This is a genomic window from Streptomyces sp. NPDC111744, from assembly GCF_055634995.1.
Genome location: NZ_JBVKCG010000006.1, coordinates 112,370 through 168,348, shown reverse-complemented (window position 1 = coordinate 168,348; position 55,979 = coordinate 112,370). Strand labels below are relative to the sequence as shown.

Sequence of the window (55,979 nt, the reverse complement as noted above, 5' to 3'; positions counted from 1 at the left end):
TCACGGACCGGTCATGTGCGGGGCGGGTGAGGGTGACCGGTTCGCCACAGCAGGTGTAACAGGTGTCGACCGACCATTGGCGGTGAGTCGACGTGGACCGGTAGTGTTCGGCATTGCCGAACGACGGTTACGGCAGTCGTACGGCGAGGGTCAAGGGGACGGAGGCAGCACGCCGATGGCACGGAACATCCAGTCGCTCGAACGGGCGGCCGCGATGCTGCGCCTGCTCGCGGGCGGCGAGCGACGGCTCGGCCTGTCCGACATCGCCTCGTCACTGGGCCTTGCCAAGGGCACCGCGCACGGCATACTGCGCACCCTCCAGCAGGAGGGGTTCGTCGAGCAGGACGACGCCTCGGGGCGCTACCAGCTGGGCGCCGAGCTGCTGCGGCTCGGCACCACCTATCTGGACGTGCACGAGCTGCGGGCACGGGCGCTGGTCTGGACGGACGACCTGGCCCGGTCCAGCGGGGAGAGCGTCTACCTGGGCGTTCTCCATCAGCAGGGCGTGCTGATCGTGCACCACGTCTTCCGGCCCGACGACAGCCGGCAGGTGCTGGAGATCGGGGCGATGCAGCCGCTGCACTCCACAGCCCTGGGCAAGGTGCTGTCGGCCTACGACCCGGTGGCACACAGTGAGGCCCTGGAGGCCGACCGCAAGCCCTTCACGGACCGTACGACCTGCGACCTGGGCGCTTTCGAACACGTCCTCGACATCACGCGCGCGCGGGGGTACGCGGCGGACGTGGAGGAGACCTGGGAGGGCGTGGCGTCGGTCGCGGCGCCCATCCACGACCGGCGGCGCATGCCCGTCGGCGCGGTGGGCATCACGGGTGCGGTGGAACGGCTCTGCAAGGACGGGGAGTTGCAACCCGAGCTGATCGCCGCGGTGCGGGACTGCGCCCGCGCGGTGTCGCGGGACCTGGGCGCCGGGCGGTTCTGACCGCCCGCCACCGACGGACGACCGAGGCCGGTTCGCGTTTCGGCGAACCGGCCTCAGTCGTACCCTGAGATGGACAAAGCAGGATAAAACCGCAGTTCAGTCGTGCTATCCGGGCACACCCGGCGCACGACCCCGAAGTAGATCGATTTGGCCCGACTCAGACAGACGACCCACAGCAATCAATAACGATCGTGCTTTCGAGAACAGAACTCTTGACGCATGCGTAACGCCGGAGCGAGACTCCCGTCCATCGGTCGGCATTGTCGAACACCTACCGGCAATACGCGCTAGAGTGTGACAACGCCAAGGGCCGGATTCGCTCTCACCCACGAGGGCGCCAACACCCCGAAGGGACTCGGGGTTCGGCTTCCCTGGACGAAGGACAAAGGAGTCGCGGGTGTCCAGCTCCGACATCTTCATCGGCGAGACCATCGGTACCGCCATACTCATCCTGCTCGGCGGCGGTGTGTGCGCCGCCGTCACACTCAAGGCCTCCAAGGCCCGTAACGCCGGCTGGCTTGCCATCGCCTTCGGTTGGGGCTTCGCCGTCCTGACGGCGGTCTACATCTCCGGACCGCTGTCCGGCGCCCATCTCAACCCGGCCGTCACCGTCGCCCTCGCGATCAAGAACAGCGACTGGAGCAACGTTCCGGTCTACTTCGCCGGTCAGCTGCTCGGCGCGATGATCGGCGCGGCCCTGGTGTGGGTCGCCTACTACGGCCAGTTCCACGCGCATCTGACCGACAAGGAGATCGTCGGCGGTCCGGGCGCCCAGGCCACCAAGGTCAAGGCCGTCGAGGCGCAGGAGAAGGGCGCCGGCCCGGTCCTCGGCATCTTCTCCACCGGCCCGGAGATCCGGAACGTGGTGCAGAACCTCGCCACGGAGATCATCGGCACGGTCGTGCTGATCCTGGCGGTCCTCACCCAGGGCCTCAACGACAACGGCAACGGCCTCGGTGTGCTGGGCGGCCTGATCACCGCTCTGGTGGTCGTCTCGATCGGTCTCTCGCTCGGCGGCCCGACGGGTTACGCGGTCAACCCGGCCCGTGACCTCGGCCCGCGTATCGTGCACGCGCTGCTCCCCCTGCCCAACAAGGGCGGTTCCGACTGGAGCTACGCCTGGATCCCGGTGGTCGGCCCGCTGGTCGGCGGAGCGATAGCCGCAGGCATCTACAACGTCGCCTTCGCTTAGAAGCAGACCTCCGCTGCCGGCAGACCTCCGCCGAAGCAGCAGCCGTACCGCCACACACCACGGACTTCGAGGAGCACACAGTGACCGACGCCCACACCGCAGGCCCCTTCATCGCCGCGATCGACCAGGGCACGACCTCCAGCCGCTGCATCGTCTTCGACAAGGACGGCCGTATCGTCTCGGTCGACCAGAAGGAGCACGAGCAGATCTTCCCCAAGCCGGGCTGGGTCGAGCACAACGCCAACGAGATCTGGACCAACGTCCAGGAAGTCGTCGCCGGAGCCATCCAGAAGGCCGGCATCACCCGCGACGACATCAAGGCCATCGGCATCACCAACCAGCGCGAGACCACCGTGCTGTGGGACAAGAACACCGGTGAGCCCGTCCACAACGCCATCGTCTGGCAGGACACCCGCACCGACGCCCTCTGCCGGGAGCTCGGCCGCAACGTTGGCCAGGACCGCTTCCGCCGTGAGACCGGCCTGCCGCTGGCCTCCTACTTCGCCGGCCCCAAGGCCCGCTGGCTGCTCGACAACGTCGACGGCCTCAAGGAGCGCGCCCAGGCGGGCGACATCCTGTTCGGCACCATGGACTCCTGGGTCATCTGGAACCTGACCGGCGGTGTCGACGGCGGCCGGCACGTCACCGACGTCACCAACGCCTCCCGCACCATGTTGATGAACCTGCACACGATGCAGTGGGACCCGAAGATCGCCGAGTCCATCGGTGTGCCGCTGCAGATCCTGCCCGAGATCCGCTCCTCCGCCGAGGTCTACGGCGAGGTCACCGGCGGACCGCTGGGCGAGCTGCTCGGAGGCATCCCGGTCGCCTCCGCGCTCGGCGACCAGCAGGCGGCCCTGTTCGGCCAGACCTGCTTCTCCGAGGGCGAGACCAAGTCCACCTACGGCACCGGCACCTTCATGGTGATGAACACCGGTGACAAGATCATCAACTCCTACGCGGGCCTGCTGACCACGGTCGGCTACAAGATCGGCGACCAGCCGACGGTCTACGCGCTGGAGGGCTCGATCGCCGTCACCGGCTCGCTGGTGCAGTGGATGCGCGACCAGATGGGCCTGATCTCCACCGCGGCCGAGATCGAGACGCTCGCGCTCTCGGTCGAGGACAACGGCGGCGCCTACTTCGTGCCGGCCTTCTCCGGTCTGTTCGCCCCGCACTGGCGCTCCGACGCCCGCGGTGTGATCGCCGGCCTCACCCGGTACGTCACCAAGGCGCACCTGGCCCGCGCGGTCCTGGAGGCCACCGCCTGGCAGACCCGCGAGATCGCCGACGCCATGGTCAAGGACTCCGGCGACGAGCTGATCGCGCTCAAGGTCGACGGTGGCATGACCTCCAACAACCTGCTGATGCAGACCCTGGCGGACGTCCTGGACGCACCGGTGGTGCGCCCGATGGTCGCCGAGACCACCTGCCTCGGCGCCGCCTACGCCGCCGGCCTCGCCGTCGGCTTCTGGTCCAGCACGGACGAACTGCGCGCCAACTGGCGCCGGGCCGCCGAGTGGACCCCGCAGATGGACGCGGAGACCCGCGACCGTGAGTACAAGAACTGGCTCAAGGCCGTCGACCGGACCATGGGCTGGATCGACGACGAGAGCTGACGAGAGCGAGCGCGCTCTCACGATCGAGCTCTGACGAGGAGTAAGAACCCGACATGACCAGTCAGTCCACCCTGCAGTCCGTGCCTGCCCTGGGGACGCACCCGGCCTCCGGCTCGCTTCCGAGCCGGGCCGAGACCAGGGAGCAGCTCTCCAAGGCGTCGTACGACCTTCTCGTGATCGGCGGCGGCATCCTGGGCATCTCCACCGCCTGGCACGCCGCGCAGTCCGGCCTCAGGGTGGCCCTGGTCGACGCCGGCGACTTCGCCGGCGCCACCTCCTCCGCCTCCTCCAAGCTCCTCCACGGCGGTCTGCGCTATCTGCAGACCGGCGCGGTGAAGCTGGTGGCGGAGAACCACTTCGAACGCCGTGCGGTCTCCCGCCAGGTGGCCCCCCACCTGGCGAACCCGCTCACGTTCTACCTCCCCGTGTACAGGGGCGGTCCGCACGGCGCGGCGAAGCTCGGGGCGGGCGTGTTCGCCTACTCCGCGCTCTCCGCGTTCGGTGACGGCGTCGGCCACCTGCTCTCGCCCGCGCGGGCGCAGCGGGACGTGCCGGAGCTGCGCACCGAGAACCTCAAGGCCGTGGCCGTGTACGGCGACGACCAGATGAACGACGCGCGCATGGCGCTGATGACGGTCCGCGCGGCCGTCGAGGCGGGCGCGGTCGTCCTCAACCACGCCCAGGTCACCGGCCTGCGCTTCACCAGGGGCCGGGTGACCGGCGCCGACCTGAAGGACGCGGTCTCCGGCGAGGAGTTCGGCGTCAACGCCCGTCTGGTGCTCAACGCGACCGGCCCCTGGGTCGACCACCTGCGCCGGATGGAGGACCCGAACGCGGCCCCGTCCATCCGTCTCTCGAAGGGCGCGCACCTGGTCCTGAAGCGGACGGCCCCGTGGAAGGCCGCGCTGGCCACCCCCATCGACAAGTACCGGATCACCTTCGCCCTCCCCTGGGAGGACATGCTCCTGCTCGGTACGACCGACGAGGAGTACGAGGGCGACCCGGCGGACGTCGCCGTCACCGAGAAGGACATCGCCCAGATCCTGGACGAGGCCGCGTTCTCGGTGCGGGACCAGCAGCTCCAGCGTGATCTGATCACCTATGCCTTCGCGGGCCTGCGGGTGCTGCCGGGTGGTCCCGGCGACACGGCGAAGGCCAAGCGCGAGACGGTCGTCACGGAGGGCCGCGGCGGCATGCTGTCGGTCGCGGGCGGCAAGTGGACCACCTTCCGGCACATCGGCCGTACGGTGATGGAGAAGCTGGAGGCGCTGCCGGGCCACCCGCTGGGCGACGACTTCGAGCCGATCTCCTCGCTGCCGAAGAAGCTGCCGCTGCCCGGTGTCGCCAACCCCCGCGCCGTCGCCCACCGTCTGCTGGTGGACAACCCGGCCCCCGGCCCGCGCATGGCCGCCGACACGGCGAAGCACCTGGCCACCCACTACGGTTCGCTGGCCTTCGACATAGCCCGGCTCGCCAACGAGCACCCGGAGCTGGCCGAGCGTGTCCACCCGGACGCCCCGGAGATCTGGGCGCAGGTCGTCTGGGCCCGGGACAACGAGTGGGCCGAGACCACGGACGACGTGCTGCGCCGGCGGACGACCCTGACGATCCGCGGTCTGGCCACGGACGACGTCAGGGCCAGGGTCCAGGACCTGCTCGACAAGAAGTGACCCGCCGCGAGGCGGACGAGATACGGGCGGCGCGCCGGGTCCCTGACCGGTCCGGCAGCCGCTGGAGCCCCGGCCCCGCCGTACCGGGGCCGGGTCTGTGAGGGGGCGGCTCCTCTCCCCTAGGGAGCCGCCCCCTTCGCGCGCCCGTTGTCAGTGCCGGCTACGCGGGGCGGTGGTGTCCCCGGAGGCGCTGCGCCTGCTGGCGGAGGACAGCCGGGCGCTCACCGGTCCCGGCCGGTGCCCGGCGCCACGGTCTGCCCCTGCCTGACCAGGCCGCATAATGTGGCTGAGACATCGGATGTCTAAGCGACAAGGAGGCCGGTATGGCAGTCACCGATGAGGCGATCGAGAAGATCAAGGACATGATCGTCTCCGGTGCGCTGCGCCCCGGTGACCGGTTGCCCAAGGAGAGCGAACTCGCCGCCGAACTCGGCCTGTCCCGCAACTCGTTGCGGGAGGCGGTGCGGGCCCTGTCGCTGATCCGGATCCTGGACGTACGGCAGGGCGACGGTACTTATGTCACCAGCCTGGACCCGCAGTTGCTCCTGGAGGCGATGAGCTTCGTCGTCGACTTCCATCGCGACGACACGGTGCTGGAGTTCCTGGCGGTGCGCCGGATCCTGGAGCCGGCCGCGACCGCGATGGCCGCCTCCCGGATCAGCGAGCAGCAACTGGACGCGCTGGACGCCCAGTTGGATGCGCTGGGTGCCGCGCCCTCGGTGGAGGAGCTGGTCGCCTGCGACCTGGAGTTCCATCGGGGCATCGTGCAGAGTTCCGGGAACTCGGTGCTCTGCTCGCTCCTTGACGGGCTGTCCGGGCCCACCACCCGGGCCCGGATCTGGCGCGGACTCACCCAGGAGGACGCGGTCGCCCGGACCCTGCGCGAGCACCGCGCGATCCTGGCCGCGCTGCGCGACCGGGACGCGGAGGCGGCCCGCTCCTGGGCGACCGTGCACATCGCGAGCGTGGAGCAGTGGCTGCGCAGCAGTCTGTGAAGCGCTTACTGCCCGTGGCCGGTTCCTCGCCGAAACGGGGTGTTCGAGGGTGGCGAACGGGGCAGTGATCCGTTCACTCCCCCGTGCAAGGGGGCTGCGGGCGCCCCCGCCAGACGCCGTAAGGTTGGGGCGTACGCGAGGGTACGTCGGAAGGAGGCGCTGGGTGATCGAGCTGGAGGGGGTTCCCGAGCTGATCGACCCAGTCATGGTGGCCGCGTTCGAAGGCTGGAACGATGCCGGCGACGCCGCCTCCACCGCGGTCGCGCATCTGGAGCGGGAGTGGAAGGGCGAGGTGTTCGCGGCGCTGGACGCCGAGGACTACTACGACTTCCAGGTGAACCGCCCCACGGTGTGGATGGACGCCGGCGTGCGAAAGATCACATGGCCGACGACACGACTGTCCGTGGTCCGGGTCGGCGGCGAGAAGCCGCGCGACCTGGTGCTGGTGAGGGGCATCGAGCCGTCCATGCGCTGGCGCTCGTTCTGCAACGAGCTGCTCGGCTTCGCCCATGAGCTGGGCGTGGAGCTGGTGGTCATCCTGGGTGCCCTGCTCGGTGACACCCCGCACACGCGTCCGGTGCCGGTCAGCGGGGTCACGTCCGACTCGGACCTGGCCCAGCGGATGGATCTGGAGGAGACCAAGTACGAGGGTCCGACGGGCATCGTCGGCGTCCTCCAGGAGGCCTGCACCCACGCGGGCGTCCCGGCGGTCTCGCTCTGGGCGGCCGTCCCGCACTACGTCTCCCAGCCGCCCAACCCGAAGGCCACCCTGGCGCTGCTGAACCGTCTGGAGGACCTGCTCGACCTGCGGATCCCGCTGGGCGAGCTGCCCGAGGACGCGCGTGCCTGGCAGGTCGGCGTGGACCAGCTGGCCGCCGAGGACACCGAGGTCGCGGAGTACGTACAGACGCTGGAGGAGGCCCGGGACACCGCCGAGCTGCCGGAGGCGTCGGGCGAGGCGATCGCCCGTGAGTTCGAGCGCTATCTGAGGCGCCGGGACGTGAACCCGCCCGGCGGCCACGCCACTGCGGACGGCACGGACAGCGCGTCGTACCTGCGGGACAACCCGAGCGGCAAGCCCCGGCCGCCCAGACCCCCGAAGTCCGACACGCCCGGGAACACGGGGAATCCCACGGACCCCGACGATTCCACGGACTCCGGCGGGGATCCCGGCCCGGACGGCGAGGACACGTCCGAGGACACATCCGAGGACTGAACGAGTCCGAACGAGGGCGGTACGCGTGGTGCGTACCGCCCTTCTTCATGTCCTGTCTCACGGGGACCGGCCGACAGTTGGCCGGTCCGTTCGGTCAACTGACCGTAACAGCCCATCACATGTATCGCGTCGGCCGCAGGGGTCGCAAGGGTTTCGACAGTTGGGGGGTACGCGTCGAGACGCGCCTGCCCGTGGGTTGTGGCTGGTCGCGCAGTTCCCCGCGCCCCCAAGCGGAGGCGCGGGGTGCCGGCGTCTGTTCTAAAGGGCCACGCCCAGCAGCGCGTCCACCGCTCGGGATACGACCCCGGGTGCGCCCGTGTCCGTACCGCCCTGGTCGTGCTGGAGCGCCGCCCAGCGGTCCACCGCGGCAAGCGCAGCCGGAGCGTCCAGGTCGTTGGACAGGGCGTCGCGGATCTCCTCCACCAAGGCCTCCGCCGGCGGGCCGTCCGGGCGGGAGACCGCCGCTCGCCAGCGGTCCAGGCGGGACACCGCGTCCGCGAGGACCTGGTCGGTCCACTCCCAGTCGGAGCGGTAGTGGTGGGAGAGCAGGGAGAGGCGGATGGCGGCCGGGTCGACGCCGTCGCGGCGCAGCCGGGAGACGAAGACCAGGTTTCCCTTGGACTTGGACATCTTCTCGCCGTCGAGGCCGACCATGCCGGCGTGGACATACGCCTTGGCCATCGGGAACTCGCCGGTGAGCACCTGGGCGTGCGAGGCGCCCATCTCGTGGTGCGGGAAGGCGAGGTCGGATCCGCCGCCCTGGACGTCGAAGGTCATGCCGAGGTGGTCGAGAGCGATGGCCACGCACTCGATGTGCCAGCCCGGCCGGCCGGCGCCGAGGGAGCCGCCGTCCCAGCTGGGTTCGCCCTCGCGGGCGGCCATCCACAGCATCGGGTCGAGGGGGTTCTTCTTGCCGGGGCGGTCCGGGTCGCCGCCGCGCTCGGCGGACAGCAGCCGCATGGCGGCGGCGTCGAGGTTCGAGACCTTGCCGAAGTTGGGGTCGGACTCCACGGAGAAGTAGGTGTCGCCTTCGAGTTCGTAGGCGGCGCCGAGGTCGCGCAACCGCTCGACCAGCGGCACGATGCCGGGTATGGCCTCGACCGCGCCTATGTAGTGCTGCGGCGGGAGCATCCGCAGGGCGGTCATGTCCTCACGGAAGAGAATCGTCTCCTTCTCGGCGAGGGCGACCCAGTCGACGCCGTCGCGCACCGCGCGTTCCAGGAGCGGGTCGTCGACGTCCGTCACGTTCTGGACGTAGTGCACCTGCCGCTTGGTGTCGAGCCACACGCGCTGAACCAGGTCGAACGCGTTGTAGGTTGCCGCGTGCCCCATGTGGGTCGCGTCGTACGGCGTGATGCCGCAGACATAGATACGGGCGACGGGACCGGGGTCAAGGGTGACCAGACCGCCGGTCGCGGTGTCGTGGATCCTCAGGTCGCGACCCTGACCAGGCAGGGCGGGGACCTCGGAAGCGGGCCAGGCATGCATGTACATGAGCGTAACCGGACCCGAGTTCGGTATACGAACCGGACCAGGCCGGATGGCCGGGAAGGCACTCTTGATCTTGCGCCCGCGATGTGCTGCGGGCGGTTACACGGGTGGCCAGGGGATGGCCGGCCACTCGCCGCTCGGCTCCGGGTGCTTTCCGGCGGCGAGCAGCGCGTCGACACGCGCGCGCGTGGCATCGAGTTCGGCGGGGGTGATCAGCTCGGCCAGCCTGGCCCCCAGCACCCCGCCGAGGCCCTCACGGAGCCCCTTGAGGGCCTCCACGGCCTCACCGGTGAGCGACTCCCCCGCCCACCCCCACAGCAGGGTGCGCAGCTTGTTGTCGACGTTGAAGGTGACCCCGTGGTCGATGCCGTACAGCCGCCCGTCGGCGGTGGGCAGCAGATGGCCGCCCTTGCGGTCGGCGTTGTTGATCACGGCGTCGAGAACGGCGAGCCGGCGCAGCCGTTCGTCGTCGGCGTGCACGAGGAGTGCGGTCTTTCCCTCGCCGACCTCGGCGAACCCGATCGCCTTCCAGCCGGGTTCCGGCTCCTCCGCGTCGATCAGAGCGAGCAGGTCGGCGCCCTCGGGGTCGACGTCGATCCACAGCTGGCACATGCCCTCGCCGTAGGGCCCGTCGCGCAGCACGGTGGGCGGGACCAGGTCCCAGCCGGTGGCCGCGGAGACCTCGTAGGCGGCGACCTCGCGCTGCGCGAGGGTGCCGTCGGGGAAGTCCCACAGCGGGCGTTCCCCGGCGACCGGCTTGTAGACGCAGGAGGCCTCCTCGCCGTCGTGCGCGACCGTGCAGAACAGTGCCGCGTTGGAGGCGTCGCGGATGCGGCCTCGTACCTTCAGCTCACCGTGGGCGAGCAGCTCGGCGGCGGTCACGCTCCGCGGCGGTATCCGTTCTGGCGCGGACATACGTGTCCTTCCGGGTCGAGCGGGAGGCTGCACAGCGGGCACGGCGGCCGCCCGGCGTTGACGACGTCGAGGGCGCGCTTGGCGAAGGCCCTGGCCTGCGCGCCGGTCAGCCGGACCCGCAGCATCGGGGGCCCGTTCTCCTCGTCCTGGAGGAGCCGCTCCTCGGCCTCGGCGAGGTCCTCCTCGGAGTCGGCGTCCAGTTCCACGAGGGCCTGCGCCTCGACGATCATGCGCTCTTCCTCGCCGTCCCAGGCGAGCGCCATGGTGCCGACGCGGAACTCCTCCTCGATGGGGGTGTCCAGCGGGCCGCTGTCGGCGATCTCGGTGGGCGCGACGGCGGGGACGGCCGCGTTGCCGCCGCTGCGCCGTACGACCTCGTCGAGGAGCTCGTCCATGCGTTCGGCGAGCGCGGCGACCTGGGTCTTCTCCAGGGCCACGCTGGTCGTCCGGGGGCCGGCCGTGGCCTGGAGGAAGAACGTACGGCGTCCGGGCAGTCCGACCGTGCCCGCCACGAAGCGGTCCGGCGGATCGTAGAGGAACACCTGACGGGACACGTCCTGTCTCCATGGGAATCGAGAGTGCGTGGGATCGGAAGGGCGACTGACCGTGCGGGGCGTCGGTCGGCGACTACGTGGATCGCTTCACCCTACTGCGGCTGACGATCACGGCGCGCCGGCACCGCCACCGACCGGGGCGTCTTCCCCGGGAGGTTCCTCGCGGGGGGCAAGGGAGGCGAAATCCCCGGTGTCCCCGAGTCGAACGAGAAACGGCCTGAGACGGGTGTAACGGATCGCGGTGATGGAACACGGTTCGACGGAGATCCGCTGGAAGAGGTCGAGATGCATACCGAGCGCGTCCGCGACGAGCGACTTGATGATGTCGCCGTGCGAGCACATGAGGTAGACGGCGTCGGCGCCGTGGTCGCGCTCCACGCGTGCGTTCCACTCGCGTACGGCCTCGGCGGCGCGGGTCTGCATGGCCCGCATGGACTCCCCGCCCGGGAAGGCGGCCGCCGACGGGTGCGCCTGCACCACCTCCATCAGCGGCTCGTCCTTGAGCTCGGCGAGCTTGCGGCCGGACCAGTCGCCGTAGTGGGCCTCCCCGATCCGCTCGTCGCTGTGGGCGGTGAGTTCGGGGCGGGCCTCCAGCAGAGGGCGGATCGTCTCCTGGCAGCGCTGCAGAGGGCTGGCGACGACCTCCGAGATCGGCAGCCCGGCGAGCCGGCCGGGCAGCGCGGCGGCCTGGGCGGCCCCGCGCTCGTCGAGGGCGACGCCGGGCGTCCAGCCGGCGAGCAGCCCGGAGGTGTTGGCGGTGGACCGTCCGTGCCTTACGAGGATCAGCGTGGGCATGCGGCCCAGGGTAGGCGTACGCCGGAATGCGGTGCGGACCGGGCGACGGGAGAATACTCTCAGTGATCGTTGACTGTGCAATCTACCGGGACGGGGAGCGGACGGAGACCCCCCAGGACTTCTCCGACGCCCTCGCGGAGGCACGCGCGCGTGGCAACAGCTTTCTCTGGATCGGCCTGTACGAGCCGACGGAGCACGAGTTCAGCCTGGTCACAGATGAGTTCGGGCTGCATCCGCTGGCCGTCGAGGACGCCCTGACCGCCCACCAGCGGCCCAAACTGGAGGTGTACGACGACTCCCTGTTCGTCGTCCTGAAGCCGGTGACGTACGAGCCGAAGAGCGACACGGTGACCTCCGGCGAGCTGATGATCTTCATCGGGGACTCCTTCGTGGTCACCGTGCGCCACGGGACGCCCTCGCCGCTCGGGGACATCCGGCGGCATCTGGAGGAGCAGCACGAGCTGCTCAAGCACGGGCCGACGGGGGTGCTGTACTCGATCTCCGACGCGGTCGTCGACAACTACCTGGAGGTCGCGACCGAGCTGCAGAACGACCTGGAGGAGCTGGAGGCCGAGGTGTTCTCGCCGAGCGGCGGGGGCTCCCGGCACACCGCGTCGCGGATCTACGGCTTCAAGCGGCAGATCCTGGAGTTCCGCCGGGCGACCGTGCCGCTGGCCCTGCCCATGACGAAGCTGGCGGGAACGGGCCCGTACGGCGGCGGTACGACGGTGCCCTTCGTGCACGAGGAGGCCCGCCCGTTCTTCCGGGACGTCAACGACCACCTCCAGCGGGTGAACGAGAGCGTGGAGGGCCTGGACCGGCTGGTGTCGGACGTCCTCAACGCCCATCTCGCACAGATGAGCGTGCGGCAGAACGACGACATGCGGAAGATCTCCGCGTGGGCGGCCATGGCGGCGGTGCCCACGATGATCGCGGGGATCTACGGCATGAACTTCGACCACATGCCCGAGCTGCACTGGATCTGGTCGTACCCCGCGGTGATCGCGATCATGGCCGTCCTGGAGATGGTGCTGTACCGGCTGTTCAAGCGCCGCGGCTGGATGTGAGGTTCGCGACGGACCGGCGCTCCCCTTGAGCCGACAGTGCCTAGGCGAACTCAGGGGCGGGGGTCGCTGGGCCGCCCAGGGCGTTCCTGTGCCCCGGCATCCGCAGCGAGACCGTACGGCGCCAGCCGACGGCCCGCTCGTAGGCGTGGACGGCGTGGATGCCGAACGCGAGCAGCGCGGACCTGCCCTTCGGCCAGCCGAGGATGCGGCCGATGTGGGCCATGACGGCGAGGCTGACGTCCCGGTAGATGCGGATCTCGGCGAGCGCGCACGCGCGGAGTGTGCGCTGGATGGCGCGGCCGTGCCCGGCGGCGGCGAACCGCAACAGTTCCTCGTGGCAGTTGGCGAGGTGGTTGTTCTCGTCGTCGGAGACCATCCGTGCCACGCGGCCGATGTCCGGGTGGTCGGCGAAGTGCCTGCGCAGCAACTCCATCTGTTCGAGGCGCGCTGCTCGGTGACCCTGCCGTGGGCGAGGTAGGTGACGATGTCCTGCTCGGTGAGCGGGCGGTCGCCCCTGAGCTTGTCGTGGGCGAGCCCGATGCCGTGCCTTTCCAGGAGCATCGTGTAGTCGGTGTCGGGCGGGACCGGGACGGGGGTGAGCCCGCGCTTCTTCATGAGGGCGTTGAAGATGCGCCCGTGCTTGTCCTCGTCGGCGCCATGGCGGGTGGTCTTGGGGACGAGGTCGCGTTCGCTCTGCGGCACCAGCGCGGCGACCCGCGCGTTCTCCCAGCCGCCCTGCGCCTCCCAACTGGCCGCGATGGAACAGAAGAGCCGGAAGGACTCGTCGTGGTCGAGGATCTCCAGGAGCAGACTCTTGGCCGAAAGCATCGTGGGCACCGCTCCGGAGGACTCACCAGACCCGCAAAGAACGAGTCAAATGCCGCATCCGGATCGTGGCAACAGCTGTGCGAGCGAGCTCGGCCGAAAGGAGGAGCACCGGGGTCACGTCGGGGGCGTAACCGCGCGGGCGCGGGCGCGTTGTTCTGCGTGACGGCCGTGGCGGGGAAGACCCCCGAGCCCCCACCACGGCCGCGGACCTCTCCCGCCGAGGCGCCTACGCGAGCCCGGCGCGCTCCAGGGCCTCGGCGCCGGCCCGCAGCGAGGCGAGCCGCTCGTCCAGGGCGAAGCCGGCGGGCGCGAGCGACAGCGTGGTGACCCCGGCGGCCGCGTAGGCCTTCATCCGGTCGGCGATCCGGTCCACGGACCCCAGCAGCGTGGTCTTGTCGATCAGGTCGTGCGGAACGGCGGCCGCGGCCCCGTTCTTGTCCCCGGACAGGTACTTGTCCTGGATGTCGGCGGCCTCCTGCTCGTACCCCATGCGCTGGGCGAGCTGGTTGTAGAAGTTCTGCTTGCGGCTGCCCATGCCGCCGACGTACAGCGCGGTGTACGGCCGGAAGGTGTCGGCGAGCGTGGCCACGTCCTTGTCGTCGCCGACGGCGAGCGGCAGCGTCGGGCAGATGTCGAACCCGTCGAGGGTCTGGCCGGCCTTCTCCCGCCCCGCGCGCAGGTACTTGACGGCCGTCTCCTCCAGGTGCTCGGCGGAGGGGAAGATGAGCAGCGCGCCGTCGGCGATCTCGCCGGTCTGCTCCAGGTTCTTCGGCCCGATGGCGGCGACGTAGACCGGGATGTGCTCGCGCTCGGGGTGCACGGTCAGCCTGATCGGCTTGCCGGGGCCGCCCGGCAGCGGCAGCGTCCAGTGCTCGCCCTCGTACGACAGCCGCTCGCGGCTCATCGCCCTGCGCACGATCTCCACGTACTCGCGGGTGCGGGAGAGCGGCTTGTCGAACTTGACGCCGTACCAGCCCTCGGAGACCTGCGGCCCGGAGACGCCGAGGCCGAGCCGGAAGCGGCCGCCGGAGAGGGAGTCCAGGGTCGCCGCGGTCATCGCGGTCATCGCGGGCTGGCGGGCCGGGATCTGGAAGATGGCCGAGCCGACGTCGATGCGCTCGGTCTGGGCGGCGACCCAGCTGAGCACGGTGGCGGCGTCGGAGCCGTAGGCCTCGGCGGCCCAGCAGACGGCGTACCCGAGCCGCTCGGCCTCCTGCGCCACGGCCAGATTGTCCCCGTCCATCCCGGCACCCCAGTAGCCGAGGTTGATCCCGAGCTTCATGGCCGATCCCCTTACCGATCAGTAACGTCGCTGTTGCGGAGACGATAGCGTGACGGGCCCCACCCCGGCAGCGCGGGACCGCGGCCGACCAGGGGCGCGGGCAGGTGCCTATGGTTATCCACAGGCAACCCAACGCACCAACTCTGGCCAGTAATCTCGCGACATGGAGCAGAGGCATCTCGGCCGTACCGGCCTGCGCGTGTCCCGGATCGGGCTCGGTACCCTCACCTGGGGCCGGGACGTCGACGAGCACGACGCCGCGGACATGCTGAAGGCGTTCTGGGAGGCCGGCGGAACCCTCGTCGACACCGCGGACGTGTACGGCGACGGAGAGGCCGAGTACCTGCTCGGACAGCTCATAGAAGGGCTCGTGCCACGCCGGGACCTGGTCATCTCGACGAAGGCCGGCAGCGTCCCCGACCCCGACCGCCGTTTCGACGGCTCGCGCGGCCATCTGCTCGCCGCGCTCGACGCCTCCCTCGCCCGCCTCGGCACCGACTACGTCGACGTATGGCACGTGCACGCCTACGACCCGGACACCCCGTTGGAGGAGACCCTCCAGGCCCTCGACCTGGCCGTCAGCAGCGGCCGCGCCCGGTACGCCGGGATCTCCAACTTCTGCGGCTGGCAGCTCGCGAAGGCGGCGACCTGGCAGCTCGCGGCGCCGGGCACCCGCACCCGGCTGGCCAGCACACAGCTGGAGTACTCGCTGCTCCAGCGGGGCGTGGAGCGCGAGGTGCTGCCGGCCGCGCTGGACCTGGGCATCGGCCTGCTGCCGTCCTCGCCGCTGGGCCGGGGCGTGCTGACCGCGAAGTACCGCCACTCCACTCCCCCGGACTCCAGAGGTGCCTCCGAGCATCTGGCGCCGTTCGTCGCGCCGTATCTCGACGACACCGCGACCCGGATCGTGGACGCGGTGCAGACCGCGGCGGACGGGCTCGCGGTGACACCGCTCCAGGTGGCGCTCGCCTGGGTGCGGGACCGGCCGGGCGTGGCCGCGCCAATCGTCGGCGCGCGCAACGCGCAGCAGCTCACGGGGGCATTGTCAGTGGAGGCGCTTAGTCTTCCTGACGAGATCTGCCGGGCGCTCGACGACGTGTCGGCGCCTGTGCACCGCTATCCCGATCACGACTGGAGCACGCTGTGAGCACGGAGCCGGAGACCACGGGGCCGGGCGCCGAAGCCGACGCCGAAGAGGGCGCGACGGCCGGGGGGACGCCGGGGGCCGAGGAGGACAGCGGCAGGGTCGAGGGCGGCGAGCCCGCCACCGCCGTCGCGGCCGGTGACGCGGAGGCCGGTGGGTCCGGCTCGGGCGACGGTGACTCGGCGGGCGCCGCGCAGCTGTCCGAGGCCGAGGCCGAGTTGGCCGCCCAGCGGGTCGAGCGGGAGCGGATCGAGCGACGGAAGGCCGAGAAGGCGGGGCCGGTCGAGGCCGGGGCCAAGCTGAGCGGCAAGGCGGCCGACCTGCTCGCGGCGATCCGGGCGGTGGAGAGCGGAGAGAAGCCGACGGCCACCGTGTTCGCCGACCCGGAGCCCGCCCCGCGCCGGGCACCCGCCGCGGAGCCCGTCCGCACGCCCCAGCCGGCGCCTGCCGCCGCCGCGCCCGCCGCGGAGACGGTCGCGGCGGTACGGGGGGTGCTGACCGAAGGCGGTGCGCCCGAGTCGCTCGCCCCCCAGGTCGCCGCCGCGCTCGGTGAGGGAGCGGACATACTGCTGCGGGAGGACCCCTGGCAGCTGCTCCGGATCACCGGCGTGCGGCCGGACCAGGCGGACGGGTTCGCGCGGGCGCTGCTCGGCGCGGAGTGCGGTCCGGACGACGAGCGGCGCGGCCGGGCGGTGACCGGCTGGCTCCTGGAGCAGGCCGCCCTGGCCGGGCACACCGTGCTGGAAATGCCGGCGCTCCTCGCCGCGCTGGCCCAGCGGGCGGTGCCCGACCCGGAGGCGGCCGTGCAGAGCGCGGTCGCCGAGGGGGACGCACTGGTCTTCCAGGACGCCCTCGATCCGGGCGCCCCCGAGCCCGAGGACGACGAGGAGGAGCGGCCGGTCCGGGTCCTGGTCGGTCTGGAGCGGTACGCCCTGGCCGAGGAGAGCCTCGCCGACGGACTGGCCCGGCTGGTCAACTCGCTCTCCAAGGACGCCTCGGCGCCCTGGGAGGAGGCCGCCGCGGCGGCCTCCCGCGGCGCGGCCGAGCTGGCGGCGGCGGTCGCCGGACACGGCCTGGTGCTGCACACCGGCGGCGAGGCGGCCCGCACCGAACCGGCGGCCCTGCTGACCGCCGCCCGAAGCGCCGGGCTGCGTGCCTTCGCCGCCACCCACACCCCGGATGGACACCGCCGCCTGACGGCCCTGCTGGAGGACGGCGAGGCAGCCGTCGGCACGGTCGCCGGTCTGCTCTCCGGCGCCGAGGGACCGGGCCGGGACGCGGAGGGTGCCCTGGACCTCGACCTGCTGATCGTGCTGGACGCGCCCCAGCTGGACGTGGAGGGCGCGGCGGTGCTCGTGGAGGCGCTGCCCGACGGGGCCCGGCTGGTGCTGAGCGGGGATCCGGCGGTGCTGTGGTCGGCGGGCCCCGGGCGGGTCTTCGCCGACCTGCTGGCGGCCCGTGTGTGCCCGCAGATCGCCTCGCGCACGCCCGACCCCGGCCCGCTCGGCGAGCTGGTCTCGGGGATCGGTGCCGGTGAGCTCCACCAGGTCGAGGCGCCCGGCAACGAGATCGTGATCGTGCCGGTGCGGGACGCGGGCGAGGCGGTGCACCGGACGGTGCAGCTGGTCGCCGACTCGGTCCCGCGTGCCATCGGCGTCCCCGCGGAAGAGACCGTGGTGATCACCCCGGGCCATGGCGGCGCGGTCGGCACCCGCGCCCTCAACACCGCCCTCAAGGAACGGCTCAATCCGGGCCCCGGCCGGTTCGGCGGCTTCGATCCGGGCGACCGGATCGCCTACTCCCCCGCGCCGGGCCGTACGGTCCCGGGACAGGTGGTGAACGCCGACGCCGACGGGCTGCACCTGTCGTGCGCGGGCGCGCCCGTCGTCGTACCGAAGGAGCGGGTGGAGCAGGCCGTGCGGCACGGCTGGGCGCTGACCGCCCACCAGGCGGTGGGCGGTCGCTGGCCGGCGGCGGTAGTGGTGCTCCCCGGAGACGCGGCCCCGTCCCTCAGCCGCCCCTGGGTGTACACGGCGTTCAGCCGGGCGGAGCGGCATCTTTCGGTGGTCCACGGCGTGAAACAGGCCCTGCCGAAGGCGGTGGCCGAGGCCCTGCCGAAGCCCCGGACGACCCGCCTGCCGCTGCTGCTCAAAACACAGGTACCGGCGCCGACCGAAGCGTGACCCATCCCCTCGTCTCCGCTGATTCCGCAGACCGGCGGTGCCTTGACGGCCTCAACGCCCGCAAGGCACCGCCGGTCGACCGGAAGGTCAGCGCTCGGCGTCCAACGGTTCCAGGTCCTCGTCCTCATCCAGGTCGAGGTCGTCGTCCGCCTCGTCCGTGTCCTCGGTGTCCTCGGTGTCCTCGCTGTCCTCGTCGTCGAACACCGCGCTGACGTCGAACCGGCACACGACCCGCTCCGGATCGACCCCCTCGAACGGGGTCTCCAGCCACTCGCCGGGCTCGGCCTGCTCGTCCGCCGCGGTCACCCACAGCGTGGAGTCGCCCTCCTCCAGGCCGAACTCCTTGTGCCGGGAGGCGATCTCGTCCGGTTCGAACTCGCCGAACAGGATCCCCAGCGCCCCGTGGATCGTGCCGGCGGCGTCCTGGTCCGCGCCGGGGCCGTCGTCGTACTCCGCGGCCTCGACCCGCTGGGCCTGCGCCAGCAGCCGCTGTGGTTCCGCCACGGCGTAGTCACGGCGGATCAGCACGCTGATCGCGTTCGGTTCCTCGGGCCCCGCGTACGGTGGCAGCGAGTCCTCGGTACCGGGGATCTCGAAGGGCGTGACCTCGTCGTAGCGGTCGTAGAGCAGCTCGTCGTAGACCTCGGCGGCCGCGGCCAGCTGGTTGAACGCCTCGTAGACAGCCGGGTCGTCCTCCCCCGACCTGCGTTCGACCGCGGCCAGATGGCGGTCGAGCGCGGTCTTGACCGCCTCGGCGGCGGCGCGTACCTCGGCAGCGGTGGGCTGCGCAGCATCAGACATAGTGCAGACGCTATCCGTACCGGGCACCAGCCCGCACAATAGATGCGATGCCGGAATACGAATTTGTCGACGTGTACGTGCCTCGCGGGGTGTCCCGCAAGGAGGCGACGCGTCTGCTGACGGACCATGCCGAGTACGGACACTGGGAGTTGGACCGACTGAGCCTCATGCGTGACGGCAGCCGCAGGGTGCGGTTGCGCCGGCGGATCATCCGCCAGGTGCGTGCCACATGGTGAGACTGGCCGCATGACGGAAGGGGCCCCGCATCGACGGGGCCCGCTCCGTTCCACGCACCGTCGCCGGTACGTCACCGTCCGTGCGCTACGCCGAGGCGCGCGCCTTGCGGTAGAGCACCGCGCCCGCGAGCAGCGCGCCGGCGCCCGCCGGGAGCGCGAGACCCATCGGCAGGTAACTGCCGGTGTGCGCGAGCTGCGCGGCCGCGACGGGCTGGGTCACCGAGGGGCTGCCCAGCGGGTCGACGTGGGTGGAGCCGTGGGTGCCGGTCGCGACGGTCCGGCCCCCGGAGTGACCGGACGGCGTACCCGGCATTCCCGGGTGCCGGCCGGGGTTGCCCGGGTGACCCGGCTGGCCCGGAGTCCCGGGGTGCCCCGGCTTCCCGGGCGGGTTGCCGTGCCCTCCGTGCCCGGGAGGCGTCCCGTGTCCGGGCGGCTGCGTGGGGTGACAGTCACCGGAGCCACCGGAATGTCCGGAACTCCCCTCGTTCGCGCACTCGTCGCCCACGGCGGCGTTGCCGATCCCGATGACGTCGACGCTGTTGCCGCACACGTTGACCGGAACGTCGATCGGCACCTGCACGGTGTTGCCCGAACCGACACCGGGCGAGCCGGCGGTGTGGCCCCCGGCGTGCGAACCGCCGTGCCCTCCGGTGTGGCCGTGGCCCGCGGAAGCACCGCCCCCGCCACCGTGGTTGGCGCACTTGTTGCCCATCGCCGGGTTGAGGAGGCCGACGACGTTCACGGTGTTGCCGCAGACGTTCACCGGCACATGCACCGGCGCCTGCACGGTGTTGCCGGAGAGCACACCGGGTGAGTCGGTGGCGGAGCCGATGGCTCCCGAGTCGGCGTGGGCGTAGCCGCCCGCCGCGGCGATCACACCGGTCGCCGCGGCCACTGTCATGAGGCCCTTGCGGGTGCCCTGTCGCATTTCCGAATTCCCCCCTGCCTTGGATCCTGACCATTGCATTCCTCGCGGAAAGAGCCCGCGAAAACCGGTCGGCCCCGGAGCGCATGGCGCGCGCTCCGGGGCCGACGGAAAGACGCCCCTCAGGGAGTCGGCGTCACTTGTTGATGCAGGTGTTGCCGAAGGCGGGATTCAGCAGCCCGATCACCGAGATCGTGTTGCCGCAGACGTTCACCGGGACGTGCACGGGAACCTGGATCACGTTGCCGGAGACGACACCCGGGGAACCCACGGCAGCGCCCTGGGCACCCGAGTCGGCGACGGCCAGGCCCGCACCCGCGAGAACCAGACCACCAGTGGCAGCCGCAGCAGCGACGACCTTCTTGAGCATTATTCCTCCTTGTTGGCAATGCGATCCCAAGTAGCGGATCGCATCACCTGTAACGAGGAGGGAGTAATGGAGCTACGAGCTTATCGTCGCATTCACTCTTTTCAGTTCATCTCGTACAGCCGCCCGATTAGCTGAAGCCACTGCTTCACGACGCGTCGATGAATCGGTCAAGCACCCGCACACCGAACTGCAGACCGTCCACCGGCACCCGCTCGTCCACCCCGTGGAACATGCCCGCGAAGTCCAGCTCCGGCGGCAGCTTGAGCGGTGCGAAGCCGAAGCCGCGGATGCCGAGGTCGTCGAAGGACTTGGCGTCGGTGCCGCCGGAGAGCATGTAGGGGATCGCCTTGGCGGTGGGGTCCTCGGCGAGCAGCGAGGACTGCATGGCCTCCACCAGCGCCCCGTCGAAGGACGTCTCCAGCGCCTTGTCGGAGTGCACGTCCTCGCGGACCACGTTCGGGCCGAGGATCCGGTCGAGGTCGGCGAGGAACTCCTCCTCGTGGCCGGGCAGGAAGCGGCCGTCCACGTGCGCGGTGGCCTCGCCGGGGATGACGTTGACCTTGTAACCGGCGTTCAGCTGGGTGGGGTTGGCGGTGTTGCTCAGGGTCGCGCCGATGAGCTTGGCGATGCCGCCGAGCCGGGCCAGCGTCGACTCCATGTCCTCCGGGTCGAGTTCGGTGCCGAGCGCGTCGCCCAGTTCGTCGAGGAAGGCCCGGGTGGTCTTGGTGACACGCACCGGGAACCGGTGCCGGCCGAGCCGGGCCACGGCCTCCGACAGCTCGGTGATCGCGTTGTCACGGTGGATCATCGAGCCGTGCCCGGCGGTGCCGGCCACCTTCAGCTTCATCCAGTGCATGCCCTTCTCGGCCGTCTGGATCAGATAGAGCCGCCGCTGCTCGTTCACCGTGAAGGAGAAGCCGCCCACCTCGCTGATCGCCTCGGTGACGCCCTCGAAGAGGTCGGGGTGCCGGTCGACCAGGTGCCGGGCGCCCCAGGTGCCGCCGGCCTCCTCGTCGGCGAGGAACGCGAGCACGATGTCCCGGGGCGGCTTCCGGCCGCTGCGCAGCCGGTCCCGTACGACCGCCAGGGTCATCGCGTCCATGTCCTTCATGTCGACCGCGCCCCGGCCCCACACGCACCCGTCCGCGATCTCGCCGGAGAACGGGTGATGGGTCCAGTCGTCGGCGTTTGCCGGTACGACGTCGAGGTGGCCGTGGATCAGCAGGGCGGGCCGGGTCGGGTCCGCGCCCTCGATGCGGGCCACCGTCGAGGCGCGGCCCGGATGCGACTCGAAGATCTCCGGTTGCAGCCCGACCTCGGCCAGCTTCCCGGCCACCCACTCGGCGGCCTTGCGCTCGCCCGGCCCGGAGTGGTCGCCGTAGTTGCTGGTGTCGAAGCGGATCAGCTCGCGGCAGAGGTCCACGACCTCGTCCTCGCCGGTGACGCTCCTGGCCGTGTCCGTCTCGCTCACGCTGCTTCCCTCCGCTGTCACTGCCGGGCGGTCCCTGTCATCGTCTGTCATCCTCTCTCCCTTCCCGCTCCGAGCCCAAGACCGGTCCCGGTCCGTCACACGCCGTTCACGCCCGTCCGTCGCTGGAACGGGGTGTGATCGGCCACCTCCGAAAGCCTGGTAATGTTTCCTTCGTCGCCGCGAGGGAAGCCCCGCGCGACAGACACCTTGTCCGGGTGGCGGAATGGCAGACGCGCTAGCTTGAGGTGCTAGTGCCCTTTATCGGGCGTGGGGGTTCAAGTCCCCCCTCGGACACTACCAAGAAACCCCTGCTGAGCAGGGGTTTCTTGGTTTTCGGGGAGGCGTTCGGTCAGCCGAGGCGGCCTATTCGGCCGTTCCCGGGGGTCACCGCCGAGGTGAACGCGGAGAGTGCCGCTCGGCCCAGCAGCAGCGCGGGCCCGCAGGGCCGCTTGCTGTCGCGGACGGCCACCGTCGCCCCGTCGACGATCCCGCATTCCACGCAATCGGACTGTGATGCGGACGCCGAGGACTTCCACCAGGTCACCGGCAGAGTCGACGCGTCGTCAACGTGCTTCATTCGCTATTCGTTCTTCCTTATCTGGGTGATCAGTTCCACCGACGCCTCGACGGACTCGGCGGCAGACGTGAGGCGTTGCCACGCGGCCCGGTGCGTGGAGACCCGATCACGTTCCTCGATGTACAGGGCGGAGGTCAGCCCTTCCTGGTGGACGACGTCCAGGTCCGTGTGCGGGCCGAAGCCCAGGATGCTGAAGGTGCCGGTCAGCCCGGCGTGCAGGGGGGCGTCCGAGCGCAACACCTGGATGTTGATGTTCGGGCGCCGCCCCATCGTAAGCAGGCGCCCCAACTGCTCGTACATCAGGGCGGGATCTTCGGTGGTGCAGCGCAGGGCCTGTTCGGAGATGATCGCCCAGAGCGCCAGCGGATCGCTGTCGCGGGTGAGGACGGCCTGGCGTGCCAGCCGCACCTCGACCAGCGCGTCGACCCGTGCCTCGACCGCCTCGGACATGGCGGTCGCCCGGATGATCTCGCGGGCGTACTCGGCGGTCTGGAGCAAACCGGGAATCATTCCCAACTGCCAGGTGGAGACCGTCTCCGCCTCGGCCTCCAGACTGATCAGGTCCTCGTACACCGGTGTGAGGACACCCCGGTACGAGTGCCACCAGTCACGGCGGCCACCCTCCTTGGTGAGTGTGATCAGGGCCGCGCGCAGTTCGTCGCTCACGTCGCGGCCGAGTGCGGTGTACAGGTCGAGCAGCGACTGGATGTCCGCTGCCTTGGGGGCGGTCTTGCCGGTCTCCATCCGCGACAGCTTCGAGGAGACGAACGCGCCTTCGGAGTGCTCCGCCACCTCGTCGAGGGTGAGTTCGCCGCGCAGCTCGCGCAGCTTCGCACCGAGCCGTCGCCGACGCACCGTGGGCGTGCTCACGGCTTCCCCCTTCTGTCTGAACTGCCCGACAGTCTGCCGTGCCGCCCCAACCCTCGCCACCGGCTGCCGGCTTGTGCCGCAAGTCTCTCGCAGAGGTGCGCAATTTTTCACATCCTGCGGGACGTATTGCTATCGACTGTGCCGTGAAGGCACCATGAATCCGGGAAATACGAAAGTGACCGCACTCGCATGGCGAACTACCGTGCCTGCGTTGGGACATGCCCGTGAGGGGATCTACATGATCGAACGCCAGCGGAGCACCACGACCGAAGCCCGTGCACTGCAAGTCGCCCCGTCGCCCGTCCTGTTACTGGCGAGCGAGCCCCAGTCGGCCAGGGCGGCACGGATGTTCGTGAGCGACTTCATCACCCATCACGCCCCGGACGCCTCCCGTGACCATATCGACGCCGTCGCCCTGGTCGCCTGCGAGCTGGTCACCAACTCCCTGCGTTACGAGACCGACCCGGACGACCCGGTCCGACTCCTGATCGACACCGACGGCTCCCGGACCCGGGTCGAGGTGCACGATCCGCTGAACCACCACCCCCGGCTGCGGCCCATCTCCGTCGAACGCGACCGCGGGCGCGGTCTGCTGATCCTGGACGCGCTGTGCTCGGGCCGCTGGGGCGTGGGCAACCTGCCCTGGGGCAAGTCCATCTGGGCCGAGGTCAGTGCCGCCTGACCGTACTGCCCCACGGCGACGGGCCCGTGGAGTTGGCCCGTCTCACGCAGTGTTGGCGTTTCTTACGCAGTGTTGGCCCGCCTCACGCTGTGTGTCTCATCTCTCGCCAGGCCCGGAGAAGGCCTGGTCAGAGATGACTTAAGATTCAACCGACTGCCCCGAACGGCCGCCTCCAGGTGGCCACAAGATGAACGGGAACCTAGCGTCGTACTAATATTTCCGGCTTGTCACCTAGCCGGAGCCGGATAACCCCAGGCAGACCTGAGGGCCCGCCGGCGCCCCGGGGGTTCCGGGAACGAGACGCGAGGACCGGATGGCAGCCATTGACGAGAGCCGTGCTCTCGGCCTGCTCGACGAAGAGATCCGCGAGGAGTTCGGGGACACGGCACGATTCTCGGCGGGAGCGGCAGCGTCGCCGCGCACGCTCGTGGACGTATTCGAAGCAACGGTGCGGGCCCACCCGGACGAGCTCGCACTGGACGACGGCAGCACCCAGCTGACGTACCGCGCGGTCGCGGTCGAGGTGGAGCGGCTGCGGCGGCGGCTCGCCGAGGCCGGGGTCGGGCTCGGCGACCGCGTGGGCGTCCGGGTGCCGTCCGGGACCAACGATCTGTACATCGCCGTGCTCGGCGTGCTCGCGGCCGGTGCCGCCTACGTCCCCGTGGACGCCGAGGACCCGGACGAGCGGGCCGCGCTGGTGTTCGGGGAGGCGGAGGTCGCGGCCGTCCTCGGCGAGGGCCTGCACATCGATGTCCGCCGCGCGGAGGCCCGTACCACGGGACGCCCCGGCACCGAGCACGACGCCTGGATCATCTTCACCTCCGGCTCCACCGGCAAGCCCAAGGGCGTCGCCGTCACCCACCGCAGCGCCGCCGCCTTCGTGGACGCCGAGGCCGCGCTGTTCCTGACCGAGGAGCCGATCGGCCCGGGCGACCGGGTCATGGCGGGTCTCTCGGTGGCCTTCGACGCCTCCTGCGAGGAGATGTGGCTGGCCTGGCGCTACGGCGCCTGCCTGGTGCCGGTGCCCCGCTCCCAGGTCCGCAGCGGCGCCGATCTCGGCCCCTGGCTGGTCGAGCAGGAGATCACCGTCGTCTCGACCGTGCCGACCCTGGCCGCGCTCTGGGAGCCCGAGACCCTCAACGACGTCCGCCTGCTGATCTTCGGCGGTGAGGCCTGCCCGCCCGAGCTGGCGCAGCGGCTGGTGACCGAGGGCCGCGAGGTCTGGAACACCTACGGGCCCACCGAGGCCACCGTCGTGGCCTGTGCCGCGCTGATGACCGGCGAGGAGCCGATCCGTATCGGGCTGCCGCTGAACGGCTGGGAGCTCGCCGTCGTGGACGACGCGGGCGTGCCCGTGCCCCTGGGCGAGAGCGGCCAGCTGGTGATCGGCGGGGTCGGCCTGGCCCGGTACCTCGACGCCGGGAAGGACGCGGAGAAGTACGCACCGCTTCGGTCTCTGGGCTGGGAGCGGGCGTACCGCAGCGGTGACCTGGTGCGCGCCGACCGCGAGGGGCTGGTGTTCCTCGGGCGCGCCGACGAGCAGATCAAGCTCGGCGGCCGCCGTATCGAGCTCGGCGAGGTCGACGCGGCCCTCCAGGCGCTCACCGGCGTCGCGGGCGCTGCGGCGGCCGTACGGACCGCGCGCGGCGGCAACCAGCTGCTCGTCGGTTATGTGGTCACCCAGGACGGCTGGGACCACGCGGCCGCAGTCGAGAAGCTGCGCGCCGAGCTGCCCGCGGCCCTCGTCCCGCTGCTCGCGCCTGTCGAGGAGCTGCCCACCCGTACCTCGGGCAAGGTCGACCGCAACGCCCTGCCCTGGCCCCTGGAAGGCCTGGAGACGGCCGGCAAGGCGGAGCAGCTGTACGGCACCGAGGCCTGGCTCGCCGAGCAGTGGACCGAGGTCCTCGGCATCCCGGTGACCGGCGCCTGTGACGACTTCTTCGCGATCGGCGGCGGCAGCCTGTCCGCCGCCCAGCTCACCACCCGGCTGCGCACCCGCTACCCGAGCGCGGCCGTACTCGACGTCTACCAGCAGCCCGTGCTGCGCAAGCTGGCCCGCCATCTGGAGGAGTCCGCGCAGGACGACAGCGCGCAGCGGACGATCGCGCCCGTGCCGCGCGCCGCCCAGCTGGTGCAGCTGATGGTGCTGCTTCCGCTCTTCACCCTCCTCGGCCTGCGCTGGACGGTCCCCCTGGCCGCGCTCGGCAATGTGCTGGGCGGCTACGGCTGGCTGCCCACCGCGCCCTGGTGGCTGGTCGCCGTCGGGGCCCTGGTCCTGTACACCCCGCCCGGCCGGATCGCGATCGCCGCCGGTGGCGCGCGGCTGCTGCTGCGGGGCGTGAAGCCCGGCCGGTACCCGCGCGGTGGCTCGGTCCATCTGCGGCTGTGGACGGCGGAGCGGCTGGCCGAGTTCACCGGTGCGACCACGCTGACCGGGTCCTGGCTGGAGCGGTACGCGCGGGCGCTCGGCGCCAAGATCGGTCCCGAGGTGGACCTGCACTCGCTGCCGCCGGTCACCGGCCTGCTCAGGGTGGGGCGCGGCGCGGCCGTGGAGTCCGAGGTGGACCTGTCCGGTCACTGGCTGGACGGTGACCGGCTGGTGATCGGCCCGGTCAGGATCGGCGCCCACGCGGTCGTCGGGACGCGCGGCATCCTCTTCCCGGGCGCCCGCGTCGGCAAGCGCGCCGAGGTGGCCCCCGGCTCGGCGGTCACCGGGCAGATCCCGACCGGCCAGCGCTGGGCCGGCGCCCCGGCGGTCAAGCTGGGCAAGGCCAAGCGGAACTGGCCCAAGCAGCGGCCGCAGCGCGGCACCTACTGGCGGGTGATGTACGGCCTGACGGGCCTCGCGCTCAGTGCGCTGCCGGTGCTGGCGGGTGCCGCCGCACTGCTGGTCGCCGGGCGTTTCGTGGCCCCCGGGGACGGCCTGGCCGAGGCCCTGCGGGGCGCGGCGGTCGCGCTGGTACCGGCCACGCTGGCCTTCGGGATCGTGTACGCGCTGCTGATCCTGGTCGCCGTACGGCTGCTGAGCCTGGGCCTCAGGGTCGGCACGCATCCGACGCACAGCCGGATCGGCTGGCAGGCCTGGACGGTCTCCCAGTTGATGGACCGCGCCCGCGACACCCTGTTCCCGCTGTACGCCGGTCTGGTCACGCCCGTCTGGCTGCGGCTGCTCGGGATGCGGATCGGCAAGGGTGCCGAGGTGTCGACCGTGCTCGCGCTGCCGAGCCTGACGACGGTCGGCGAGGGCGCGTTCCTGGCCGACGACACGCTGACCGCGCCGTACGAACTCGGTGGCGGCTGGATGCGGATCGGGCGTGCGGAGATCGGGCGGCGGGCGTTCCTCGGGAACTCCGGGATGACCGCGCCGGGCCGCAGCGTGCCGGACGGCGGTCTGGTGGGGGTGCTGTCGGCGACGCCGAAGAAGGCCAAGAAGGGCACGTCGTATCTGGGGTTGCCGCCGGTGAAACTGCCGCGCAGTGCGTCGGACGGCGACCAGAGCCGCACCTACGAGCCCCCCGCGCGGCTGCTGTGGGCGCGCGGTCTGGTGGAGCTGTGCAGGATCGTGCCGGTGCTGTGCTCGGTGGCGCTGGCCGGGCTCACGGTCGCCGCGCTGTGCGCGCTGGGGGCCTGGGCGCCGGTGCTCTCCGGGCTGGTGCTGCTCGCCGCCGGTGCGGTCGCGGGCCTGGTGTCGGTTCTGGCCAAGTGGCTGCTGGTCGGGCGGCACCGCAGTGGGGAGCACCCGCTGTGGAGCTCGTTCGTGTGGCGCAACGAGCTGGCGGACACCTTCGTCGAGGTGCTGGCGGTGCCGTGGCTGGCCGGTTCGGTTCCGGGTACTCCGGTGCTGACGGCCTGGTTGCGCGGCCTCGGCGCGCGGCTCGGCAAGGGCGTCTGGGTGGAGAGCTACTGGCTTCCGGAGACCGATCTGGTGACCCTGGAGGACGCGGCCACCGTGAACCGCGGCTGTGTCCTGCAGACTCACCTCTTCCACGACCGGATCTTGCGGACGGATACTGTGGTTCTCCGTGAGGGCGCCACACTGGGCCCTGGCGGGATCGTGCTGCCCGGCAGCACGATCGGGGCCCGTACCACCCTGGGTCCCGCGTCGCTCGTCATGGCGGCGGAGTCGGTCCCCGACGACACCCGCTGGCTCGGCAACCCGATCGAGGCATGGCGTCCCTGAGCGCGGGCCGTTCGGTGGCCGCGGGCGGCATCGGTGCACCGAGGGACGGTTCGAGCAAGGCGCAGGGAGCGAACACGGAAGTGGCAGTGCAGCAGGCAGCGGGTCCGGACCCGTACTTCCCGGACAACGGCGATCCCCGGTACCGGGTGCATCGCTATGAGCTCACGCTGGACTACCGGCCCGACCCCAACCGACTGGCCGGCTCGGTCCGGATCAACGCCATAGCGGGCCGGGCGGCGCTGTCCGAGTTCCAGCTGAACCTGGCCGACTTCAAGATCGGCCGGATCCGGGTGGACGGCCGCCAGCCGCACTGGACCCACCGGGGCGGCAGGCTGCGGGTGAAGCCCGCCAAGCCGCTGCGGGCCGGGGCCGCGTTCACCGTGGAGATCCACTGGTCGGGCAACCCCAGGCCGGTGAACAGCCCCTGGGGCGGGATCGGCTGGGAGGAGCTGACGGACGGCGCGCTGGTGGCGAGCCAGCCGATCGGCGCGCCCTCCTGGTTCCCGTGCAACGACCGGCCGGCCGACAAGGCGTCCTACCTGATCTCGCTCACCTGCCCGTCGGCCTACTCGGTGGTGTCCGGCGGCAAGCTGCTCACCCGTACCACCAAGGCGTCCACGACGACCTGGGTGTACGAGCAGGCGGCTCCGACGTCGAGCTATCTGGTGGGCCTCGCGATCGGCAAGTTCCAGACGGTGCTCCTTGGCGACCCGGGCTTCGGCGGGATTCCGATGCACGGGCACATACCCGCGCATCTGCTGCCCGAGTTCTCACGGGACTTCGCACGGCAGCCCGCCATGATGGACCTGTTCCAACGGCTGTTCGGGCCCTACCCGTTCGAGGAGTACGCCGTCGTCGTCACCGACGAGGAGTTCGATGTCCCCGTCGAGGCACAGGGGTTGTCGCTGTTCGGCGTCAACCACGTGGACGGGGCGCGGGGTTCGGAGCGGCTGGTGGCGCACGAGTTGGCACACCAGTGGTTCGGCAACAGCGTGTCCATCGCGGACTGGCGGCACATCTGGCTGAACGAGGGGCTCGCCAAATACGCGGAGTGGCTGTGGTCCGAGCGGTCCGGCGGGCGCAGCGCCCAGCAACTGGCGGCTGTGGCACACCGGTTGCTGTCCGGGCTGCCGCAGGACATCCGGATCGCCGACCCGGGCCGCAAGGCGATGTTCGACGACCGGCTCTACGAGCGCGGCGGGGTCACGATCCACGCGGTCCGCTGCGCACTCGGCGACGAGCGGTTCTTCCACATGCTGCGGGCGTGGGCGGGGCTGCACCGGGGCGGCACCGTGACAACCGCCATGTTCACGGCCCACGTCAACCGGTTCGCGGACGAGCCGCTGGACGGCCTCTTCGACGCCTGGGTGCACGGCGCGGCGCTGCCCGCGCTGCCGACCCCGGCCGTACCGGCACGTCCGCCGCAGCCGCCCACCAACGCCGAGTCGGCATAGGGGGCGGCCGCGTCCCGGTCGAAGTCCTCGAAGTCCTCGAAGTCCTCGAAGTCCTCGAAGTCCCGCCCCCCTCGGCTCGTGCGGGAGAGCGGGCTCTGAGCGCCCAGGATTGGATCCCATGTCCCGACGTACCTCGCAGTCCCGGCGGCAGCACGGCTCCGCCCCGGATCACCATCCCTCCTGCCCCTGCGGTCTGCCGCAGTCGTACGACGAGTGCTGTGGCCGGTACCACTCCGGTGCTGCCGCGCCGACCGCCGAGGCGCTGATGCGGTCGCGGTACAGCGCGTTCGTGGTGGAGGACTCGGCGTACCTGTTGCGTACCTGGCATCCACGGACACGGCCCGCGCGGCTCGACCTCGACCCGGGGATGCGCTGGACCGGCCTGGAGATCCTGGGCACGGGTGACGGGTCCGCGTTCCACTCCACCGGGACGGTGGAGTTCCGGGCGTCGTACCGGGGTGGGACCCTGCACGAACTCAGCCGTTTCGAGCGTGTCGACGGGGCCTGGGTGTATCTGGACGGTGACTTCCTGGCCTAGGCCTGTCCTAGGGCGCCAGGATGTCCAGTTCCTGGAGGGCGCCCACCGTGATCTCGCGGGTCAGTCGCTCCGCGCGGGCCGCGTCGCCCTCCCGTACCGCCTCGGCGACCTGGACGTGGAGGGTGACGGCGGCCGGGTCGGGGTCCTCGAACATCACCTCGTGGTGGGTACGGCCCGCGAGGACCTCGGCGACGACATCGCCGAGCCGGGCGAACATCTCGTTGCCGGACGCGTTGAGGATCACCCGGTGGAACGCCATGTCGTGGACGAGGTACTGCTCCAGCCGGTGGCCGCGTGAATTGGCCACCATGCCGAGCGCGCACTCGGTGAGCTCGGCGCACTGCTCCGCCGTGGCGCTCTTCGCCGCCAGGTGCGCGGCCACCGGCTCGATGGCCGAGCGCAGCACGGTCAGCGAGCGCAGCTGGTGGGGGCGGTCGGCGCCGGCCAGCCGCCAGCGGATGACCTGCGGGTCGTAGACGTTCCACTCGGCCTTCGGACGGACCGTCACGCCGACCCGGCGGCGGGACTCGACCAGGTGCATGGACTCCAGGACCCGGACCGCCTCGCGCATCACGGAGCGTGACACCTCGAAGTGCTGGGCGAGTTCGTCCGTGCGCAGGACGCTGCCCGGCGGGTACTCGCCGGCGGTGATCGCGGGGCCGAGGCTGTCCAGTACGCGGCCGTGCAGCCCCCGGCCCATGGTGCTCATGCACTCAGCGTACCGAGTGGATCACAGAGCCAAAAAGTCAGACTTATTTGTCACAGACTCTTGAATTCGTCGTACCTAATGGGTTTCAGTGAGGCCGACACCGGACGTCGTACGCCGGTGTCTCTCGTTGAGGAATCCCGAGGAAGACAGCGAGGCAGTGATGCGGACCCCCCACGTCGTCGTGGTGATGGGCGTCGCCGGCACGGGCAAGACCACGATCGGTCCCCTGCTCGCCGCCCGGCTCGGCGTCCCGTACGCCGAGGGCGACGACTTCCACCCGCCGGCCAACATCGCCAAGATGTCGGCCGGCCACCCGCTCGAGGACGCCGACCGGTGGCCGTGGCTGGACGCCATCGGCTCGTGGGCGCACGGGCGGGAGGGGCTGGGCGGGGTGGTCAGCAGCTCCGCGCTGAAGCGGGCGTACCGGGACCGGCTCCGCGCCGCCGCCCCGGGCATCGTCTTCGTGCACCTCACCGGTGACCGGAAGCTCATCGAGGACCGGATGTCGCACCGGCAGGGTCACTTCATGCCGACCGCGCTGCTGGACTCCCAGTTCGCCACGCTCCAGCCGCTGGACGCGGACGAGCCGGGTGTCGCCGTGGACGTCACCGGCAGCCCCGAGGAGATCACCGCACGGGCCGTGCGGGCGCTGGCCGCGCTGCCCGACCTCACCCCGCAGTAACACTCCCCTTTTTGTCCCCGTAGCTGCAAGGAACCCCCGTGACCAGACTCAGCGTCGAGATGCTGGCAGCGGACGCCGTCGCGCCCATCACCTCGGCCGGACATGCCCAGCTCGGCATCGCCGTCCTTGCGGGCATCGCCGTCATCGTCCTGCTCATCACCAAGTTCAAGCTTCACGCCTTCCTGGCGCTGACCATCGGCTCGCTCGCGCTCGGCGCGTTCGCCGGGGCGCCGCTGGACAAGGTCATCACCAGCTTCACCACCGGCCTCGGCTCCACGGTCGCCGGCGTCGGTGTGCTGATCACCCTCGGCGCGATCCTCGGCAAGCTGCTCGCCGACTCCGGCGGCGCCGACCAGATCGTCGACACCATCCTCGCCAAGGCCGGCGGCCGGGCCATGCCGTGGGCGATGGTCCTGATCGCCTCCGTGATCGGACTGCCGCTGTTCTTCGAGGTCGGCATCGTGCTGCTGATCCCCGTGGTGCTGATGGTCGCCAAACGCGGCAACTACTCCCTGATGCGCATCGGCATTCCGGCGCTGGCCGGGCTCTCCGTGATGCACGGTCTGGTGCCGCCGCACCCCGGCCCGCTGGTCGCGATCGACGCGGTCGGCGCCAACCTGGGCGTGACCCTGGCCCTCGGCGTCCTGGTCGCCATACCGACCGTGATCATCGCCGGTCCGCTGCTCTCCAAGGTCGCCGCCCGCTGGGTGGACGTCCCGGCCCCCGACCGGATGCTCCCCGAGCGCCCCTCGGAGGAGCTGGAGCGGCGCCCCGGCTTCGGCGCCACCCTCGCCACAATCCTGCTCCCCGTGGTCCTGATGCTGGCCAAGGCGCTGGTGGACATCGTCGTCGACAACCCCGCCCACACCGTCCAGCGTGTCTTCGACGTCATCGGCTCCCCGCTGATCGCCCTGCTCGCGGCCGTGATCGTCGGCTTCTTCGCGCTGGGCCGACCGGCCGGGTTCTCCAAGGGGCGGCTCCAGCAGACGGTCGAGAAGGGCCTGATGCCCATCGCGGGCATCCTGCTCATCGTCGGCGCGGGTGGTGGCTTCAAGCAGACGCTGATCGACTGCGGTGTCGGCCAGATGATCCTGGAGATCTCCAAGGACTGGTCGATCCCTGCGCTGCTGCTGGCCTGGCTGATCGCGGTGGCGATCCGGCTGGCGACGGGCTCGGCGACGGTGGCGACCGTCTCGGCGGCGGGCCTGGTGGCCCCGCTGGCGGCGGACATGTCGACGGCCCACACGGCTCTGCTGGTCCTGGCCATCGGCGCCGGTTCGCTCTTCTTCAGCCATGTCAACGACGCCGGGTTCTGGCTGGTCAAGGAGTACTTCGGGCTGAGCGTCGGGCAGACCGTCAAGACCTGGTCGATCATGGAGACGATCATCTCGGTGGTCGCGGGCGGCCTGGTCCTCCTCCTCTCCCTCATCATCTAGGCGGGGCTACGACGGTGACGGCTCATCCCCTCTTCGACATCGGCGGCCGGACCGCCCTGGTCACCGGGTCCAGCCGGGGCATCGGCCTCGCGCTGGCCCGGGGGCTGGCGGAGGCCGGCTGCACGGTGGTCCTCAACGGCCGGGACCCGGACCGGCTGGCCGAGGCGGCGGCCGGGATCCCCGGCGCCCGTACGGCCGTGTTCGACGTGACCGACGGCCCGGCCGTGGCCGCCGGCATCGCGGACGTCGAGGAGCGGGTGGGCCCCCTCGACATCCTGGTCAACAACGCGGGCATGCAACTGCGCGCCCCACTCCTGGATTTCACGGACACGGACTGGCACCGGATCCTGAACACCAACCTGACCAGCGCGTTCCTGGTGGGCCGGGAGGCCGCCCGGTGCATGACGGCCCGCGGCCACGGCAAGATCGTCAACATCTGCTCGCTGCAGAGCGAGGTGGTGCGCCCCGGTATCGCGCCGTACGCGGCGACCAAGGGCGCGCTGAAGATGCTCACCAAGGGCATGTGCGCAGACTGGGGCCCGCACGGCGTCCAGGTCAACGGCCTCGGCCCGGGCTATATCGAGACCGAGTTGACCCGGCCCCTCGTCGACGACGAGGAGTTCAGCGCCTGGGTGCGCCGCCGCACCCCGGCCGGCCGCTGGGGCCGTACGGAGGACCTGGTGGGCGGGGTGCTGTTCCTGGCCTCCCCCGCCGCCGACTTCGTGAGCGGACAGGTGCTGTACGTCGACGGCGGGATGACGAGCGTGCTCTGAAGGGGGCTGTTCGGATGCTGGCTTGTGTGATCCACGGCCGGGGTGACCTGCGGGTGACGGAGCTTCCGGTCCCTGACCCCGGCCCCGGCGAGGCCCTGGTCGCCGTCCGCTACGGCGGTGTCTGCGGCTCCGACCTGCACTACTGGCGGCACGGCGGGGTCGGTGACTTCCGGCTGCGGGAGCCGATGGTGCTGGGCCACGAGGTGGTGGGTACGGCCGGCACCGGACCGCTCGCCGGTCTGCCCGTCGCGGTGCATCCGGCTACTCCGTGCGGGGTCTGCCCGGAGTGCGCGGACGGCCGCCGCAACGTCTGCAGGGACACCCGCTACCTGGGCAGTGCGGCACGTTTCCCGCACGTCCAGGGCGGGTTCGCGGCGCGCCTTGCCGTACCGGCGGAGCAGTTGCGGCCGCTGCCGGAGGGCCTCCCCCTTCGGCGGGCGGCGCTGGCCGAGCCGCTCTCGGTCGCGCTGCACGCGGTGCGGCGGGCCGGGACGGTCGCCGGGAGACATGTGCTGGTGACCGGCGCCGGGCCGATCGGCTGCCTTGTGGTGGCCGCGCTGCGGGCGGCCGGGGCGGCCCGGATCACGGTGACCGACCTGCTCCCGGAGGCGTTGCGCTACGCGACGGTCGCGGGCGCGGACACGGTCGTACGGGCCGACGATCCCGCGGACGCGAGGTGGCCCGCCGAGGTGGACGCGGCCGTCGAGGCGTCGGGGGTGGCGGCGGGTCTGGACGCCTGCCTGCGGCTGGTGCGGCGTGGTGGTGTCGTCGTCCAGCTGGGCATGCTGCCGCCGGGGCCTTCACCCTTCGCCGGGAACCTGGTGGTGACGCGGGAGATCGAGCTGCGCGGGGCGTTCCGCTTCGACGGGGAGTTCGACGAGGCGCTGGAGCTGCTGGCGCGGGAGCCGGTGTTCGACGGGCTGGTCAGCGCGGTGGTGCCGGTGCGGGAGGCCGAGGGCGCGTTCGCGCTGGCGGCCGACCGGGACCGGTCGTGCAAGGTGCTGCTGGACTTCGAGGGTCAGGGTCAGGACGGGTCAGGGCCGCCACAGCCGGTGCTCGCGCTTCGCCCACTCCCTGCTCACCGAGCCCGTCCGCAGGCCCCGTCTGGCCTCCGGGTCGGCCATGGCCATCCCGATGTGGCCTGCCAGGACGACGCCGATCGTCAGGGCCAGCCAGTCGTGGACGAAGGTGGCCGAGGTGCGCCACATCAGCGGGGTGAGGTGGGTGAACCACATCAGCAGGCCGGTGGCGAGCATGACCAGGGTCGCGCCGGCGATCCAGTTCGCGTAGATCTTCTGGCCGGCGTTGAACTTGCCCGCCGGGCGTGAGGACGGACGTTTGTCGCGGCTCAGGGCGGCACGCAGCCAGAGCCTGTCGTGGGGGCCGAAGCGGTTCAGGAAGCCGAGGTCCCTGCGGAAGGCGCGGGAGGCGAGCCCGAGGACGACCGGGACGGGGAGGGCCAGACCCGCGCACTCGTGGATGCGGACGACCAGTTCGCGGCGGCCCACCAGGACCGCCAGCTGCGGGATGTAGAGGCAGGCGGCGGTCAGCACGCAGATGCCCATCAGTGCGGCCGTCGTGCGGTGGATCCAGCGCTCGGCGGGGGTGAAGCGGTGCAGCCGGTCCGTGGCGGCCGGTGCCTCAGTTCGTAGGCTCATCGTCGCGTCCGTTCGAGCGGCCGACCCAGGCGTCGACGTCGTAGCCGAGGTTCTCCCAGTATCCGGGCTGCACCTTGTCGGTCACCGTGATGCCGGAGAGCCACTTGGCCGATTTGTAGAAGTACATGGGGGCGACGTAGAGGCGGACCGGGCCGCCGTGGTCGTGGCCGATGGCCTTGTCCTGCATGCGCAGCGCGACCAGGATGTCCGGCCGCCGCGCCTGGTCGAGGGTGAGGCTCTCGGTGTACGCGCCGTCGAAGCAGGTGAAGCGGATCGCCTTCGCGGTGCTGCGCACTCCCGCCAGGTCCAGGAGATGGGAGAGGCGGACCCCCTCGAACGGAGTGTCCGGAACCCGCCAGCCGGTCACGCACTGGACGTCCTTGACCAGCCGGGTCTGCGGCAGGGCGCGCAGGTCGGCCAGGCTGTAGGTGCGCGGTTCGTCGACCAGGCCGTCGATCTTCAGCTGGTAGTCCGCGGCGGTCTTGTCCGGCACCGAACCGGTCACCGAGTAGTAGCGGAAGCCGCCACCGTTCGGGAGCAGGCCGGTCAGGCCCGTGGGGTCCTTGCCGGAGAAGGTGCCCAGGACCGTCTCGGTGGCGCGTTGCAGCACCGGCGCGGTCACGACACCGAGGGCACCCAGGCCGATGGTGCCGAGGAACACCCGGCGGCCGACCGGCCGGCCCTCCTCGGATTGTTCAGAGTTCACGTACGCATTCGAACACTCCCGGGGCGGCCCCGGCCAGGAAATCCCGCGGCCGTAAGAAATCCACAATCTCTTCTCATCAACCGCCGAGCGCGCGCTCCCGGGCCGCCCGGAACGCCTCGCACGGGTCTCGGTCCGGGTAGGACCAGGGGGTCCGGGTGGCATGGCGTCCGATGCGCTGGAACAGGGCCGCGGCCTCGGCGTACCGGCCGGCACCGGAGGTGGCGTGCGCGAGGTGGTTGAGGTCGACATGGCGGCGCGGGTGCTCCTCGATCCCCCACTCCAGCCACCAGTCGAAGGCCGCGCTCAGGGCTCGCCGGGCGGACGGCTCGGCCCAGTGGCCGGCGGCGGCCGGGTCGGCGGGCGCCCGGCCGGTGGCGGCGAGCACGCGGTGCCGCTCGGTGTACGCGACGACGGGAAGCACGGCGAGCGGGGAGTCGGCCGGGGCCTCGGCGGCCGTGCGTTCCGCGAAGGCGCACAGTTCGTACGTCCCCTCGGTCTCGGTCTCCGCGATGTGGGCGGCCATCAGGTGGTGGGCGTGGTGGTGCTCGGGGTGGCGGCCGCGCACCTCGTCGAACATGCGGCGCGTCTCGTCGTCGGTACCGAGGTGGCGGGCCAGCAGGAGGAGGCCGAGCCAGGGGGTGGGGTCGGCCGGGGCGAGCGCGGCGGCGCCGGTGCAGGCCTCGCGGGCCCGGTCGGGGGTTTCCTTGCCGCGCAGGGCGTGCCGGACCAGGGCCAGGGCGTGGAGGGTGGCGGCACCGGCGGAGCCGGGCTCGGCGAGCAGCCACTCGCGGGCCCAGGCGCTGGCGTAGGGCTCGCGGGCGAGGACGGTGGCCCGGTGGCCCCGGCGGTCCCAGTCGTCACCCGTGTGGAGCAGCAGGGAGCGGGCGCACTGCCAGCGGCCCTGAGCCAACGCGGCTCGCGCGGAGATGAGTTCGGCGTCGTCGAGGGCGTCGTCGGGACAGTGTTCGCACCCGGGGTGCGCTGTCGCGCGGGGACCTTCGGCGACGGCCCGGCCTGGGCCTAAGAGGGGCGGGGTTGGGGGCACCGCGGAACTTCCTGGTTGTCGGGCTGCCATCGGCCGATCACGCACAGCAAACCCTCAGCCAAGACTTTGCGTCAAGCTGTACAGGGCTCGTACCCCGTTCAACCACCCTGAACAGAGCGGAACTTGACGCGCGCGGGGGGCCGCCTGGCGTACCGTGGCCGTGGTTCTCCGGGTTCCGGCTGTGGCGTACGCCATGGCGCGGGCCGCCCGGGCGTCGGACCATGGCCGTACGGTCCCGCCGCCCTGATCCACCCGCCATGATCGGGCTCGGGCACCGTGACCGAGTCAACTGCCCGGTTCCGGGTACTCCCGGGGCAACACCCATCCGGGAGCGCTACAGTCGGCCACTACGCACCCCGTAGCCCGGCCGCATGATCGAGGTACGCAGCGTGTCCGTTCTGGTTCTGATTCTCGCCGTGAGTGCGGCCTGTTGCCTCGGCTTCGGGTTCGTGCTCCAGCAGAACGTCGCCCAGAAGGCCCCGCTCAGCGACTTCCTCTCGCCCCGGCTGCTGCTCGACCTGATGAGGGTGCCCCGCTGGCTCGGCGGTATCGGCCTGATGGTGGCCGGCATGATCCTCGGCGCGATCGCCCTCGGCAAGGGCGAGATCTCGCTGGTCGAACCCCTGCTGGCGACGAACCTGCTCTTCGCTCTCGCGCTCTCCCGGCACCAGACCAAGCACCCCCTGAGCCACCAGGGCTGGGCGGGCCTGGTTCTGCTCGCGGGCGGTGTCACCACGTTCATCCTGGCGGGCGAGCCCCGCGGCGGTCATGCCATCGTCAACCCGCTGCGCCACTGGCTGATCATCGGCGTGGTGGTCGGCATCGCCCTGCTGCTCACCACCTGCGCCAAGCGGTCCCGCCTCAGCGCGGGGCCGACCCTGCTCGCCCTCGCCGCCGGCCTGCTGTACGGCGTACAGGACGCGCTGACCCGGGTCACCGGCACCCGCTTCTCCGAGGGCGGCATCACCGAGGTACTGACCGGTTGGCAGCCGTACGGCGTACTGGTGCTGGGGGTCACCGGGCTGATCCTCGTGCAGAGCGCGTTCGAGACGGCGGAGCTGCGCATGTCGCTGCCCGCGCTCACCGCGGCCCAGCCGCTCGCCGGGATCCTGTGCGGCGTCGGCTTCCTCGGGGACCGGCTGCGCACCGACACCGGGGCGCTGGCCTGGGAGGCGGCGGGGCTCGCGGCGATCGTGGCGGGCATCGTCCTGCTCGGGCTGCATCCCGCGATGCCGCGCGGTGCGGCGCCGAAGGAGCCCTCACTGGACCTCCAGCCGCGCTGACGCCCCGGCCCGTCGTCCTGCTTGGATGTCGGTATGAGCGCTGCTGACGAAATCCTCGACATCGTCGACGAGCACGACCGGGTGATCGGACAGTCCCCACGCGGTGAGGCGTACGCCCAGGGCCTGCGCCACCGCTGCGCCTTCATCCTGGCCCGTGACGCCGCCGGCCGCGTCTTCGTCCACCGCCGCACCCCGACCAAGCTGGTCTTCCCGTCCCTGTACGACATGTTCGTCGGGGGCGTGGTGGGCGCGGGCGAGTCCTACGACGACGCGGCCCTGCGCGAGGCGGAGGAGGAGCTGGGCGTCACCGGGCTGCCGCAGCCGACGTACCTCTTCAAGTTCCGGTACGACGACGGTGACGGCCACAGCTGGTGGTCGGCGGTGTACGAGGTCCGCTGTGAACTGCCGGTACGGCCGCAGGTGGAGGAGGTGGCCTGGCACGACTTCCTGACGGAGGAGGAACTGGCATCGCGGCTCGGGGAGTGGGAGTGGGTACCGGACGGCTTGGCGGCGTGGGAGCGGCTGCGGGAGTGGCGGGGCTGAGGTGGGGTTGGCCGCCTACCGCAGCTGAGTAGCCGAACCGTCGGCCCTCCCCACCCCCGGTAGGCTTCCTGCACGTGATCGAATTCGCGCGGAACGTCCGTTTGTGGTTCGCACCCGAACAGGTGCGCCGAGAGGGAACGACCCCCGACTACCGTTTCTCCCTCGCCAACGAGCGGACCTTTCTGGCCTGGCTGCGCACCGCCCTCGCCCTGATCGGCGGCGGATTCGCCGTGGACCAGTTCCTGCCCGACCTCCGCTGGGCCTGGCGCGTAGGTCTCGCGCTCGCACTCCTCGCCGCCGGCGTGCTGTGCTCCCTGCGGGCCGTGAACCACTGGATGCGCTGCGAGCGGGCGATGCGGCGCGGCGAGGACCTGCCGGTCTCCCGGTTCCCGGCGCTGCTCAGCGTGGTCGTCGCGGTCGTCGCCGTGGCGATGGTCATCGTGGTACTCGTCGGGTGGGAAGGATGACGGCACCGGCCCGTGACCCTGGGCTCCAGCCGGAGCGGACCCGGCTGGCCTGGCGTCGTACGACGCTGTCGGCGACCGTCGCCGCCGTACTCGCCGCGAAGACCGCCCTGCACGGCAGCGCCTCGGCGGGCGGAGTGCTGGCCTGCGCGGCCTGCTGCGTCCTGTGGCTGGGCTTCCTCCTGATCGCCAACCACCGTATCCGCGCCCTCGCGGCCACCGACCGCCCCTCGGCCCTGACCCCACGGCAGGCGACCGCGGCAGTACTGTGCACGGTCGCCGTCGCCCTCTGCGCCGCAGCACTGGTCGTATAGGCCACCTGCTGGGCCACCGCCCCGGCCGTACCGAAGGCCCAGGCCTACCCCTCCTCCGGCCACTCCACCGTGACCACCAGCTTCCCCCGGGTGTGCCCCTCCTCGCTGCGCCGGTGGGCGTCGGCCGTCCGGTTCAGCGGGAAGGTCTCGGCGACATGGACCGTCACCGCTCCCTGTTCGGCGAGCGCGGCGAGCCGTTTCAGGTCCTCGGCGTCGGGTCGGACAAAGCAGTAGCGGCCGCCGAAGTCGACGACGTCCGGGTCGACGACGGAGGCCATCCGGCCCTCGGGGGCGAGCAGGTTCGCCGAACTGGTCAGGGCCTCGCCGCCGACGGTGTCGAAGACCGCGGCCACGCCCTCCGGGGCCAGTCCCCGCACCCGTTCGGCCAGGCCCGGGCCGTAGGTCACCGGCTCGCCGCCGAGGCCCCGTACGAAGTCGTGGTTGCGCTCGCTCGCCGTACCGATGACCCGGGCGCCGAGGTGGGCCGCGATCTGGACCGCGAGGGAGCCGACCCCGCCGGCGGCCGCATGCACCAGGACCGTCTCGCCGCGCTTGACCTCCAGGGCGTGGATCAGCACCTGGTAGGCGGTGAGGCCGGCCAGCGGCAGCCCGGCGGCCTCCTCGAAGGAGAGGTTGCGCGGCTTGCGGCCGAGGGTGCGCACCGGGGCGGCGACGTACTCGGCGAAGGTGCCCCGGGAGAGGAAGTCCTCGCGGACGTAGCCGATCACCTCGTCGCCGACCGCGAACTCGGTGACGGCCGCGCCCGGCTGGACGACGACCCCGGAGACGTCCCAGCCGGGGATCACCGGGAACACGGCGTCGAGGACACCGTCCAGGTGGCCCTCGCGGCACTGCCAGTCGACCGGGTTGACGGCCGCCGCCCGGACCTTCACCAGCACCGTGTCGGGGCCGACCTTCGGGTCCTTGACCTCGCCGTACTGCAGCGCCTCGGGTCCGCCGTACCGGCTGTAACTGATGCCCTTCATGCAAACGACCCTCCGGGGTACTCGGACGCCACGCAACCGGGATGCCCGCATATGTGCCGTTCGCGTGGCAGCCTGGCCTTCGGCGCACGCCACACTCCTGAACCCCGTACCGCTGAAGGCGAACACCATGACCACCCTTCATCAGGAACACACCTCGCACGGCCACAGCCACGGTCCGGACTGCGGCCACGACCAGGTGCCGCACGGCGACCACGTCGACTACGCGCACAACGGGCATCTGCACCGCGAGCACGGTGGCCACTGGGACGAGTGCGAATCCGACGGGCACGTGACCCACCAGGGTCACGACCACCGGCACGGCGAGGGCTGCGGCCACGCCGGTGTGCTGCACGGCGACCACATCGACTATCTGCACGACGGCCACCGGCACGCCGAGCACAACGGCCACTGGGACGACCACTGAGAGGGTCCCCGCCCGGACGGCGGCTCCCCGCTCTGCGCGCGCGGGGAGCCGTCACCCTCCGGCCGGGTCCCAGGGTGGTCCCGGTCACGTTTCGCTCACCGGCTGGACGGCATACCGACTGGTCGGCATCATAAGTCGGGTCCTGTTCACTCGTTCGTAGGAGCGATGCATGAGCCCCGACCACCCGCCCGGACTGGATCTCGACCGGCTGCGCGTGCTGCTCGACCGTGAGCGCCCCGGTCTGGCGGCCGGTCCCCTGACCGGAAGGCTGATCGAGGGCGGACGGTCGAACCTCACCTACGCGGTCTCCGACGGCACCTCGAAGTGGGTCGTACGCCGGCCGCCGCTGGGCCATGTCCTGGCCACGGCGCACGACATGAGGCGCGAGCACCGGGTGATCAGCGCGCTGTACCCGACCGACGTGCCCGTGCCGCGGCCGGTGCTGCTGTGCGAGGACGAGGAGGTCCTCGGCGCGCCGTTCTATGTCATGGAGTTCGTGGCGGGCACCCCGTACCGCACCTCGGAGCAGCTCGTCCCGCTGGGCCCCGAGCGCACCCGGAACGCCGTGCTGTCCCTCGTCGACACGCTCGTCGAGCTGCACGCCGTGGACCCGGAGGAGGTCGGCCTCGCCGACTTCGGCCGCCCGGAGGGCTTCCTGGACCGGCAGCTCCGCCGCTGGGGCAAGCAGCTGGACGCCTCCCGCAACCGTGAACTGGCCGGCATCGACGAGCTGCACGCGACCCTCGGGCGCCGGCTGCCCGACTCCCCCGCACCCACCGTGATCCACGGCGACTACCGCCTCGACAACGTCCTGATCGGCGAGGACGACACGATCAGGGCGATCCTCGACTGGGAGATGTCCACACTCGGCGACCCGCTGACCGACCTGGGCCTGCTGGTGATGTACAGCCTGCCGCTGGGCGCGCCCGACTCACCGGTGTCGACGACCGCCGAGGCGCCGGGCCACCCGGATCCGCGGGAGCTGGTCGAGCGCTACGCGGCCCGCTCGGGCCGGGACGTCTCGCACATCTCCTGGTACACGGCGTTCGCCTGGTTCAAGCTCGCCGTGATCCTGGAGGGCATCCACTACCGGTACACGCAGGGCCAGACGCTCGGGCAGGGCTTCGACCGCATCGGCGAACTCGTCCCCGTCTTCATCGACCACGGACTGACCACTCTTCAGGAAGGCTGACCGGCCATGGACTTCGCGTTCGACGCGCGCACCGAGGAACTGCGCGCCAAGCTTCTCGCCTTCATGGACGAGTACGTCTACCCGGCCGAGGCGGTCGCCGAGGAGCAGCGGGCCGCGCTCGCCTCGCCGTGGGACACCCCGGCCGTGGTCGAGGAACTGAAGGCGGAGGCGGGCAGGCAGGGCCTGTGGAACCTCTTCCTCCCCGACGCCGAGTACGGCGCCGGGCTCACCAACCTCCAGTACGCGCCGCTGGCCGAGATCACCGGCCGCTCCCCGCACCTGGCGCCCACCGCACTGAACTGCGCGGCCCCGGACACCGGCAACATGGAGGTGCTGGCCCAGTTCGCCGACGACGCGCAGAAGAAGCAGTGGCTGGAGCCGCTGCTGGCCGGTGAGATCCGCTCCGCGTTCGCCATGACCGAGCCGGAGGTGGCCTCCTCCGACGCCACCAACATCACCACGTACATCGAGCGGGAAGGCGACGACTACGTCATCACCGGCCGCAAGTGGTACATCTCCGGGGCGATGAACCCGGACTGCAAGATCTTCATCGTGATGGGCAAGACCGACCCGGACGGCGCCGACGTCCGGCGCCAGCAGTCCATGGTCCTGGTCCCGCGCGACACCCCGGGCGTCACTGTGAAGCGGGCGATGCAGGTCTTCGGTTACGAGGACCACTCCCACGGCGGCCACGCCGAGGTGATCTTCGACCACGCACGCGTGCCGGTGGCGAACCTGGTCGGCGACGAGGGCGGCGGATTCGCCATCGCCCAGGCCCGGCTCGGCCCCGGCCGTATCCACCACTGCATGCGGCTGATCGGCATGGCCGAGCGGGCGATCGAGCTGATGTGCCGCAGGGCCGTCTCCCGCCAGGCCTTCGGCAAGGCGCTGGCCCAGCAGGGCGTGGTCCACAACTGGATCGCGGACGCGCGCGTGACCGTCGAACAGCTTCGGCTGCTGGTCCTGAAGACGGCCTGGCTGATGGACACCGTCGGCAACCGGGGCGCCCACACCGAGATCCAGTCCATCAAGATCGCCACACCGCGTGCGGTCGTCGACATCATCGACCGCGCGATCCAGCTGCACGGCGCGGGCGGGGTCAGCCAGGACTTCCCGCTGGCCGAACTGTACGCCGGGGCCCGAACGTTGATGATCGCCGACGGCCCGGACGAGGTACACCAGCGCTCGCTGGCGCGACGGGAGCTGAAGAAGTACCTGTAGGCGACACGGCGAACGGGGCCGGACCGACTACGCGATTACGGTCCGGCCCCGTTCGCCGGCCGGGGGGCTGAGCCGCTCACCGGGGAGCGCTCCCGTAAGCCCGCTGCGTCAGGGGCGCAGCGCCCGCAGCAGCAGGTCGGCCAGTTGGTCGGCGACCTCCTGGGGGGCCATGGGGCCGTCCGGCCGGTACCAGGTCGACAGGTGGTGGACCGAGCCGAAGTGGTAGTCCACGACCAGGTCGGCCGGGGTCGCGGTGGAGAAGACGCCCTCGCGCTGGCCCTCCTCGATCAGCGCGCGGAAGCGTTCGTGGTAGCGCCGGCGCTCGGCGCGCACCTGCTTGTTCTTCTCCGGGCTCAGATGGTGCATGGACCGGAAGAAGATCATCGCGTCGTCGAGGTTCTCGATCGTCGTCACGACGACGTCGGCGGCCGCGTCCCGCAGCCGCTTCTCGATCGGCTCGTCCGCGTTCGCGAAGGCGTCCAGCCGCTCCTGCTGCACGCGCAGCACGCGCGCGTACACCTCGTGCAGAAGGTCGTCCTTGGAGCCGAAGTAGTGGTACAGCGCCCCCTTGGTGACGCCGGCCGCCTCCACGATCTCCTGCACGGAGGTGCGGTCGTAGCCCTGCTCGGCGAAGAGCCGGGTGGCGGCGGCCAGGAGCCGCTGCGGAACAGGAGCTCCGTCGCCGTCCGTCGTCCTGGGCACTGCCGCCACCTGCCTCTCTCGTATGTCTGCTAACCCTGTTGCGGTCGGGAACGAAGTTCCCGTCGGAGGATCTTCCCACTTGCCGTCTTCGGCAGGTCGGGCAGGATCTCCACGAGCCGCGGATATTTGTAAGCGGCCAGTCTCTCCTTGCAATAGAGGGCCAGATCGTCCGGATCGGTTGCAGCACCGGGGCGAAGACTGATGTAGGCCTTGACGGTCTCCCCGCGGTAGCCGTCGGGCACCCCGACGACGGCCGCCTCGCGCACCGCCGGATGCGTGTACAGCACGTCCTCGACCTCACGCGGCCAGACCTTGAAGCCGGACGCGTTGATCATGTCCTTCTTTCGGTCGACGACGTACAGCCAGCCCTGCGGGTCCATGAAGCCGATGTCGCCGGTGCGCAGTTCGCCGTCCGGGAAGGTCTCGGCGGTGGCCTCGGGCCGCCGCCAGTACCCGGGCACGACCTGCGGCCCGCGTACGACGATCTCGCCCTGCTCGCCGAAGGGCAGCTCGTTGCCCTCGTCGTCGACGATGCGGACGACCGTCTCGGGGCCCGGCAGCCCGACGGCGAGGGTCCCGGAGACGGGATCCACGGGCGCCTCCAGACTCGGCGGCACGGAGGCGCAGGGCGCGGAGCACTCGGTGAGCCCGTAGCCGTTCCTGATGTACGGCCCGTACTCCGCCCGGAACTTCTCCACCAGGGCCGGCGGCAGGGGTGCGCCACCGGAGGAGATGTTCACGAAGGAGGCGAAGTGCTCCGGGGTGACGTCCGGGTGGGCGGCGAGCGCCATGAAGGCGGTGGAGGGGCCGACCGTGTAGTGCGGCCGGTGCTCGGCGAACGCCTCCAGGACCAGGCCCGGCTCGAAGCGGTACGTCAGCACCAGCGTGCCCGCGCTGGTCAGGCAGGCGCCGAGCTGGCAGACCATGCCGGTGATGTGGAAGAGGGGCGCGAGGGCGTAGTAGACCGGCGCCTCGGGCAGCGCGAGGCCGGTCTTCTGCCACTCGGCGTTGTACATGATGTTGCCGTGCAGGTTGGTGGCGCCCTTGGGGGTGCCGCTCGTCCCGGACGTGTAGCTGATCAGCGCGATGTCGGACGGTGCCGGGTCCCGTCCCTCGGGGGCCTTGCCGCCCCGGCGCGCGACGGCCACCAGGTCCTCGGCGTCGGCGGCCTGCGGCAGCCGCTCGAAGGTCAGCACGCGCGCGTCGTCACGCGTCTGGAAGTCCAGCTCGCTGGCGGTGAGTACGATCCGCACCGTCGAGCCGGCGGCCGTGTCGCGCAGGTACGACTCCCAGGCCCGCTGCGAGCAGACCAACGCGGCCACCTCACCGTCCCGCAGGACGTGGGCGACCTCCCCCGACTTGTACATCGGGTTGACCGGGACGACGGTCGCGCCCGCCTTCCAGGCACCGAGCAGCGCGATCACGAAGTGCGGCGAGTTCTGCAGGAGCACGGCGACCCGGTCCCCGCGCTCCAGGCCGCGCTCGGCGAGGTACGCGGCGACGGAGTCGCTCAGCTCGTCGACCTCGCGGAAGCTGAGCCGGGCGTCGAAGTAGGCGAGGAAGGTGCGGTCGGGCGCCTCGGCGACGGCTGCGCGCAGGGCGTGCACCATCGAGTCGGGGGGATCGACCGGGCCGCGCTGGGCGTCGTTGAGGAGCGCCACCCAGGGCCGGGCGGCGTAGAGGGACTCGGTCTCCGACTGGGTCACCGGGTGGCCTCCCACTTCTGCTGGATGTGGTTCATGTTCGTCAGCCAGCGGTCCGGGTCCGTGGCCCGCGCCTGGTAGAACTCGGCGACCTCGGGATGCGGCAGGATCAGGAACCGGTCCTCCGCCATCCCCTTGAACAGCGCGTCCGCGACGGCCTCCGGCTCGATGGCGGTCGGCTGGAGCACCAGGTCACCCGCGCTGCCGGTGGCGGCGAGCATGTCGGTACGGACGCCCTGCGGGCAGATCGCGTGCGCCTTGAGCCCACGGTGCCGGTACGTCAGCGACAGCCACTCGGCGAAGGCGTACGCGGCGTGCTTGGTCACGCTGTACGGTGCGGCTCCGATCATGGTGAGCAGCCCGGCGGCGGACACGGTGGACACGAACCGGCCGCTGCCCCGCTCCAGCCAGTCGGGCAGCAGTTCCTGCGCGGCCCGCACATGGGCCATGACGTTGACGTCCCAGGCGGCGGCCCATACCCCGGCCTCGGCCGCCTCGGACCCACCGGAGGCGAGCCCGGCGTTGGCGCAGTAGACGTCGACGCTTCCGCCGAGCGCGTCCCGGGCGGCCCCGACGATGCCGGACGCGTCACCCGGAACGGCGATCCCACCGATCTCCTCGGCGACCGCCGCGGCCCTGCCGGCATCCAGGTCGTTCACGACGACCCGGGCCCCCTCGGCGGCGAACCGCCGGGCAAGGGCGGCGCCGATGCCACCCCCCGCCCCGGTGACGACGACTCCCGCATCCTGCACGGCTCCCACCATCGGTCTCCTTCGACACGACGCGACACAACTCGGCTCAGCACCGCCACACTAACCGGTCGGTATGTTTCAGGGAAGGGTGGTTGTTACACCCTCATGAGGCGCGGGGCAGTGTCAATATGCGGCTACCGCCGGGTGGGCGCGACCAGCCACACAGGACCCGCACCCGGACGACAACGGAGGCCTCTCATGCGGCGCCCTTCCAGACGAAGTCTGCTGACAGCCGCCACGGCGGCGGCCGTCCCCCTCGCCCCCACGGCCACCGCACCCGACGCCCAGGATCGCCTCCGCACCGGTTTCGACCGCCTCTCCGCCACCGGCTACGCCCTCCTCGACGGCCAGAAGGTCGGCATCGTCACCAACCCCACCGGCATCACCACCGAGGTCCGCCACATCGTCGACGTCATGCACGCCGACCCCCGGGTCAGGCTGACCGCGGTCTTCGGCCCCGAGCACGGATTCCGCGGCACCGCCCAGGCCGGCGGCTCCGAGGGCCGCTACGACGACCCGGCGACCGGCCTCCCCGTCTACGACACCTACCTCAAGAGCGGCCGGCCCCTCGCCGACGTCTTCACCACCTCCGGCGTGGACACGGTCGTCTTCGACATCCAGGACGTCGGCGCCCGCTTCTACACGTACATCTGGACGCTGTACGACTGCATGGAGGCCGCCCAGCTGGCGGGCAAGCGCTTCGTCGTGCTCGACCGCCCCAACCCGGTGACCGGCCGCACGGCCCAGGGCCCGGTCCTGCACAGGGACTTCGCCAGTTTCGTCGGCCGGCAGCCGATCGCGCAGGCGCACGGGATGACCGTCGCCGAGCTCGCGAAACTGTTCAACGCTGAGTTCCTGAGCGCACCGGTCGCGCTGGACGTCGTGAGGATGACGGGCTGGCAGCGCAACCGCTTCTTCGACGCCTACGGACTGCCCTGGGTGCCGCCGAGCCCCAACATGCCCACCCCGGACACCGCCCTCGTCTACTCGGGAACCTGTCTCTTCGAGGGCACGAACCTCTCCGAGGGACGCGGCACGACCCGCCCCTTCGAACTGCTGGGCGCGGAGGGTATCGACGCGCGGTGGGCGGCCGCCGCCGACGGACTCGGGCTGGCTGGCGTGCGGTTCAGGGAGGCGTACTTCGCGCCCACCTTCTCCAAGTTCCAGGGCAAGACCGTCGGCGGGGTCCAGATCCATGTGCACGACCGGGCCGCGTACGACCCCGTACGCACCGGGATCGCGCTCCTGGTCACCGCCAGGAAGGTGTGGAGCGACTTCGCCTGGCGGTCGGACAACTGGATCGACAGGCTCACCGGCTCCACGACCGTGCGCACGATGACCGACGCCGGCGCGGGGACCGACGAGATCGTCGGCGTCTGGCAGGACGAACTCGCCGCGTTCCGCCGGATCCGAAAGGAATTCCTGCTCTACAGGTGAGGCGCGTTGTATGGCCAACCCTGCCCGGCGGCGGGACGATGCGCGCACATCGCACCGGTTCGGGGCACGAGGAGCCTGGTATGGCGGATGCTGGGATGAGCGTGGCTCCCTACTGGGAGCTGACCTTCGACGCCGACGGCGACCCGGACGGCGCCGAACGCGACCGGCTGCTGGGCGAGGTCACGGCCCACGGCATCCATGACCTGATCGTCTTCGCGCACGGCTGGAACAACGACCGTTCGGGCGCGACCTCCCTGTACCGGCGGTTCTTCGCGCCGGTCCCGAAGCTCGTGCCGAAGGCGAGGATCGGATACGTCGGTGTGGTGTGGCCGTCGATGCGGTTCTGCGACGAGCCGATCCCCGACTTCCCGAAGTCCGTGGTGGCCGTGGAGGCGGAGGAGAGACCGGCCCCCGTCCTCGACAAGGACACCCGGCACGCGCTCCATGAGACGTTCCCGGGACGGGCCACCGTGGTCGACCAGATCGCCCGGTTGCTGGACCAGCGCCCGGCGAGCGAGCTGGCGGAGTTCGGGCGGCTGGTACGGCTGCTCGTCGAGGTCCTGCCTGGCGGTCCCCAGCCCCTGTTCGCGGCGGACACCATCGCGGAGGGCGTCCCGCAGAGCGAGCCGGTGCTGTTCACCGGGGACACGACGGCCCTGTGCGAGGAGTTCGCGCAGGCGCTGGCCGCCCTCCGGCAGGGTCCGCACGCGGCGGAGTTCGCGCTGCCCAACCCCTGGGACGGCGCCAAGGAGCTGCTGCGGCAGGCGACGTACTACGCGATGAAGCGGCGGGCCGGGACTGTCGGGGAGCGCGGGCTCGGGCGGGTTGTCGGGCAGTTGGCCGCGGTCGCCCCGGCGGTGCGGGTGCATCTGGTCGGGCACAGCTTCGGCGGCCGGCTGGTGTCGTTCGCGTTGCGCGGGCTGCCGCAGGGGGTGCGCACGGTGAAGTCCGTGACGCTGCTGCAAGGCGCCTTCTCGCACTACGCGTTCGCCGCCCGGCTGCCCCACGACCCGCGTGCGGGCGGGGTGCTGCAGGGCCAGGAGAACCGGATCGACGGCCCGCTGGTGTGCTGCTACTCCCGCTTCGACGGCTCGCTCGGCACGCTGTACCCGCTGGCCTCGCGAATGGCGGACGACGACGAGTCGGTGCTGGGCATGGACGTGGGCGGGACGCTGGGTGCCCGGTGGGGTGCGATGGGGCACGACGGTGTGCAGGCGGTGCCGGGCACCCGGTCGCTGGATCTGGCGGCGGCCCTGCGCGGCCCGCTCGCCGCGTCGGGTTGCGTGAACGTCGACGCGGCGGCGGTCGTCAGGAGGGGCGACCCGCCGTCCGGGGCACACAGCGACATCGTGCACCCCGAACTGGCCCGCCTGGTGCTGGCCGCGGGGCGCATTGTGTGACCCCGTCGCCAACGGGTGTTGACTACCGGCGTCGGCCAACAGCTGTTTGCCGACGCCGGTTTGCCAACGGCCGTCTCACCGGTGCGAGGTGAACTCCACGACCTGCTGGAAGGTCGGGCGGTTCTGCCAGCTGATGTTGTAGTGCTTGATGCCGCCCAGGGTGCGCTGGACGATCGAGTCGGCACACCACTGGTCGCCGGCCGAGCACAGCGAGTCCCCGGGGTAGACCGTGGAGGCACTCGTACCGGCCGCCGTCTTCAGCGTGCTGATCAGGATGTCCCGGCAGGCGCTGAGGCTGCCGCCGCCGCAGTACTGCTCGGCCAGCGGCCCCGACACGCTCTGCCCGAGCACCGACCGGATGTCCTTGTCGACATAGCTCCACCAGCCGTACTGGAAGGAGCTTCCCGCATGGGAGCCGGTGGGCCCGTGTGCGGCCGACGGGGTCTCGTCGATCGGCAGGTTGGCGGTGATCGCGGTGTACAGGCTGTCGCCGAGGCCGGGCTGGAACTCGGCCTTCACCAGCAGCGGCCACCAGGCGTCCAGGATCCGGATGGCGTCGGCGTTGGCATAGGTCTTCGAACCGGCCGCAGTCTCGGTGCGTTTGCCACCCGCGGTCAGCCAGGTCTGGAGCTTGGCGACGGCATCGGCGGCCGTGGGGTCGGTCACCGTACTGCTGTTGACGACCTTCAGCAGATCCGGCAGCACGTCCTCGGCCCGCAGGTCGGTGAGCGAGGCGTCTGCCATGGCCTTGACAAGCGAAGAGCGGGTGACGCCGCCGGCCGCGACGAGTTTCTTCACCCGGTCGTCGAGCAGATTGCCGCGGTGGACGGATCCGTCACCCCAGCTCGCCGTCGTGTAGTTCAGCGCCTGCTTGTTGTTCCAGGAGATGTAGTAGTCCTGGTCGACGGAGTTGGGGTGTGCGGAGGCCGGGGTGTAGTCGGCCGTGTTGGTGGTCGGGTCCCAGTTCTGCCACTCGTAGGCGGCCTGGCCCCAGACCGGGAACTCGGGGTCGACACCGCTCGGGCGTACCGGGTTGTCACCGCTGTTGTAGTACGCGGTGTGCGCGGAGTCGGCGTATAACCAGTTGAAGGTGAAGTTGATGTGCTGCACCGCGCTCTGGAAGGTCTGCGGGCTCTTCACGTAGTCGGGGTCGTTGAGCATCTGGAAGCCGATGATCGAGTCGGCCTCGTGCATGTAGGAGGAGCGCAGGGTGGTGTAGGCGACCTTCTTCCCGCCGACGGTCGCGCGGTACTGGACGGGTCCGTACTTCGTCTTCCACACGCGCATGGTGTACGAGCCGGCGGCCGTGCCGTCGGCGGTCGTCGGCTTCCAGGAGTTCTTCTGCTCGACCTTGTCCATGGCCGTGCAGGTGCCGTGGTAGAGGTAGTGGTAGTCGTCCTGGCAGAGTTCGACGGCGTAGCTGTCGATGATGTCCTGGCCGGAGGTGGTGGCGGACCAGGCGTAGTCCTGTCCCCGGCCCAGTTCGACGTACATGCTCAGACCCGCGAAGGAGGCGCCGCGGGCGCTGATGCCCGGGCCCTGGATCTCCTGGAGCATGAGCAGCTGCGGGGCGAAGTAGCCCGTCTGCGGTCCGAAGACGGCGACGGGGTGACCGCTCGCGGTGTACTTGCCGCTGACCACCAGCGCGTTGGACATCCCGCGCCTGGCCGAGCTGAGGGCGCTCGCGGTCGCCGCGGCGGAGGCGGCGGAGGCGCCCTGGTCGGCGCCTGTGCCGGTGGCGTCGTAGACCAGTGGCTCGGTCGCCACCGAACCGGAGTCCGGCAGGGCCTCGCCCTGCGGGGTGGACGGCTTGGTGCCGTACGGGAAGCTTTCGCCGTTGTGGACGGTGAGCGCGGCCTCGGGGTCGTTGCGCTCGCGGAACGACTCCCAGACCTTGGTGCCCTGCGCCACGCCGTACTGCTCCTGGGCGGCGAGCAGCGAGATGGCGTTGTTGACCTCACCGCCACCGCCGGAGCCGAACAGCGAGCCGATGACGGAGGCCAGCGCCACCAGGTCGGTGATCTTGAAGTGGTCGATGGTGCCTGCGTTGGTGATCGAGTCCTTGTGACCGGTCAGGACGTACTCGCCGGGGAAGTAACGACCGCTGTCGGAGGCGTCTATGTAGGAGTTGATGCCGGCGAGATAGGCGTTGGCGTCGGCGAGGGCCTGCTGGCCGCGGGTGCCGTTGTTGGCGACGGCGTTGTCGATCTGCGCCTGGAGGTCGGCCTCGGTGTACGGGGCGTTGCGGTAGAACTGCTGCTCAAGGCCCTGGTTCGAGGCGGCACCGCCGGCGAAGGTGGTGAGCTGGCCGCGGCCGACGTGCCGGAACACGTCCATGAGCCACAGCCGGTCCTCAGCGGCGGCATAACCGGCGCCGAACTCGGTGCCGTATCTGGTGGTACCGGTGATGTGCGGCACCCCCGTCTTCTTGTCGCGGACGATCGTCACATCGCTGCGACCCGCCGGACTCTCCGTGGAGGCGACCTGATCGGAAGCGACCCCGAACGACGAGTCGTTGAAGAACGTGTTGATCTTCGCGTCGGTGAGACCGGAGTAACCCGTGGCCAGGTTGTTGTAGGGGCCGAGCTGGTCCTCGGCGTGGTCGGGCTGGGTGCCGAAGACCTGGTTGAGCAGGACCTGGGCGAGGGTGGCGTTGCCGTTCTCACCGGGCGGCAGGATGTCCGAACACTGGCCGCCACAGTAGTCGTTGGAGGCGGTGGCCGCCGCGGCCGGAGTCGCCTGGGCCAGCGGGGAGAGCAGGCCGGCGACGAGGACGCATACAGATGCCGCTTTCAGGAACCCGGGGAGCTTGCGGGGAGTTCTCAGTTTGTCGAACAACGCGTGATGTCTGGTGCGCCGGGGCATGGCGACTCCTCACGACGGGGGTGGGCGGGCCGGACGTTACCGCCGGTATCCCCGCGATTGAAGATGAACATGCGTCAAGTTTTGGAGTGGTCGGCCCCGGTGGCGCCGCGGCCCGCCGTCGGTCAAGGCCCGCGGCCTTATGGACGGCATCGGAAATCGGATGGAGCCGAATCGAGTGTCGATACGTCTATACGGCAACGCCGCGCGAAGTCCGTGCGACGCCGCCGAAGTGACCGAAGTACAGGTGCAGGTGTGACGGAGGTGCAGGGCGATGGCCGGTTTCCGGAGTCTGGCGAGACAGGTGCGAGACCCACGGTGCGATCTGGCGCTACGGCGTTACTCACTGCGCAAGTGCCTGGAGCGGTTCGCTCCTTACGGGCACCGCGCGACCTGGGACCATCTCTGCTCGCGGGCCGGGTTCGGTCCTGAGGACCGGTCCCCCGATCCGGCGCGTCTCGTGGGCGCACTGGATGAGTTGGAGGAGGCGCGGGCGGTCTGGCTGGCCTATGAGGTCGAGTTCGCCGAGCGCCGCAAGAAGGAGAAGCACGACGGGCTGCGCCGCCCGGGCAGCGTGGACGACTGGCACCGGCTGACCTGGGGCGGATTCGGAGTGGCCTGGTGCGACGACCCACGGGTCCACCCCGACGAACCACTGGCCGAGGTGCTGCGACGGCTGATCGCCGCCCTGGAGCGCGAACCGGGCGCGGTCTGCCCGGTGTGCGCTGGGGAGCGCCTCATCTGGAAGTACGACCTGGACCACGAGCCCTCTGCCGGTCCGGTCTGCGCGGACTGCGGGATTCTGGTACCGCGTCCGGTGCTCACCGCCGAGGCCCTGGCCTATGCCAGGCGCGGGCGGCTGCTCATGTCGGCCTGACCACCTGGGGGTGCGCCGGGGATGCCGCACCCCCAACTGCCGGGGAGACCGGCCCACTGTCAGTGGTGACTGGCAGCATCAGGACATGAAACAGCGGCTTCAGGTATGTCTCAACGGACGCCGTGGGGGCGCCGACGGCGCGGGCGTGCCGTTGTCACCGGCGGCGCTTGCCGAGTCGGCGGCCGAGGCGGTCGCGGCGGGAGCCACGGAGATCCATGTCCACCCCAGAACACCCTGCGGGCGGGAGAGCCTGTCCCCGCGGGTGGTCGGCCCGACGCTGGAAGCGATCCGGGCGCGGGTGCAGGTTCCGGTCGGGGTGACCACGGGCGCCTGGGCGGAACCGGATCCGGCGCTACGACTGGAGCGTGTCCGGTCCTGGTCGGTACGGCCCGACTTCACCTCGGTCAACTGGCATGAGCCGGGCGCCGCGGAACTAGCCGGGGAGCTGCTGGCCATGGGGGTCGGCGTGGAGGCGGGCATCTGGTCCGGGACGGACGGAGCCGCGAGGTTCGCGGTCTCGGCCCTCGGGCCCTCGGTGCTCCGGGTGCTGGCGGAGGTGACGGACCCGGACCCGGTCACCGCCGAGGAGTCGGCGCGGGCACTACTCGCCGAGCTGGGCGCGGCCCACGGCCGGCCGGTCCTCCTGCACGGCGAGGAGGGCGGCACCTGGCCGGTGCTGCGGCTGGCGGGCCGGCTGGGGCTGGCGACCCGGATCGGCCTGGAGGACACGCTGCTGCTGCCCGACGGCGAACCGGCCCTGTCCAACGCCCGGTTGGTGACCGAGGGGCTGGCCCAGTACGACGGTTCCCTCCCCTGACCAGGAGGCGAGCAGGAGGCCGCGGCCCTACGAGCGCTCTCGCCGGCCGGCTCAGGGGTGTTCCGGCAGCAGACGTGAACCCGCCCGGCGCTGACCGAAGGCATCGTCGGGGTTGGACAGCACACAGGTGTCCAGGGACAGACAGCCGCAGCCGATGCAGTCGGTGAGGTGATCGCGCAGCCGGTTGAGCTGCTTGATGCGGTCGTCCAGTTCCGCACGCCACGCCTGCGAGAGCCGGGCCCAGTCCTGCCGGGTCGGGGTGCGTTCCTCGGGGAGTTCGGAGAGGGCCTCGCGGATGGTGGCCAGGGGGATGCCGACGCGCTGTGCCGCCCGGACGAAGGCCACACGACGCAGCGTGTCGCGGGTGTAGCGACGCTGGTTGCCGGAGGTCCGCCGACTGCTGATGAGCCCCTTGGCCTCGTAGAAGTGCAGTGCGGAGACGGCGGCGCCGCTGCGCGCGGACAACTGCCCGACGCTCAGCTCCTGGATCTCCTCGGGAATTTGCGGCACCCCTCAGAGCCTACCGGCCCGCGTGGGCCGCGCTCCGTTGACAGGGAGCCCGCACCCGACCATGCTAAGCAGTTGCTTAGGTATGGACGCGCGATCGCGAGAGGGCCGGGAACATGGCAGAACCGAGGATCTTCACCTCCCCCGACGAGCTGAAGGCGGCCGTGGGCGAGCAGCTGGGCCACACCGACTGGCTTGAGGTCGACCAGAAGCGGATCGATCTGTTCGCGGATGCGACGGGCGACCACCAGTGGATCCACGTCGACCCGGAGAAGGCGGCCACGGGCCCGTTCGGGACGACCATCGCGCACGGTTATCTGACCCTGTCGCTGCTCCCGCTCTTCGGGCCCCAGCTGATCAGGGTCGAGGGCGTGAAGATGGGCGTGAACTACGGCACCAACAAGGTCCGTTTCCCCGCCCCCGTGCCGGTCGGTTCCCGGCTGCGCGCCACCGCCACGATCACCGGCGTGGAGGACGTGACGGGCGGCGTCCAGGTGAGCGTCGCCTTCACCGTGGAGCGCGAGGGCGGCGACAAGCCGGTCTGCGTGGCGGAGTCGGTGTCCCGGTACTACCTGTAGGGCTACTCAGTCTCCAGGGCTACTTGGACCCAACCATCCGCAGCACCAGGTCGGCGTAGAGCGCGCCGACCTGCTCGGGGGTGCGGGGGCCGTTCACGTTGAACCAGCGGGCGACGTCGATGCAGAGGGAGAGCACCGCGAGGGTGGTGCCGTGGATGTCGATGACGTCGAACTCCCCGGACTCGACGCCCTCCTGGATGATCCCGCGCACCTCGGCGTCGACCTGGCGGCGCAGCGCGAGGATCTCGGCACGGGCGTCGGGGCCGAGGGCGTCCAGTTCGTACTGCACGACCCGGGCGGTGGTGCGCCGCCCGGCGTGCCAGCGGACGAAGGAGCTGACGCCGTCCGCGAGCCGCTCGGTGGCGGTGCCCTCGCGCCGGGCGGCCGTCCGGAGGATCTCCAGGGCCTTGTCGTGACCGATGCGGCTGATCCGGTGGAGCAGCTCTTCCTTGGTCTTGTAGTGGATGTAGAGCGCGGCGGGGCTCATACCGGCGCGGCCCGCGATGTCGCGGGTGGTGGTGGCGTGGTAGCCGCGCTCGGCGAAAGCCTCCACGGCGGCGACCAGCAGACGCCGGGCCGCGTCAGGGGTGACCTCTTCCCACGGCTCGACCTCGCCGCCGGTCGTCTCCTCCGCCGTACTCATCGCTCGCTCGCCCCTCTCGATACCGGAGCTCCACCATACCGCCCAAGCTGAGCGAGCGCTTAGTGTGCCCGCTCAGCGCTTGTCACGCGGCTCAGAGCTTCTCGAAGGGGTCGTGTTCGGCGAGCAGCTTCTCCAGCCGGGCCTGGTCGACCCGGCTGACGATCTGTCCGGCCTCCTGACGGTCGCGAATGACCTTCGCGAGGGTGAATGCGGAGGTGACGAGGTAGAGGACGGCGATGCCGAGGAAGCCGCGCACCCAGGCGTCGGCGT

At 71.1% G+C, this 55,979-nt stretch carries 52 protein-coding genes, 1 tRNA gene and 2 pseudogenes (1 of these 55 cut by a window edge); 31 read left to right on the top strand and 24 right to left on the bottom strand.

Features of this window, described 5'->3' with window-relative positions:
* Positions 1–175: 175 nt before the first annotated feature.
* From ACZ7OO_RS15835 to ACZ7OO_RS15810, 6 genes are all read left to right on the top strand, one after another.
* Entirely contained in the window at positions 176–940 is a 765-nt protein-coding gene (locus tag ACZ7OO_RS15835; RefSeq protein ID WP_352220037.1) for an IclR family transcriptional regulator, read from the top strand.
* A 397-nt stretch (positions 941–1,337) separates the two neighbouring features.
* Complete coding sequence (locus ACZ7OO_RS15830; protein ID WP_471505155.1) at positions 1,338–2,132, top strand: MIP/aquaporin family protein; 795 nt, start codon at positions 1,338–1,340, stop codon at positions 2,130–2,132.
* Between the two features lie 80 nt (positions 2,133–2,212).
* Positions 2,213–3,751 carry a glycerol kinase GlpK gene (gene glpK, locus ACZ7OO_RS15825; RefSeq protein WP_471505154.1) on the top strand — a complete coding sequence of 513 codons (1,539 nt, stop codon included), beginning with the start codon at positions 2,213–2,215 and terminating at the stop codon, positions 3,749–3,751.
* 53 nt (positions 3,752–3,804) lie between these two features.
* On the top strand, positions 3,805–5,421 hold the full coding sequence (locus ACZ7OO_RS15820) for a glycerol-3-phosphate dehydrogenase/oxidase (RefSeq protein ID WP_471505152.1): 1,617 nt from the start codon (positions 3,805–3,807) through the stop codon (positions 5,419–5,421).
* 323 nt (positions 5,422–5,744) lie between these two features.
* On the top strand, positions 5,745–6,416 hold the full coding sequence (locus tag ACZ7OO_RS15815) for a FadR/GntR family transcriptional regulator (protein ID WP_365789928.1): 672 nt from the start codon (positions 5,745–5,747) through the stop codon (positions 6,414–6,416).
* A gap of 163 nt (positions 6,417–6,579) precedes the next feature.
* Positions 6,580–7,632, top strand: a complete 1,053-nt coding sequence (locus ACZ7OO_RS15810) for a PAC2 family protein (protein ID WP_471505150.1) — start codon at positions 6,580–6,582, stop codon at positions 7,630–7,632.
* 258 nt (positions 7,633–7,890) lie between these two features.
* Here ACZ7OO_RS15810 and mshC read toward each other — a convergent pair whose 3' ends face one another.
* The 4 genes from mshC to ACZ7OO_RS15790 all read right to left on the bottom strand — a co-directional run bounded on the left by mshC (position 7,891) and on the right by ACZ7OO_RS15790 (position 11,387).
* The gene (mshC, locus tag ACZ7OO_RS15805; protein WP_471505148.1) at positions 7,891–9,120 is read right to left on the bottom strand and encodes a cysteine--1-D-myo-inosityl 2-amino-2-deoxy-alpha-D-glucopyranoside ligase; all 1,230 of its coding nucleotides are present in this window, start codon (positions 9,118–9,120) and stop codon (positions 7,891–7,893) included.
* A gap of 102 nt (positions 9,121–9,222) precedes the next feature.
* A complete protein-coding gene (locus ACZ7OO_RS15800) occupies positions 9,223–10,038 on the bottom strand; it encodes an SCO1664 family protein (RefSeq protein ID WP_471505147.1) in 816 nt (271 codons plus the stop codon).
* Complete coding sequence (locus tag ACZ7OO_RS15795; RefSeq protein ID WP_471505145.1) at positions 10,002–10,592, bottom strand: DUF3090 domain-containing protein; 591 nt, start codon at positions 10,590–10,592, stop codon at positions 10,002–10,004. Before ACZ7OO_RS15795 ends, ACZ7OO_RS15800 begins: the two co-directional genes overlap by 37 nt.
* 108 nt (positions 10,593–10,700) lie before the next feature.
* Positions 10,701–11,387 carry a histidine phosphatase family protein gene (locus ACZ7OO_RS15790; RefSeq protein WP_471505143.1) on the bottom strand — a complete coding sequence of 229 codons (687 nt, stop codon included), beginning with the start codon at positions 11,385–11,387 and terminating at the stop codon, positions 10,701–10,703.
* Between the two features lie 62 nt (positions 11,388–11,449).
* On the opposite strand from ACZ7OO_RS15790, the gene corA reads away from it, so the two are divergent.
* Positions 11,450–12,454, top strand: a complete 1,005-nt coding sequence (corA, locus tag ACZ7OO_RS15785; protein ID WP_471505141.1) for a magnesium/cobalt transporter CorA — start codon at positions 11,450–11,452, stop codon at positions 12,452–12,454.
* Positions 12,455–12,494: 40 nt separating this feature from the next.
* Here corA and ACZ7OO_RS15780 read toward each other — a convergent pair.
* Together ACZ7OO_RS15780 and ACZ7OO_RS15775 are read right to left on the bottom strand one after the other, a co-directional pair.
* Positions 12,495–13,282: pseudogene (locus ACZ7OO_RS15780) on the bottom strand (ferritin-like domain-containing protein).
* Between the two features lie 226 nt (positions 13,283–13,508).
* A complete protein-coding gene (locus tag ACZ7OO_RS15775) occupies positions 13,509–14,564 on the bottom strand; it encodes an LLM class F420-dependent oxidoreductase (RefSeq protein ID WP_471505139.1) in 1,056 nt (351 codons plus the stop codon).
* Between the two features lie 163 nt (positions 14,565–14,727).
* Here ACZ7OO_RS15775 and ACZ7OO_RS15770 point away from each other — a divergent pair, with 163 nt between their 5' ends.
* The gene (locus ACZ7OO_RS15770; protein WP_352220050.1) at positions 14,728–15,711 is read left to right on the top strand and encodes an aldo/keto reductase; all 984 of its coding nucleotides are present in this window, start codon (positions 14,728–14,730) and stop codon (positions 15,709–15,711) included.
* Positions 15,708–17,891 carry a helix-hairpin-helix domain-containing protein gene (locus ACZ7OO_RS15765; protein WP_471505137.1) on the top strand — a complete coding sequence of 728 codons (2,184 nt, stop codon included), beginning with the start codon at positions 15,708–15,710 and terminating at the stop codon, positions 17,889–17,891. The genes ACZ7OO_RS15770 and ACZ7OO_RS15765 overlap by 4 nt, the downstream gene beginning before the upstream one ends.
* Before the next feature lie 87 nt (positions 17,892–17,978).
* Here the strand turns inward: ACZ7OO_RS15765 and ACZ7OO_RS15760 are convergent, their stop codons facing one another.
* On the bottom strand, positions 17,979–18,692 hold the full coding sequence (locus ACZ7OO_RS15760) for a hypothetical protein (RefSeq protein ID WP_471505135.1): 714 nt from the start codon (positions 18,690–18,692) through the stop codon (positions 17,979–17,981).
* Between the two features lie 47 nt (positions 18,693–18,739).
* On the opposite strand from ACZ7OO_RS15760, the gene ACZ7OO_RS15755 reads away from it, so the two are divergent.
* Positions 18,740–18,928 carry a DUF5703 family protein gene (locus ACZ7OO_RS15755; protein ID WP_046732800.1) on the top strand — a complete coding sequence of 63 codons (189 nt, stop codon included), beginning with the start codon at positions 18,740–18,742 and terminating at the stop codon, positions 18,926–18,928.
* Positions 18,929–19,013: 85 nt separating this feature from the next.
* On the opposite strand, the gene ACZ7OO_RS15750 is transcribed toward ACZ7OO_RS15755, so the two are convergent.
* The 3 genes from ACZ7OO_RS15750 to ACZ7OO_RS15740 all read right to left on the bottom strand — a co-directional run bounded on the left by ACZ7OO_RS15750 (position 19,014) and on the right by ACZ7OO_RS15740 (position 21,694).
* On the bottom strand, positions 19,014–19,856 hold the full coding sequence (locus ACZ7OO_RS15750; RefSeq protein ID WP_471505133.1) for a chaplin: 843 nt from the start codon (positions 19,854–19,856) through the stop codon (positions 19,014–19,016).
* 133 nt (positions 19,857–19,989) lie between these two features.
* Complete coding sequence (gene chpH, locus ACZ7OO_RS15745; protein ID WP_123978334.1) at positions 19,990–20,223, bottom strand: chaplin ChpH; 234 nt, start codon at positions 20,221–20,223, stop codon at positions 19,990–19,992.
* 145 nt (positions 20,224–20,368) lie between these two features.
* Entirely contained in the window at positions 20,369–21,694 is a 1,326-nt protein-coding gene (locus ACZ7OO_RS15740) for a M20/M25/M40 family metallo-hydrolase (RefSeq protein WP_471505132.1), read from the bottom strand.
* Positions 21,695–21,903: 209 nt separating this feature from the next.
* On the opposite strand from ACZ7OO_RS15740, the gene ACZ7OO_RS15735 reads away from it, so the two are divergent.
* Positions 21,904–21,988: transfer RNA gene (locus tag ACZ7OO_RS15735), tRNA-Leu, on the top strand.
* Positions 21,989–22,043: 55 nt separating this feature from the next.
* Here the strand turns inward: ACZ7OO_RS15735 and ACZ7OO_RS15730 are convergent.
* A complete protein-coding gene (locus ACZ7OO_RS15730; RefSeq protein WP_352220057.1) occupies positions 22,044–22,271 on the bottom strand; it encodes a DUF397 domain-containing protein in 228 nt (75 codons plus the stop codon).
* Positions 22,272–22,274: 3 nt separating this feature from the next.
* Positions 22,275–23,141 (bottom strand): helix-turn-helix domain-containing protein, encoded by an 867-nt coding sequence (locus ACZ7OO_RS15725; RefSeq protein ID WP_471505130.1) that lies wholly within the window; start codon positions 23,139–23,141, stop codon positions 22,275–22,277.
* Between the two features lie 211 nt (positions 23,142–23,352).
* On the opposite strand from ACZ7OO_RS15725, the gene ACZ7OO_RS15720 reads away from it, so the two are divergent.
* The 4 genes from ACZ7OO_RS15720 to ACZ7OO_RS15705 all read left to right on the top strand — a co-directional run bounded on the left by ACZ7OO_RS15720 (position 23,353) and on the right by ACZ7OO_RS15705 (position 29,995).
* Positions 23,353–23,823 (top strand): ATP-binding protein, encoded by a 471-nt coding sequence (locus ACZ7OO_RS15720; RefSeq protein WP_471505128.1) that lies wholly within the window; start codon positions 23,353–23,355, stop codon positions 23,821–23,823.
* 313 nt (positions 23,824–24,136) lie between these two features.
* Positions 24,137–28,003 carry a Pls/PosA family non-ribosomal peptide synthetase gene (locus ACZ7OO_RS15715; RefSeq protein ID WP_471505127.1) on the top strand — a complete coding sequence of 1,289 codons (3,867 nt, stop codon included), beginning with the start codon at positions 24,137–24,139 and terminating at the stop codon, positions 28,001–28,003.
* An 80-nt stretch (positions 28,004–28,083) separates the two neighbouring features.
* A complete protein-coding gene (locus tag ACZ7OO_RS15710) occupies positions 28,084–29,457 on the top strand; it encodes a M1 family metallopeptidase (RefSeq protein ID WP_471505556.1) in 1,374 nt (457 codons plus the stop codon).
* A 118-nt stretch (positions 29,458–29,575) separates the two neighbouring features.
* A complete protein-coding gene (locus tag ACZ7OO_RS15705) occupies positions 29,576–29,995 on the top strand; it encodes a YchJ family protein (RefSeq protein WP_471505125.1) in 420 nt (139 codons plus the stop codon).
* Between the two features lie 7 nt (positions 29,996–30,002).
* Here the strand turns inward: ACZ7OO_RS15705 and ACZ7OO_RS15700 are convergent, their stop codons facing one another.
* The gene (locus tag ACZ7OO_RS15700) at positions 30,003–30,704 is read right to left on the bottom strand and encodes a FadR/GntR family transcriptional regulator (RefSeq protein ID WP_471505123.1); all 702 of its coding nucleotides are present in this window, start codon (positions 30,702–30,704) and stop codon (positions 30,003–30,005) included.
* Between the two features lie 160 nt (positions 30,705–30,864).
* Here ACZ7OO_RS15700 and ACZ7OO_RS15695 point away from each other — a divergent pair, with 160 nt between their 5' ends.
* The 4 genes and pseudogenes from ACZ7OO_RS15695 to ACZ7OO_RS15680 form a co-directional block, all read left to right on the top strand.
* Positions 30,865–31,386: a gluconokinase gene (locus tag ACZ7OO_RS15695; RefSeq protein ID WP_471505121.1), complete on the top strand. Its 522-nt coding sequence runs from the start codon at positions 30,865–30,867 to the stop codon at positions 31,384–31,386.
* Between the two features lie 38 nt (positions 31,387–31,424).
* Positions 31,425–32,822, top strand: coding sequence for a GntT/GntP/DsdX family permease (locus ACZ7OO_RS15690; RefSeq protein ID WP_471505119.1), 1,398 nt, complete (start codon positions 31,425–31,427; stop codon positions 32,820–32,822).
* Positions 32,823–32,836: 14 nt separating this feature from the next.
* Entirely contained in the window at positions 32,837–33,595 is a 759-nt protein-coding gene (locus ACZ7OO_RS15685) for an SDR family oxidoreductase (RefSeq protein WP_471505117.1), read from the top strand.
* A gap of 14 nt (positions 33,596–33,609) precedes the next feature.
* Positions 33,610–34,608: pseudogene (locus ACZ7OO_RS15680) on the top strand (L-idonate 5-dehydrogenase); the annotation flags it as partial.
* Between the two features lie 21 nt (positions 34,609–34,629).
* Here the strand turns inward: ACZ7OO_RS15680 and ACZ7OO_RS15675 are convergent.
* The 3 genes from ACZ7OO_RS15675 to ACZ7OO_RS15665 form a co-directional block, all read right to left on the bottom strand.
* Positions 34,630–35,253: a cytochrome b/b6 domain-containing protein gene (locus ACZ7OO_RS15675; protein ID WP_352220067.1), complete on the bottom strand. Its 624-nt coding sequence runs from the start codon at positions 35,251–35,253 to the stop codon at positions 34,630–34,632.
* Positions 35,237–35,959 carry a molybdopterin-dependent oxidoreductase gene (locus ACZ7OO_RS15670; RefSeq protein WP_471505116.1) on the bottom strand — a complete coding sequence of 241 codons (723 nt, stop codon included), beginning with the start codon at positions 35,957–35,959 and terminating at the stop codon, positions 35,237–35,239. The genes ACZ7OO_RS15675 and ACZ7OO_RS15670 overlap by 17 nt, the downstream gene beginning before the upstream one ends.
* A 76-nt stretch (positions 35,960–36,035) precedes the next feature.
* On the bottom strand, positions 36,036–37,004 hold the full coding sequence (locus ACZ7OO_RS15665; protein ID WP_471505114.1) for a hypothetical protein: 969 nt from the start codon (positions 37,002–37,004) through the stop codon (positions 36,036–36,038).
* Positions 37,005–37,393: 389 nt separating this feature from the next.
* On the opposite strand from ACZ7OO_RS15665, the gene ACZ7OO_RS15660 reads away from it, so the two are divergent.
* From ACZ7OO_RS15660 to ACZ7OO_RS15645, 4 genes are all read left to right on the top strand, one after another.
* On the top strand, positions 37,394–38,287 hold the full coding sequence (locus ACZ7OO_RS15660) for a DMT family transporter (RefSeq protein ID WP_471505113.1): 894 nt from the start codon (positions 37,394–37,396) through the stop codon (positions 38,285–38,287).
* Positions 38,288–38,320: 33 nt separating this feature from the next.
* Positions 38,321–38,830: an NUDIX hydrolase gene (locus ACZ7OO_RS15655; RefSeq protein ID WP_471505111.1), complete on the top strand. Its 510-nt coding sequence runs from the start codon at positions 38,321–38,323 to the stop codon at positions 38,828–38,830.
* A gap of 74 nt (positions 38,831–38,904) precedes the next feature.
* Positions 38,905–39,297, top strand: a complete 393-nt coding sequence (locus ACZ7OO_RS15650) for a YidH family protein (protein WP_352220072.1) — start codon at positions 38,905–38,907, stop codon at positions 39,295–39,297.
* Positions 39,294–39,608 (top strand): DUF202 domain-containing protein, encoded by a 315-nt coding sequence (locus ACZ7OO_RS15645; RefSeq protein ID WP_471505109.1) that lies wholly within the window; start codon positions 39,294–39,296, stop codon positions 39,606–39,608. The genes ACZ7OO_RS15650 and ACZ7OO_RS15645 overlap by 4 nt, the downstream gene beginning before the upstream one ends.
* 44 nt (positions 39,609–39,652) lie before the next feature.
* Here the strand turns inward: ACZ7OO_RS15645 and ACZ7OO_RS15640 are convergent, their stop codons facing one another.
* Positions 39,653–40,594: an NADP-dependent oxidoreductase gene (locus tag ACZ7OO_RS15640; protein WP_471505108.1), complete on the bottom strand. Its 942-nt coding sequence runs from the start codon at positions 40,592–40,594 to the stop codon at positions 39,653–39,655.
* A gap of 127 nt (positions 40,595–40,721) precedes the next feature.
* Here ACZ7OO_RS15640 and ACZ7OO_RS15635 point away from each other — a divergent pair, with 127 nt between their 5' ends.
* The 3 genes from ACZ7OO_RS15635 (at position 40,722) to ACZ7OO_RS15625 (ending at position 43,431) form a co-directional block, all read left to right on the top strand.
* The gene (locus tag ACZ7OO_RS15635) at positions 40,722–41,018 is read left to right on the top strand and encodes a hypothetical protein (protein WP_471505107.1); all 297 of its coding nucleotides are present in this window, start codon (positions 40,722–40,724) and stop codon (positions 41,016–41,018) included.
* A 169-nt stretch (positions 41,019–41,187) separates the two neighbouring features.
* Positions 41,188–42,210, top strand: a complete 1,023-nt coding sequence (locus tag ACZ7OO_RS15630; RefSeq protein ID WP_471505105.1) for a phosphotransferase family protein — start codon at positions 41,188–41,190, stop codon at positions 42,208–42,210.
* Between the two features lie 6 nt (positions 42,211–42,216).
* On the top strand, positions 42,217–43,431 hold the full coding sequence (locus ACZ7OO_RS15625) for an acyl-CoA dehydrogenase family protein (protein WP_471505104.1): 1,215 nt from the start codon (positions 42,217–42,219) through the stop codon (positions 43,429–43,431).
* Between the two features lie 108 nt (positions 43,432–43,539).
* Here ACZ7OO_RS15625 and ACZ7OO_RS15620 read toward each other — a convergent pair whose 3' ends face one another.
* The 3 genes from ACZ7OO_RS15620 to ACZ7OO_RS15610 are packed head-to-tail and all read right to left on the bottom strand — an operon-like array spanning position 43,540 to position 46,600.
* Positions 43,540–44,133, bottom strand: coding sequence for a TetR/AcrR family transcriptional regulator (locus ACZ7OO_RS15620; RefSeq protein WP_471505103.1), 594 nt, complete (start codon positions 44,131–44,133; stop codon positions 43,540–43,542).
* Between the two features lie 29 nt (positions 44,134–44,162).
* Positions 44,163–45,839, bottom strand: a complete 1,677-nt coding sequence (locus tag ACZ7OO_RS15615) for a class I adenylate-forming enzyme family protein (protein ID WP_471505102.1) — start codon at positions 45,837–45,839, stop codon at positions 44,163–44,165.
* Complete coding sequence (locus tag ACZ7OO_RS15610) at positions 45,836–46,600, bottom strand: SDR family oxidoreductase (protein ID WP_471505100.1); 765 nt, start codon at positions 46,598–46,600, stop codon at positions 45,836–45,838. The genes ACZ7OO_RS15615 and ACZ7OO_RS15610 overlap by 4 nt, the downstream gene beginning before the upstream one ends.
* Positions 46,601–46,786: 186 nt before the next feature.
* On the opposite strand from ACZ7OO_RS15610, the gene ACZ7OO_RS15605 reads away from it, so the two are divergent.
* Together ACZ7OO_RS15605 and ACZ7OO_RS15600 are read left to right on the top strand one after the other, a co-directional pair.
* Positions 46,787–48,025, top strand: coding sequence for an exo-beta-N-acetylmuramidase NamZ family protein (locus tag ACZ7OO_RS15605; protein ID WP_471505098.1), 1,239 nt, complete (start codon positions 46,787–46,789; stop codon positions 48,023–48,025).
* Positions 48,026–48,105: 80 nt separating this feature from the next.
* Entirely contained in the window at positions 48,106–49,425 is a 1,320-nt protein-coding gene (locus tag ACZ7OO_RS15600) for a serine-threonine protein kinase (protein WP_471505096.1), read from the top strand.
* A gap of 75 nt (positions 49,426–49,500) precedes the next feature.
* Here ACZ7OO_RS15600 and ACZ7OO_RS15595 read toward each other — a convergent pair whose 3' ends face one another.
* Positions 49,501–52,290: a penicillin acylase family protein gene (locus ACZ7OO_RS15595; RefSeq protein ID WP_471505094.1), complete on the bottom strand. Its 2,790-nt coding sequence runs from the start codon at positions 52,288–52,290 to the stop codon at positions 49,501–49,503.
* Between the two features lie 271 nt (positions 52,291–52,561).
* On the opposite strand from ACZ7OO_RS15595, the gene ACZ7OO_RS15590 reads away from it, so the two are divergent.
* Both ACZ7OO_RS15590 and ACZ7OO_RS15585 read left to right on the top strand, forming a co-directional pair.
* Positions 52,562–53,164, top strand: coding sequence for a hypothetical protein (locus tag ACZ7OO_RS15590; protein WP_471505093.1), 603 nt, complete (start codon positions 52,562–52,564; stop codon positions 53,162–53,164).
* 85 nt (positions 53,165–53,249) lie between these two features.
* Positions 53,250–53,981 (top strand): 3-keto-5-aminohexanoate cleavage protein, encoded by a 732-nt coding sequence (locus ACZ7OO_RS15585; RefSeq protein ID WP_471505091.1) that lies wholly within the window; start codon positions 53,250–53,252, stop codon positions 53,979–53,981.
* A 51-nt stretch (positions 53,982–54,032) separates the two neighbouring features.
* Here ACZ7OO_RS15585 and soxR read toward each other — a convergent pair whose 3' ends face one another.
* Positions 54,033–54,491: a redox-sensitive transcriptional activator SoxR gene (gene soxR, locus ACZ7OO_RS15580; RefSeq protein ID WP_471505090.1), complete on the bottom strand. Its 459-nt coding sequence runs from the start codon at positions 54,489–54,491 to the stop codon at positions 54,033–54,035.
* Positions 54,492–54,604: 113 nt separating this feature from the next.
* Between soxR and ACZ7OO_RS15575 the strand changes: the two genes are divergently transcribed.
* On the top strand, positions 54,605–55,066 hold the full coding sequence (locus ACZ7OO_RS15575) for a MaoC family dehydratase (protein WP_471505088.1): 462 nt from the start codon (positions 54,605–54,607) through the stop codon (positions 55,064–55,066).
* 19 nt (positions 55,067–55,085) lie between these two features.
* Here ACZ7OO_RS15575 and ACZ7OO_RS15570 read toward each other — a convergent pair whose 3' ends face one another.
* Positions 55,086–55,709, bottom strand: a complete 624-nt coding sequence (locus tag ACZ7OO_RS15570) for a TetR/AcrR family transcriptional regulator (RefSeq protein ID WP_471505087.1) — start codon at positions 55,707–55,709, stop codon at positions 55,086–55,088.
* A gap of 91 nt (positions 55,710–55,800) precedes the next feature.
* Positions 55,801–55,979 carry the 3' portion of a YiaA/YiaB family inner membrane protein gene (locus tag ACZ7OO_RS15565; protein WP_471505085.1) on the bottom strand. Its footprint extends 109 nt past the window's final position, so only the last 179 of its 288 coding nucleotides appear in the window; the start codon falls outside the window, past its right edge; the stop codon is at positions 55,801–55,803.

Excerpts from the sequence above, each read along its gene's own strand:
- ACZ7OO_RS15695 (WP_471505121.1), top strand. The coding sequence starts at position 30,865 with ATGCGGACCCCCCACGTCGTCGTGGTGATGGGCGTCGCCGGCACGGGC.
- ACZ7OO_RS15700 (WP_471505123.1), bottom strand. The coding sequence starts at position 30,704 with ATGAGCACCATGGGCCGGGGGCTGCACGGCCGCGTACTGGACAGCCTC.
- mshC (WP_471505148.1), bottom strand. The coding sequence starts at position 9,120 with ATGCATGCCTGGCCCGCTTCCGAGGTCCCCGCCCTGCCTGGTCAGGGT.
- ACZ7OO_RS15790 (WP_471505143.1), bottom strand. The coding sequence starts at position 11,387 with ATGCCCACGCTGATCCTCGTAAGGCACGGACGGTCCACCGCCAACACC.
- ACZ7OO_RS15590 (WP_471505093.1), top strand. The coding sequence starts at position 52,562 with ATGGCCGGTTTCCGGAGTCTGGCGAGACAGGTGCGAGACCCACGGTGC.
- ACZ7OO_RS15815 (WP_365789928.1), top strand. The coding sequence starts at position 5,745 with ATGGCAGTCACCGATGAGGCGATCGAGAAGATCAAGGACATGATCGTC.
- ACZ7OO_RS15770 (WP_352220050.1), top strand. The coding sequence starts at position 14,728 with ATGGAGCAGAGGCATCTCGGCCGTACCGGCCTGCGCGTGTCCCGGATC.
- ACZ7OO_RS15595 (WP_471505094.1), bottom strand. The coding sequence starts at position 52,290 with ATGCCCCGGCGCACCAGACATCACGCGTTGTTCGACAAACTGAGAACT.
- ACZ7OO_RS15715 (WP_471505127.1), top strand. The coding sequence starts at position 24,137 with ATGGCAGCCATTGACGAGAGCCGTGCTCTCGGCCTGCTCGACGAAGAG.
- ACZ7OO_RS15705 (WP_471505125.1), top strand. The coding sequence starts at position 29,576 with ATGTCCCGACGTACCTCGCAGTCCCGGCGGCAGCACGGCTCCGCCCCG.
- ACZ7OO_RS15640 (WP_471505108.1), bottom strand. The coding sequence starts at position 40,594 with ATGAAGGGCATCAGTTACAGCCGGTACGGCGGACCCGAGGCGCTGCAG.
- ACZ7OO_RS15760 (WP_471505135.1), bottom strand. The coding sequence starts at position 18,692 with ATGTCTGATGCTGCGCAGCCCACCGCTGCCGAGGTACGCGCCGCCGCC.
- ACZ7OO_RS15630 (WP_471505105.1), top strand. The coding sequence starts at position 41,188 with ATGAGCCCCGACCACCCGCCCGGACTGGATCTCGACCGGCTGCGCGTG.
- ACZ7OO_RS15570 (WP_471505087.1), bottom strand. The coding sequence starts at position 55,709 with ATGAGTACGGCGGAGGAGACGACCGGCGGCGAGGTCGAGCCGTGGGAA.
- ACZ7OO_RS15645 (WP_471505109.1), top strand. The coding sequence starts at position 39,294 with ATGACGGCACCGGCCCGTGACCCTGGGCTCCAGCCGGAGCGGACCCGG.
- ACZ7OO_RS15775 (WP_471505139.1), bottom strand. The coding sequence starts at position 14,564 with ATGAAGCTCGGGATCAACCTCGGCTACTGGGGTGCCGGGATGGACGGG.
- ACZ7OO_RS15575 (WP_471505088.1), top strand. The coding sequence starts at position 54,605 with ATGGCAGAACCGAGGATCTTCACCTCCCCCGACGAGCTGAAGGCGGCC.
- ACZ7OO_RS15625 (WP_471505104.1), top strand. The coding sequence starts at position 42,217 with ATGGACTTCGCGTTCGACGCGCGCACCGAGGAACTGCGCGCCAAGCTT.
- ACZ7OO_RS15750 (WP_471505133.1), bottom strand. The coding sequence starts at position 19,856 with ATGCGACAGGGCACCCGCAAGGGCCTCATGACAGTGGCCGCGGCGACC.
- ACZ7OO_RS15605 (WP_471505098.1), top strand. The coding sequence starts at position 46,787 with ATGCGGCGCCCTTCCAGACGAAGTCTGCTGACAGCCGCCACGGCGGCG.
- ACZ7OO_RS15730 (WP_352220057.1), bottom strand. The coding sequence starts at position 22,271 with ATGAAGCACGTTGACGACGCGTCGACTCTGCCGGTGACCTGGTGGAAG.
- ACZ7OO_RS15610 (WP_471505100.1), bottom strand. The coding sequence starts at position 46,600 with ATGGTGGGAGCCGTGCAGGATGCGGGAGTCGTCGTCACCGGGGCGGGG.
- ACZ7OO_RS15585 (WP_471505091.1), top strand. The coding sequence starts at position 53,250 with ATGAAACAGCGGCTTCAGGTATGTCTCAACGGACGCCGTGGGGGCGCC.
- ACZ7OO_RS15800 (WP_471505147.1), bottom strand. The coding sequence starts at position 10,038 with ATGTCCGCGCCAGAACGGATACCGCCGCGGAGCGTGACCGCCGCCGAG.
- ACZ7OO_RS15835 (WP_352220037.1), top strand. The coding sequence starts at position 176 with ATGGCACGGAACATCCAGTCGCTCGAACGGGCGGCCGCGATGCTGCGC.
- ACZ7OO_RS15635 (WP_471505107.1), top strand. The coding sequence starts at position 40,722 with ATGACCACCCTTCATCAGGAACACACCTCGCACGGCCACAGCCACGGT.
- ACZ7OO_RS15675 (WP_352220067.1), bottom strand. The coding sequence starts at position 35,253 with ATGAGCCTACGAACTGAGGCACCGGCCGCCACGGACCGGCTGCACCGC.
- ACZ7OO_RS15655 (WP_471505111.1), top strand. The coding sequence starts at position 38,321 with ATGAGCGCTGCTGACGAAATCCTCGACATCGTCGACGAGCACGACCGG.
- ACZ7OO_RS15600 (WP_471505096.1), top strand. The coding sequence starts at position 48,106 with ATGGCGGATGCTGGGATGAGCGTGGCTCCCTACTGGGAGCTGACCTTC.
- ACZ7OO_RS15820 (WP_471505152.1), top strand. The coding sequence starts at position 3,805 with ATGACCAGTCAGTCCACCCTGCAGTCCGTGCCTGCCCTGGGGACGCAC.
- ACZ7OO_RS15755 (WP_046732800.1), top strand. The coding sequence starts at position 18,740 with ATGCCGGAATACGAATTTGTCGACGTGTACGTGCCTCGCGGGGTGTCC.
- chpH (WP_123978334.1), bottom strand. The coding sequence starts at position 20,223 with ATGCTCAAGAAGGTCGTCGCTGCTGCGGCTGCCACTGGTGGTCTGGTT.